Annotated in this window: 46 protein-coding genes (2 of these 46 running past the window's edge); 15 read left to right on the top strand and 31 right to left on the bottom strand. The window is 70.4% G+C overall.

The genetic code is table 11. From position 1 onward, the window contains the following. Both EZ242_RS17705 and EZ242_RS17710 read right to left on the bottom strand, forming a co-directional pair. Positions 1–439 carry the 5' portion of an ABC transporter permease gene (locus EZ242_RS17705; RefSeq protein ID WP_135286529.1) on the bottom strand. Its footprint begins 356 nt before the window's first position, so only the first 439 of its 795 coding nucleotides appear in the window; it begins with the start codon at positions 437–439; its stop codon lies beyond the left edge, outside the window. Between the two features lie 22 nt (positions 440–461). Further along, entirely contained in the window at positions 462–1,385 is a 924-nt protein-coding gene (locus EZ242_RS17710; protein ID WP_135286530.1) for an ATP-binding cassette domain-containing protein, read from the bottom strand. An 84-nt stretch (positions 1,386–1,469) separates the two neighbouring features. On the opposite strand from EZ242_RS17710, the gene asd reads away from it, so the two are divergent. Beyond that, positions 1,470–2,333: an archaetidylserine decarboxylase gene (gene asd, locus EZ242_RS17715; protein ID WP_135286531.1), complete on the top strand. Its 864-nt coding sequence runs from the start codon at positions 1,470–1,472 to the stop codon at positions 2,331–2,333. 70 nt (positions 2,334–2,403) lie between these two features. On the opposite strand, the gene EZ242_RS17720 is transcribed toward asd, so the two are convergent. Further along, positions 2,404–3,903 (bottom strand): AMP nucleosidase, encoded by a 1,500-nt coding sequence (locus EZ242_RS17720; RefSeq protein ID WP_135286532.1) that lies wholly within the window; start codon positions 3,901–3,903, stop codon positions 2,404–2,406. 170 nt (positions 3,904–4,073) lie between these two features. Between EZ242_RS17720 and EZ242_RS17725 the strand changes: the two genes are divergently transcribed. From EZ242_RS17725 to EZ242_RS17740, 4 genes are all read left to right on the top strand, one after another. Further along, on the top strand, positions 4,074–4,331 hold the full coding sequence (locus EZ242_RS17725; protein WP_205960677.1) for a hypothetical protein: 258 nt from the start codon (positions 4,074–4,076) through the stop codon (positions 4,329–4,331). Positions 4,332–4,458: 127 nt separating this feature from the next. Then, positions 4,459–5,262 (top strand): MlaE family ABC transporter permease, encoded by an 804-nt coding sequence (locus EZ242_RS17730; RefSeq protein ID WP_135286533.1) that lies wholly within the window; start codon positions 4,459–4,461, stop codon positions 5,260–5,262. Positions 5,263–5,264: 2 nt separating this feature from the next. Next, positions 5,265–6,251, top strand: coding sequence for an MlaD family protein (locus tag EZ242_RS17735; protein WP_135286534.1), 987 nt, complete (start codon positions 5,265–5,267; stop codon positions 6,249–6,251). Continuing rightward, entirely contained in the window at positions 6,248–6,910 is a 663-nt protein-coding gene (locus EZ242_RS17740; protein ID WP_135286535.1) for a hypothetical protein, read from the top strand. The genes EZ242_RS17735 and EZ242_RS17740 overlap by 4 nt, the downstream gene beginning before the upstream one ends. 189 nt (positions 6,911–7,099) lie before the next feature. Here EZ242_RS17740 and EZ242_RS17745 read toward each other — a convergent pair whose 3' ends face one another. The 8 genes from EZ242_RS17745 to EZ242_RS17780 form a co-directional block, all read right to left on the bottom strand. Then, positions 7,100–7,678, bottom strand: coding sequence for a histone H1-like DNA-binding protein (locus tag EZ242_RS17745; protein ID WP_135286536.1), 579 nt, complete (start codon positions 7,676–7,678; stop codon positions 7,100–7,102). Positions 7,679–7,870: 192 nt separating this feature from the next. Next, entirely contained in the window at positions 7,871–9,118 is a 1,248-nt protein-coding gene (locus tag EZ242_RS17750) for a ribonucleotide-diphosphate reductase subunit beta (RefSeq protein WP_135286537.1), read from the bottom strand. Positions 9,119–9,256: 138 nt separating this feature from the next. Further along, positions 9,257–12,160 carry a ribonucleoside-diphosphate reductase subunit alpha gene (locus EZ242_RS17755; RefSeq protein ID WP_135286538.1) on the bottom strand — a complete coding sequence of 968 codons (2,904 nt, stop codon included), beginning with the start codon at positions 12,158–12,160 and terminating at the stop codon, positions 9,257–9,259. Positions 12,161–12,381: 221 nt separating this feature from the next. Further along, on the bottom strand, positions 12,382–12,969 hold the full coding sequence (ampD, locus tag EZ242_RS17760; RefSeq protein WP_135286539.1) for a 1,6-anhydro-N-acetylmuramyl-L-alanine amidase AmpD: 588 nt from the start codon (positions 12,967–12,969) through the stop codon (positions 12,382–12,384). Continuing rightward, complete coding sequence (locus EZ242_RS17765; protein ID WP_135286540.1) at positions 12,953–14,392, bottom strand: sigma-54-dependent transcriptional regulator; 1,440 nt, start codon at positions 14,390–14,392, stop codon at positions 12,953–12,955. Before EZ242_RS17765 ends, ampD begins: the two co-directional genes overlap by 17 nt. Then, positions 14,392–16,074 (bottom strand): sensor histidine kinase, encoded by a 1,683-nt coding sequence (locus EZ242_RS17770; protein ID WP_240787143.1) that lies wholly within the window; start codon positions 16,072–16,074, stop codon positions 14,392–14,394. Before EZ242_RS17770 ends, EZ242_RS17765 begins: the two co-directional genes overlap by 1 nt. Before the next feature lie 8 nt (positions 16,075–16,082). Beyond that, positions 16,083–16,340, bottom strand: coding sequence for a PP0621 family protein (locus tag EZ242_RS17775; RefSeq protein ID WP_135286542.1), 258 nt, complete (start codon positions 16,338–16,340; stop codon positions 16,083–16,085). Continuing rightward, a complete protein-coding gene (locus tag EZ242_RS17780; protein ID WP_135286543.1) occupies positions 16,337–17,128 on the bottom strand; it encodes a cytochrome C assembly family protein in 792 nt (263 codons plus the stop codon). Before EZ242_RS17780 ends, EZ242_RS17775 begins: the two co-directional genes overlap by 4 nt. 79 nt (positions 17,129–17,207) lie before the next feature. Here EZ242_RS17780 and ffh point away from each other — a divergent pair, with 79 nt between their 5' ends. Further along, positions 17,208–18,572, top strand: a complete 1,365-nt coding sequence (gene ffh / locus EZ242_RS17785) for a signal recognition particle protein (RefSeq protein WP_135286544.1) — start codon at positions 17,208–17,210, stop codon at positions 18,570–18,572. A gap of 67 nt (positions 18,573–18,639) precedes the next feature. Here the strand turns inward: ffh and mdoH are convergent, their stop codons facing one another. The 10 genes from mdoH to EZ242_RS17840 form a co-directional block, all read right to left on the bottom strand. After that, a complete protein-coding gene (gene mdoH / locus EZ242_RS17790) occupies positions 18,640–20,676 on the bottom strand; it encodes a glucans biosynthesis glucosyltransferase MdoH (RefSeq protein ID WP_135286545.1) in 2,037 nt (678 codons plus the stop codon). Further along, entirely contained in the window at positions 20,640–22,181 is a 1,542-nt protein-coding gene (locus tag EZ242_RS17795; RefSeq protein WP_135286546.1) for a glucan biosynthesis protein G, read from the bottom strand. The genes mdoH and EZ242_RS17795 overlap by 37 nt, the downstream gene beginning before the upstream one ends. A gap of 451 nt (positions 22,182–22,632) precedes the next feature. Continuing rightward, entirely contained in the window at positions 22,633–24,045 is a 1,413-nt protein-coding gene (locus EZ242_RS17800; protein ID WP_135286547.1) for a sigma 54-interacting transcriptional regulator, read from the bottom strand. 10 nt (positions 24,046–24,055) lie between these two features. After that, on the bottom strand, positions 24,056–24,727 hold the full coding sequence (locus EZ242_RS22100; protein WP_167784838.1) for a hypothetical protein: 672 nt from the start codon (positions 24,725–24,727) through the stop codon (positions 24,056–24,058). Continuing rightward, positions 24,717–26,180 carry a sensor histidine kinase gene (locus EZ242_RS17815; protein ID WP_240787144.1) on the bottom strand — a complete coding sequence of 488 codons (1,464 nt, stop codon included), beginning with the start codon at positions 26,178–26,180 and terminating at the stop codon, positions 24,717–24,719. The genes EZ242_RS22100 and EZ242_RS17815 overlap by 11 nt, the downstream gene beginning before the upstream one ends. Next, positions 26,181–27,545: a tRNA (N6-isopentenyl adenosine(37)-C2)-methylthiotransferase MiaB gene (gene miaB, locus EZ242_RS17820; RefSeq protein ID WP_135286550.1), complete on the bottom strand. Its 1,365-nt coding sequence runs from the start codon at positions 27,543–27,545 to the stop codon at positions 26,181–26,183. 11 nt (positions 27,546–27,556) lie between these two features. Then, entirely contained in the window at positions 27,557–27,955 is a 399-nt protein-coding gene (locus tag EZ242_RS17825) for a hypothetical protein (protein ID WP_135286551.1), read from the bottom strand. 83 nt (positions 27,956–28,038) lie between these two features. Next, positions 28,039–35,442, bottom strand: coding sequence for a VCBS domain-containing protein (locus tag EZ242_RS17830; RefSeq protein WP_135286552.1), 7,404 nt, complete (start codon positions 35,440–35,442; stop codon positions 28,039–28,041). Between the two features lie 365 nt (positions 35,443–35,807). Then, positions 35,808–37,151 (bottom strand): HlyD family type I secretion periplasmic adaptor subunit, encoded by a 1,344-nt coding sequence (locus EZ242_RS17835; protein WP_240787145.1) that lies wholly within the window; start codon positions 37,149–37,151, stop codon positions 35,808–35,810. Continuing rightward, complete coding sequence (locus tag EZ242_RS17840; protein WP_135286553.1) at positions 37,148–38,863, bottom strand: type I secretion system permease/ATPase; 1,716 nt, start codon at positions 38,861–38,863, stop codon at positions 37,148–37,150. The genes EZ242_RS17835 and EZ242_RS17840 overlap by 4 nt, the downstream gene beginning before the upstream one ends. Before the next feature lie 194 nt (positions 38,864–39,057). On the opposite strand from EZ242_RS17840, the gene EZ242_RS17845 reads away from it, so the two are divergent. Further along, positions 39,058–40,053, top strand: a complete 996-nt coding sequence (locus EZ242_RS17845) for an NADPH:quinone reductase (protein WP_135286554.1) — start codon at positions 39,058–39,060, stop codon at positions 40,051–40,053. Positions 40,054–40,187: 134 nt separating this feature from the next. On the opposite strand, the gene EZ242_RS17850 is transcribed toward EZ242_RS17845, so the two are convergent. Beyond that, positions 40,188–40,886, bottom strand: a complete 699-nt coding sequence (locus EZ242_RS17850; protein ID WP_135286555.1) for a glutathione S-transferase family protein — start codon at positions 40,884–40,886, stop codon at positions 40,188–40,190. 240 nt (positions 40,887–41,126) lie between these two features. On the opposite strand from EZ242_RS17850, the gene EZ242_RS17855 reads away from it, so the two are divergent. Beyond that, entirely contained in the window at positions 41,127–41,501 is a 375-nt protein-coding gene (locus EZ242_RS17855; RefSeq protein WP_135286556.1) for an FmdB family zinc ribbon protein, read from the top strand. Positions 41,502–41,535: 34 nt separating this feature from the next. Here the strand turns inward: EZ242_RS17855 and EZ242_RS17860 are convergent, their stop codons facing one another. The 5 genes from EZ242_RS17860 to EZ242_RS17880 all read right to left on the bottom strand — a co-directional run bounded on the left by EZ242_RS17860 (position 41,536) and on the right by EZ242_RS17880 (position 48,423). Then, the gene (locus tag EZ242_RS17860) at positions 41,536–42,282 is read right to left on the bottom strand and encodes an ABC transporter ATP-binding protein (RefSeq protein ID WP_135286557.1); all 747 of its coding nucleotides are present in this window, start codon (positions 42,280–42,282) and stop codon (positions 41,536–41,538) included. A 5-nt stretch (positions 42,283–42,287) separates the two neighbouring features. Next, positions 42,288–44,057, bottom strand: coding sequence for a branched-chain amino acid ABC transporter ATP-binding protein/permease (locus EZ242_RS17865; RefSeq protein ID WP_135286558.1), 1,770 nt, complete (start codon positions 44,055–44,057; stop codon positions 42,288–42,290). A 2-nt stretch (positions 44,058–44,059) separates the two neighbouring features. Then, complete coding sequence (locus tag EZ242_RS17870) at positions 44,060–45,097, bottom strand: branched-chain amino acid ABC transporter permease (protein WP_135286559.1); 1,038 nt, start codon at positions 45,095–45,097, stop codon at positions 44,060–44,062. 355 nt (positions 45,098–45,452) lie between these two features. Beyond that, entirely contained in the window at positions 45,453–46,592 is a 1,140-nt protein-coding gene (locus EZ242_RS17875; RefSeq protein ID WP_135286560.1) for an ABC transporter substrate-binding protein, read from the bottom strand. Between the two features lie 34 nt (positions 46,593–46,626). After that, complete coding sequence (locus EZ242_RS17880; protein ID WP_135286561.1) at positions 46,627–48,423, bottom strand: feruloyl-CoA synthase; 1,797 nt, start codon at positions 48,421–48,423, stop codon at positions 46,627–46,629. A gap of 132 nt (positions 48,424–48,555) precedes the next feature. Here EZ242_RS17880 and EZ242_RS17885 point away from each other — a divergent pair, with 132 nt between their 5' ends. The 4 genes from EZ242_RS17885 (at position 48,556) to EZ242_RS17900 (ending at position 52,565) form a co-directional block, all read left to right on the top strand. Further along, complete coding sequence (locus EZ242_RS17885; RefSeq protein ID WP_135286562.1) at positions 48,556–49,173, top strand: TetR/AcrR family transcriptional regulator; 618 nt, start codon at positions 48,556–48,558, stop codon at positions 49,171–49,173. 73 nt (positions 49,174–49,246) lie between these two features. Next, positions 49,247–49,639 (top strand): chorismate mutase, encoded by a 393-nt coding sequence (locus tag EZ242_RS17890; protein WP_135286563.1) that lies wholly within the window; start codon positions 49,247–49,249, stop codon positions 49,637–49,639. Continuing rightward, positions 49,636–50,625, top strand: a complete 990-nt coding sequence (locus tag EZ242_RS17895) for a Bug family tripartite tricarboxylate transporter substrate binding protein (RefSeq protein ID WP_135286564.1) — start codon at positions 49,636–49,638, stop codon at positions 50,623–50,625. The genes EZ242_RS17890 and EZ242_RS17895 overlap by 4 nt, the downstream gene beginning before the upstream one ends. A gap of 11 nt (positions 50,626–50,636) precedes the next feature. Beyond that, the gene (locus EZ242_RS17900) at positions 50,637–52,565 is read left to right on the top strand and encodes a chorismate-binding protein (RefSeq protein WP_135286565.1); all 1,929 of its coding nucleotides are present in this window, start codon (positions 50,637–50,639) and stop codon (positions 52,563–52,565) included. A 6-nt stretch (positions 52,566–52,571) separates the two neighbouring features. Here EZ242_RS17900 and EZ242_RS17905 read toward each other — a convergent pair whose 3' ends face one another. From EZ242_RS17905 to EZ242_RS17915, 3 genes are all read right to left on the bottom strand, one after another. Then, positions 52,572–52,850: a GNAT family N-acetyltransferase gene (locus EZ242_RS17905; protein ID WP_135286566.1), complete on the bottom strand. Its 279-nt coding sequence runs from the start codon at positions 52,848–52,850 to the stop codon at positions 52,572–52,574. After that, positions 52,847–53,062, bottom strand: coding sequence for a hypothetical protein (locus EZ242_RS17910; RefSeq protein WP_135286567.1), 216 nt, complete (start codon positions 53,060–53,062; stop codon positions 52,847–52,849). The genes EZ242_RS17905 and EZ242_RS17910 overlap by 4 nt, the downstream gene beginning before the upstream one ends. 151 nt (positions 53,063–53,213) lie before the next feature. Continuing rightward, complete coding sequence (locus EZ242_RS17915) at positions 53,214–53,426, bottom strand: hypothetical protein (RefSeq protein WP_135286568.1); 213 nt, start codon at positions 53,424–53,426, stop codon at positions 53,214–53,216. A gap of 126 nt (positions 53,427–53,552) precedes the next feature. On the opposite strand from EZ242_RS17915, the gene EZ242_RS17920 reads away from it, so the two are divergent. Then, entirely contained in the window at positions 53,553–54,062 is a 510-nt protein-coding gene (locus EZ242_RS17920; protein WP_135286569.1) for a cupin domain-containing protein, read from the top strand. 41 nt (positions 54,063–54,103) lie between these two features. Here the strand turns inward: EZ242_RS17920 and EZ242_RS17925 are convergent, their stop codons facing one another. Then, on the bottom strand, positions 54,104–54,895 hold the full coding sequence (locus EZ242_RS17925) for a helix-turn-helix transcriptional regulator (RefSeq protein ID WP_135286570.1): 792 nt from the start codon (positions 54,893–54,895) through the stop codon (positions 54,104–54,106). Between the two features lie 94 nt (positions 54,896–54,989). Here EZ242_RS17925 and EZ242_RS17930 point away from each other — a divergent pair, with 94 nt between their 5' ends. Together EZ242_RS17930 and EZ242_RS17935 are read left to right on the top strand one after the other, a co-directional pair. Beyond that, positions 54,990–56,846 (top strand): AMP-binding protein, encoded by a 1,857-nt coding sequence (locus tag EZ242_RS17930; protein WP_167784839.1) that lies wholly within the window; start codon positions 54,990–54,992, stop codon positions 56,844–56,846. Positions 56,847–57,020: 174 nt separating this feature from the next. After that, positions 57,021–57,356, top strand: partial view of an enoyl-CoA hydratase/isomerase family protein gene (locus EZ242_RS17935; RefSeq protein ID WP_135286572.1) — the 5' end (the start) only. 474 nt of this gene lie beyond the right edge of the window; the window shows 336 of its 810 coding nt (coding positions 1–336); its start codon is at positions 57,021–57,023; its stop codon lies beyond the right edge, outside the window.

The raw sequence follows: 57,356 nt of genomic DNA on the forward strand, positions 1-57,356 counted from the left end.
GGCTGTGGCTGATGCCCAGGGCCAGCATGACCAGCAGGATGGCCGTGGCGGTGAAGATGGCCTTGTAGGCGGCCCAGAGCATCTCGGCCAGCACCACGCTGTCCAGCGACACGGGCGCGTTCATGATGCCGTCCCAGGTGCGCTGCACGTGCATGCGCGAGAAGGCCGAGTACAGCGCCTCGAAGGAGGCGGCATTCATCGCGCTCATGCAGATCGAGCCGCTGGCCAGGAAGACGATGTAGGGCACCTGCTGGCCCTGCAGGGGAACGCTTCCCACCAGCGCGCCCATGCCGTAGCCGAAGGCCAGCAGCCACATCAGCGGCTCGGCGATGTTGCCCAGCAGGCTGGGCACCGCCAGCTTGCGCCACACCAGCAGGTTGCGCAGGAACACCGGCCACCAGCGCAGCGACAGGTCGGGGGGGTGCCAGAGCGTGTTCATCGCCGGATGCCTTTGCAGGGGGTCACTCCCGGATCTGCCTTCCGGTGAGCTTCAGGAACAGGTCTTCGAGGTTGGCGGGCCGGTGCAGGCTGCGCAGGCCCGCATGGTCGGCCAGGGCCGCGACCAGCGGGTGCGCATCGCGGGTGTAGAAGAACACCGTCTCCCCGCTGACTTCCACCCGCTGGGCGAACCGGCGCAGGGGCGAATCGGCCAGCGGCAGGGCGCCCGTCCCGTAGACCTCCACCACGTCGGGCTCCAGGTGCTCTGCAATGAGGTCGCGCGGGCGGCCTTCGGCGATCTTGCGGCCGTGGTCCAACACCAGCAGGCGCGAGCACAGCCGTTCGGCTTCGTCCATGAAGTGCGTGGTCAGCAGGATGGATTTGCCCTGCTGCAGCAGCAGCTGCAGGCGTTCCCACATCAGGTGCCGCGCCTGCGGATCCAGGCCCGTGGTCGGCTCGTCGAGCAGCAGCAGGCGCGGATCGTTCACCAGCGCGCGCGCCAGGCTCAGGCGCCGGCGCATGCCGCCCGAGAGTTCGCCCGGCCGCGCGGCGGCCTTGTGCGAGAGTGCGGCGAACTCCAGCAGGCGCGGGATGCGCTCGCGCAGGGTGGCGGCGGGCAGGCGGAAGTAGCGTCCGTAGGCGTGGAGGTTTTCCGCGCAGCTGAAGTCCGGGTCCAGCGAATCGAACTGGCTGACCACGCCCAGCTGCGCCTTGATGGCCAGGGCATCGCGCGGCATGGACAGGCCCAGCGCCGTGATCCGTCCCGCATCGGGCATGGTCAGGCCCAGGCACATGCGGATGGTGGTGGTCTTGCCCGCCCCATTGGGGCCGATCACACCCAGGCACTCGCCGGGACGGATGGCGAAGGACAGGCCCCGCACGACGGGCGTGCCGCCATAGGACTTGTCCAGTCCCGAAGCCTCGAAGAGCGGTGCGGGCTCATGCATGTGGGCAGCGATTGTCACTGCTCGCCACCGCGAACGCGGGAGCGCCAACCGTAGAATGCGCTGCGTCCTACAGCCGCCGTCCTCGTGTTTCCTCCCTTGTCCATCCAGCGGCAGTACCTGCTGCCCAAGCTGCTGCTCACCCGATTCGCCGGCCGCGTCGCCGGGCTGCGCGGCGGCGCGCTGACGCAGGCGCTGATCCGGCGCTTCATTGCCGAATACGGCGTGAACATGGACGAAGCCGCCGACCCGCGCGTCGAGAGCTACGCCACCTTCAACGAGTTCTTCACCCGCGCGCTGCGCGTGGGCGCGCGCCCCCTGTCGGACGCCGACTTCGTCTGCCCGGTGGATGCCGCCATCAGCCAGTTCGGCCCCATCGAGCACGACCAGATCTTCCAGGCCAAGGGCCACAGCTACTCCACGACCGCGCTGCTCGCGGGCGACGAGGCGCTCGCACGCCGCTTCGACCATGGGCACTTCGCCACGCTGTACCTCGCGCCCAAGGACTACCACCGCATCCACATGCCCTGCGATGGCCAGCTGGTGAAGATGGCCTACGTGCCGGGCGAGCTGTTCTCGGTCAACCCGCTCACGGCGCGCCACGTCCCGGGCCTGTTCGCCCGCAACGAGCGCGTGGTGTGCGTGTTCGAGACGCCTTTCGGCCCGTTCGTCAACGTGCTGGTGGGCGCGACCATCGTGGGCAGCGTCGCCACCACCTGGCACGGCGTGGTCAACCCGCCGCGCACGCGCGAGGTGCGCGAGTGGCACTACCAGGACCAGAACATCGTGCTGCGCAAGGGCCAGGAGATGGGCCGCTTCCTGCTCGGGTCCACGGTCGTGATGTTGTTCCCCAAGAACGTCATCACCTTCCACGAAGACTGGGAGCCGACGCGCCCTGTGAAGCTGGGTGAAGCCATGGGGGCGGCATCGACGGCGGCAACCCCGAGCTGAAAACAAGCTCCCTCGCAGCGTTCCGTTTCGAAGCACACGCAAAACGCGCCAGCGTCTTGCGCGTGGCGACCTACTGGAACGCCACCTCGTCGAAGGACCGCAGCTTGCGGCTGTGCAGCCGCTGCGTGCCGCCCGCGCGCAGGATCTCGATGGCCCGCATGCCGATGCGTAGGTGCTGGTCCACCCGCTCGCGGTAGAACTGGTTGGCCATGCCGGGGAGCTTGATCTCGCCATGCAGCGGCTTGTCGCTCACGCACAGCAGGGTGCCGTAGGGCACGCGGAAACGGAAGCCGTTGGCCGCGATGGTGGCGCTTTCCATGTCCAGGGCCACGGCGCGGCTCTGGCTGAATCGGCGCTGGGCGCGGTTGCCGGCCAGGAGCTCCCAGTTGCGGTTGTCCGTGCTGGCCACCGTACCGGTGCGCATGATTCGCTTGAGGTCGGCGCCGGCGCACTGCGTCACGTCACCCACGGCCCGCTCCAGCGCCAGCTGGATTTCCGCCAGCGCGGGGATGGGCACCCACAGCGGCAGGTCTTCGTCCAGCACGTGGTCCTCGCGCACGTAGGCATGGGCCAGCACGTAGTCCCCCAGCTGCTGGCTGTTGCGAAGGCCCGCGCAGTGTCCCAGCATCATCCAGGCGTGCGGCCGCAGCACCGCGATGTGGTCGGTGATGGTCTTGGCATTGGCCGGGCCGACGCCGATGTTCACCATGGTGATGCCGCCGCGCCCCGGGCGCAGCAGGTGGTAGGCCGGCATCTGCGGCAGGCGGGCCGGCGCGACGCCCGGCAGCGCCGGGCCGGTCGTGTCGGGCGGCAGGCCCACCCGCGTGGTGAGCACGTTGCCCGGCTCCACGAAGGCGCTGTATTCGCTGTTCGCATCGGTCATGGCCTCGTGCCCCAGGCGCACGAATTCGTCGATGTAGAACTGGTAGTTGGTGAAGAGGACGAAGTTCTGGAACCACTCGGGCGCGGTGCCCGTGTAGTGGCGAAGGCGCTGCAGCGAGTAGTCCACGCGCGCGGCCGGAAAGAGCGACAGGGGCTGTGCCTCGCCGGGGCCGGGCTCCCAGGTGCCGTTGGCGATGCCGTCGTCCATGGCCTCGAGGTCGGGCAGGTCGAACAGCTCGCGCATCAGCACGCGCCGCTCCGGCGGCATGGTGCCCTCGATGTGGTCGTTCTCGGCGAAGGAGAAGTGCACGGGGATCGGCTGCGTGCTGGTGCCCACTTCCAGTTCCACCCCATGGTTCTCCTGCAGCAGGCGGAACTGCTCCCGGTAGTAGCCCGCGTACATGTCGGGGCGCGTCAGCGTGGTTTCGTAGCGACCGGGCTTGGCCACGAAGCCGTAGGACAGGCCCTGGCTTTCCAGTTGCTGCTGCCTCGCGCCGCTTTCGACATGGGCCCGCACATAGGGGTAGCAGCCGCGCACGCGCCCGGGCAGGGTCGCCCCGCTCGTGAACCGCGCCACGGCATCGCGCAGGTGCGAGATCTGCTGGGCGTAGATGTCGCGCACCTTCGCGAGCGCGCTCTCGGGGTCGGCATGACGAGTGGGTGACACGAAGGCGGGCATGTGCGGCATGGGTCCATTTTGCCTCCCCGGCCTTCGTACGCCAGTCGCCCGCGCCCGCGACGCCAGCGTCCTACAGCGCGTTACGAATGATCCTGACGTTACAAAGTCTGTGTCGTCTGCGACATTGACTCCAGCGTTTCGACGCGCACAACGCATAACACTTCAAGGAGTCCAGACGAATGGAAAACGCACTCATGGCCAACCCCTTTGCCCTGATGACCGACCCGGCCAGCGTTCGGCAGATGGTTGAACGATCAGAGCAACTGAGTAAATTGAGCCAACGCCAGTGCCACCCGCTGGACCGCGCCGTGATCCGCAGCGCCAGCGCGGAACTCGCCGCCTACGACTCCAAGATCGACCGCACCACCATCTATCTCCCGCCCGAGGAAGACAAGTCCCAGGCCCTCACGCGGACTTATGGGCGCGCGGTGAACTGAGCCTGCGCCTTTCCCGCCCTTTTTTTTCTGGGCGATCGCCGACGCCGCGACGGGTTCGCGGCGTTTGCACGTCTGGGGGGCGCGGCGCAAGCGTGGAGCCCTGGGGCGCCTCGCTATCATGCGCCGCATGGCGAGTGCGAAGTTGGCAACGGGCGCGGCGCCGCGCTGGGGAAGCGCATTCCTCGCGTGGGTCGTCGCCTGGGTGCGCGTGGTCTGGCTCGGCGCCGTCCTCGGGGTCCTGGCCCTGTCTCCTTCGAGCTGGCGCGCACCCACCCGCAGCGCCCTCGCACGGCATGCCTACACCGACACGGCCCCCATCCTCGCCGGCTTCACGCTGCTGTCGGCGCTCCTGACGCTGGTCATCACGCGCATCGTCGTCGTCACGGCGCAAAGCTACGGACTGTCCCAGTACGCGCTCGAGATGGTGATCCGCGTGCTGGTGCTGGAGCTGATCCCGCTCGGCGCCGCGCTGGTCGTGGCCCTGCGCTGCACCATCCCGAACGGCGCCGCGCTCGCGGGCTTGCGGCGGCGCGGGCGCTTCACGGCGCTGGCCGGCGCGGGCCAGGACCCGCTGGTGGTGGAGGTCCTGCCCCGCATGGTCGCGGGCATCTTCTCCACCGTGACGCTGGCCGCCCTCAGCAGCGTGGTGGGCATGGTGCTGGCGTACCTGGCGGTCTATGGCTTCACCGAGGCGGGCCTGGCCGCCTACAGCCGCATGTTCGGCCGCGTCTTCGATGGCACGGTGTCCCTCATCTTCATCCTCAAGACCTTCTTCTTCAGCCTGGCCGTCTCCATCATCCCGCTGGCGTCCAGCCTGCTGGACCTGCGGCCCGGCACCTCTCGGGAGGCGGCGGCGCTGCAGGGGCTGGTGCGCATGTTCGCCGTGCTGCTGGTGCTGGAAGCCGTCTCGCTGGTGGGCAACTACTACTGACCATGGCTTCGTCCGATCCCGATTCGCCCCTGCTGGCTTCCGAGCCGGCCGCCGAGGGTCCTGTGCCGCACCTCGCCTGGAAGGCGCGGCTGCTGCTGCTCTTCACCGTGCTCCTGATCACGGGGGCGACGCTGTACGTCCTGTACGCGCGCGGCGTCTTCGAGCCCACGCGCACCCTGGTGCTGACCACCGACGACTCCGAGGGCGTGGTGGCGGGCATGGACGTCACCTTCTCGGGCTTTCCGATCGGCCGCGTGCGGCGCGTCGAACTCGGCGCCTCGGGCGAGGTGCGCATCCTGGTGGACGTCGCCGAGAAGGACGCCCACTGGCTTCGCACCAGCAGCGTGTTCACGCTGGTGCGCGGGCTCGTCGGCGGCACGGCCATCAAGGCCTACAGCGGCGTGCTCACCGATCCGCCGCTGCCCGATGGCGCCGAGCGCCAGGTGCTGCGCGGCGACGCCACGGCGGACATCCCGCGCGTGGTCGCGAGCGCGCGCGAGGTGATGGAGAACCTCAGTGCCATGACCCGGCCGGAGGCCGAACTGCGCCGCTCGCTCGCGCAGGTGCAGGCGGCCACCGAACGCCTGAACGGGCCGCGCGGCGCACTGGGCCTGCTGTTCGGAAACGATGCCGACGCGCGCAAGCTGGTGCAGACGCTGGAGCGCACCAACGCACTGCTCGCGCGCACGGAGCAGCTGGCCGGCAAGGCGGACGCGCAGGTCTTCGGCCAGGCCGGACTGCTTGCCGAATTCCGCGGCACGGCGGCGCAGCTGAACGGCCTGCTGGCCGACACGCGCGCCAGCCTGCGCAAGATCGACACCGTGCTGCAGGAAGCGCAGGGCATCGCGACCAATGTGCGCGGCGCCACCGGGGAGCTCGACCAGCTGCGCGGCGAGGTCGAGGGCAACCTGCGCAAGATCGACGCCCTGGTGGACGACCTCAACCGCCGCTGGCCCTTCGCGCGCGAGCGCGAGCTGAAGCTGCCATGACTCGTTCGGCTCGTTTGCTTCCTCTCGTGGCGCTGGCCCTCGCGGCCTGCGGCAGCTCCAAGCCACCGCCGCCCGTCTGGCAGGTCACCGCCGCCAGCGCGCTGGAGCGCCACGCCGACGCCTTCCTGAGCGGCCGCGAACGCATTGCCCGCGCGGAGTTCAACCGCGCGCGCGATGCGCTCGCCGCCACGGGCGATGCCACGCTGGTCGCGCGCGCCGAGCTCACGCGCTGCGCGCTGCAGGTCGCCGTGCTGCAGTTCGATCCGTGCACGGGCTTCGAGGCACTGGGTCCGGAGGTCGCCGCGCCCGAGCGCGCCTATGCCCGCTACCTCACGGGGCAGGTGCTCGCACCGGGTGAGCAGGCCCTGCTGCCGGCGCAGCATCGGGCCGTGGCGGCCGGTGCAGGCCTGTCCGGGCTGCGGGCGATCACCGACCCCACGGCGCGCCTCGTCGCCACCGGCGTGCAACTGCGGGCCGGCCGCGCCGAGCCGGGCACGCTGCAGCTGGCCGTGGACACGGCCTCCGCGCAAGGCTGGCGACGGGCCTTGCTGGGCTGGCTGGGGGCGCAAGTGCGACGGGCCGAGCAGGCGGGCGACGCCGAGGAGGCGGCGCGCCTGCGGCGCCGGATGGCGCTGGTGGGCGGCGAGTCGGCGCGCTGAGGTGGTCGGCTCCTTCCCCCTCTGGGGGAAGGCGGGGATGGGGGCGTCGCGAGAAAGGACGTGGTCGGCGGGCGAGGCCCCAACCCCGACCCTCCCCCAGAGGGGGAGGGAGGCAACGAAAAAGCCGCGGCGAGCGCGGCTTGAAGGGGCTGTGTGCGGCGAGGCCGAGGCCATCGCCGCACAGGTCGCTCAGGGCTTGCTGGCCGTCGGGAAAGGCCAGGCGGCCTGCGGGTTCAGCGTGGTCTGGGCGGCCGGAGCCGGTGCGCTGGCAGGTGCGCTGGACGCAGCAGGCGCAGCGGCAGCAGGCGCTTTCGCAGCTTTCTTGGCGGCAGCCTTCTTGGCAGCGGGGCGCTTGGCCGCCGGCGCCTTCTTGGCGGCGGTGGCCTTCTTGGCCGTCGCCTTCTTGGCGCTCGCCTTCTTCGCGGGGGCTGCGGCCTTCTTCGCCGGTGCCGCCTTCTTCGCGGGCGCGGCCTTCTTCGCCGGCGCCTTCTTGGCGGTCACGCGCTTGGCGGGAGCGGCTTTCTTGGCCGGAGCCGCTTTCTTCGCGGGCGCTGCCTTCTTGGCCGTGGTCTTCTTGGCGGTCGCCTTCTTGGCCGGAGCGGCCTTCTTCGCCGGAGCCGCCTTCTTGGCGGTCACTTTCTTGGCCGGAGCGGCTTTCTTCGCCGGCGCCTTCTTGGCGGCCGTGGCCTTCTTGGCCGGAGCCTTCTTGGCGGCCGGAGCCTTCTTCGCGGGGGCCTTCTTGGCGGCCGGTTTCTTTGCAGTTGCCATCACATTCTCCTGTTCAAGTTGATCAACTCAACGAATGAAGCACCCCGGGCCGCCTTCGGCCTCGGAGCGATCCATGCACCTGGGCCCGGGCCCGGATGCATGAACACCATGGCCCGCGCTGCCAGCCGGCTTCTGGGGCCGGCTTGGCAACGCGGGCGATTCTTTCACCACGCACGCCTGTCGCAGTTGCCTTCAATCCCAAGAAAGCGCGCCACCCGACTGGTACTCGATCACGCGGGTTTCGAAGAAATTGCGCTCTTTCTTCAAGTCGATCATTTCACTCATCCAGGGGAACGGGTTTTCCTCGTTCGGGAAGAGTGCCTCCAGGCCGATCTGCGTGGCGCGCCGGTTGGCGATGTAGCGCAGGTAGCCCTTGAACATGGATGCGTTGAGGCCCAGCACGCCACGCGGCATGGTGTCCTCGGCATAGCGGTATTCGAGTTCGACCGCCTTGAGGAACAGCGCCTTGATCTCGGCTTTGAACTCGGCCGTCCACAGCTGGGGGTTCTCCAGCTTGAGCTGGTTGATCAGGTCGATGCCGAAATTGCAGTGCATCGACTCGTCGCGCAGGATGTACTGGTACTGCTCGGCCGCGCCGGTCATCTTGTTCTGCCGTCCCAGCGCGAGGATCTGCGTGAAGCCCACGTAGAAGAACAGGCCCTCCATCAGGCAGGCGAAGACGATCAGGCTCTTGAGCAGGGTCTGGTCGGCTTCGGGCGTGCCGGTGTGGAAGTTGGGGTCCATGATCGCGTCGATGAACGGGATCAGGAACTGGTCCTTGTCGCGGATGGACGCGACCTCATGGTAGGCGTTGAAGATCTCGCTCTCGTCCAGGCCCAGCGACTCCACGATGTACTGGTAGGCATGCGTGTGGATGGCCTCCTCGAAGGCCTGTCGCAGCAGGAACTGGCGGCACTCCGGCGCCGTGATGTGCCGGTAGGTGCCCAGCACGATGTTGTTGGCGGCCAGCGAGTCGGCGGTGACGAAGAAGCCCAGGTTGCGCTTGATGATGCGGCGCTCGTCTTCCGAAAGCCCGTTGGGGTCCTTCCAGGTGGCGATGTCGCGCGTCATGTTCACTTCCTGCGGCATCCAGTGGTTGGCGCAGGTGGCCAGGTACTTCTCCCAGGCCCACTTGTACTTGAAGGGGACGAGCTGGTTGACGTCGGTCTGGCCGTTGATGATGCGCTTGTCGGCAGCGGCCACGCGGCGGGTGCTCGGGGCTTGCGCGGAGGAGGCGGCGGCGACCGGAATGCCGGCGGGGAAGGTAGGCGTGGGAACGGAAGCAGCAGTGGCCGCAGGCATCGGCAGCGCAGTCGCTTGGGAAAGGGCGGGGGCCAGTGCCACGTCACCGAAGGGAGTCACCGCCGCGTGGCGGCCGTTGAAGCTGCCTTGGCGATTGGCTGGCGAAGCGGGCGTGACGTCGTCGTCCCAGGTCAACATAGTTTTTCCAGTGCTCTCATTATGAGAGCAGCGATGTTGAATGCAAAGTGTCCGTTCACATCGCCGCTCGATTTTGTTGCTCAATTGCGTCGCGCATCTGTCGGAGAACTCCGACAGATCAGCGCGTGGTGCGAAGCCTCACTGGCACGCTTCGCAGCCAGGGTCGTCGATGGCGCAGAACTTGATGTCCGTGGCAGGCGCCGTGTTCATCTGCGACTGCGCGGCGGCGGCCGCGGCCTCGAGCGGGCTCATGGCCAGCGACTGCGGCGCACCCGACGAGACGGCGTTCAGGCGGCCCGAGGTCACGGTGGACTTCTCGGTGTGCGTGGCGCTGATGGTGCGCAGGTAGTAGGTGGTCTTCAGGCCCCGCGTCCAGGCGAGCTTGTAGGTGTCGTCCAGCTTCTTGCCCGAGACGCCGGCCATGTAGATGTTCAGCGACTGGGCCTGGTCGATCCACTTCTGGCGCCGCGCCGCCGCTTCCACCAGCCATTGCGGCTCGACCTCGAAAGCCGTGGCGTAGAGCGCCTTGACGTCCTGCGGCACCCGGTCGATCGGGCGCAGCGACCCGTCGAAGTGCTTCAGGTCCATGACCATCACGTCGTCCCACAGGCCCAGGCGCTTGAGGTCGCGCACCAGGTAATGGTTGATGACGGTGAACTCGCCCGAGAGGTTGGACTTGACCGACAGGTTGCCGAAGCAGGGCTCGATGGACGCGTCCACGCCGATGATGTTGGAGATGGTCGCCGTCGGCGCGATGGCCACGCAATTGGAGTTGCGCATGCCATCGACCGCGATCTTCTTGCGCAGCGCATCCCAGTCCAGCGTGGCGGAGCGGTCGACTTCCACGTAGCCGCCGCGGGCCTGGGCCAGCAGGTCCAGGGTGTCGGACGGAAGGATGCCCTTGTCCCAGAGCGATCCCTTGTAGCTGGAGTAGCGGCCGCGCTCGCGGGCCAGTTCCGTGGACGCCCAGTAGGCGTGGTAGCAGACGGCTTCCATCGAGCGGTCGGCGAACTCCACGGCTTCCTGCGAGGCGTAGGGAATGCGCAATTCGTACAGCGCGTCCTGGAAGGCCATCACGCCCAGGCCGACCGGGCGGTGGCGCAGGTTGGAGTCGCGGGCCTTCTTGACGGCGTAGTAGTTGATGTCGATCACGTTGTCCAGCATGCGCATGGCCGTGCCGATGGTGCGCTTGAGCTTGTCGTGGTCGATGCCGCCGTCCTTCAGGTGCTGGCGCAGGTTGATCGAGCCCAGGTTGCAGACGGCCGTTTCGGTGTCGCTGGTGTTGAGGGTGATCTCGGTGCACAGGTTGGACGAGTGCACCACGCCCGCGTGCTGCTGGGGGGAGCGCAGGTTGCAGGCGTCCTTGAAGGTGATCCAGGGATGGCCCGTCTCGAAGAGCATGGTCAGCATCTTGCGCCACAGGTCCGCGGCCTGGACGGTCTTGCTCGGCTTGATCTCGCCGCGGCGGGCCTTGTCCTCGTAGGCGACGTAGGCGCGCTCGAAGTCGGCGCCGCACAGGTCGTGCAGGTCGGGGCAGGTGGAAGGCGAGAACAGCGTCCACTCGCCCTTTTCCATGACGCGGCGCATGAACAGGTCGGGGATCCAGTTGGCCGTGTTCATGTCATGGGTGCGGCGGCGGTCGTCACCCGTGTTCTTGCGCAGCTCCAGGAATTCCTCGATGTCCAGGTGCCAGGTTTCCAGGTAGGTGCACACGGCGCCCTTGCGCTTGCCGCCCTGGTTCACCGCCACGGCGGTGTCGTTGACCACCTTGAGGAAGGGAACGACCCCCTGCGACTCGCCGTTGGTGCCCTTGATGTGGCTGCCCAGCGCCCGCACGCGGGTCCAGTCGTTGCCCAGGCCGCCGGCGAACTTGGACAGCAGGGCGTTTTCCTTGATGGACTCGTAGATGCCGTCCAGGTCGTCCGGCACCGTGGTGAGGTAGCAGGACGACAGCTGGGAGCGCAGCGTGCCGCTGTTGAACAGCGTGGGCGTGCTGGACATGAAGTCGAAGCTGGACAGCACCTCGTAGAACTCGATCGCGCGCGCTTCGCGGTCGATCTCGTTGAGGGCCAGGCCCATGGACACGCGCATGAAGAAGGCCTGCGGCAGCTCGATGCGGGTCTTGCGCACGTGCAGGAAATAGCGGTCGTACAGGGTCTGCAGGCCCAGGTAGTCGAACTGCAGGTCGCGCTCGGCCTTGAGCGCTGCGCCCAGCTTCTTCAGGTCGTACTGCAGCAGCTCGGGGTTGAGCAGCTCGTTGTCCACGCCCTTCTTGATGAACCCGGGGAAATAGTCGGCGTAGCTGCCGGCCATCTCGGCCGGGGCGATGTCGCGGCCCAGCACCTCCTTGAAGATGGTGTGCAGCAGCAGGCGCGCGGTGGCGTAGGTGTAGTCCGGGTCTTTCTCGATCAGCGTGCGGGCCGCCAGGATGGAGGCCTTGTACACCTCGTCGATCGGCACGCCGTCATACAGGTTGCGCAGGGTCTCGGCCACGATGGGGTCGGGCTTGACGTCGGCGCCGAGGTTGGCGCAGGCGCTGTGGATCAGCCCGGTGAGCTGGCCCACGTCCAGCGGGATGCGCTGGTCGCCGTCGGTCACGTGGAGGCTCGGCGCCACGGGGGCGGTCGCTTCGCCCGAGCGCGCGCGTTCCTGCGAGCGCCGCTCGCGGTACAGCACGTAGGCGCGGGCCACTTCGTGGTGGCCGCCGCGCATCAGGCCGAGTTCGGCCTGGTCCTGCACGTCCTCGATGTGGAAGGTGCCGCCGCCCGGACGCGAGCGCATCAGCGCCCGCACCACCGCCTGGGTCAGTCCGTCCACGGTCTCGCGCACGCTGGCCGAGGCCGCGCCCTGGGTGCCATGCACCGCCAGGAAGGCCTTCATCATCGCGATCGCGATCTTGTTCGGCTCGAACGGCACCACGGCGCCGTTGCGGCGAATGATCTGGTAGTGGGCGAGGGGATGGGTGGAGGCCTGGTCCGGGGCGGCTTGGTGCGAGGCGCCGGTGGGGGCGTAGGCGGCAGGGGAGTTCAGGGCAGTGTGCATGTTTCCTCTTTGATGACTGCTGCGAAATGCGGCTCCGCGGTCGGGAGCCCGAAGCTTGTTTTTCTACGGATGGGCCAGAAACGTCGGGGCACTATATCTAGTGCCCGGTGCTCATGCAAGGCACTAGCAGTGGTGTTTACACGATGTCTTCTTATTTCGGACTTGCAGCCTGCGCGGTGCTGTGCAAGGCGACGAAATGCGCCGCGCCGCAGCGCGCCGGATCAGGCCGGAAGGCAGTCGGGGGGCCAGCCCAGGCCGCGTTCCAGGCGGCGCCAGTCGAAGCCCGCGCCCGGGTCGTGCTTGCGACCGGGCGCGATGTGCTCATGGCCGGCCAGGTGCCGGATCGGGTAGCGCTGCGCGACGGCCGCCAGCAGGGCGTCCAGCGCCTCGTACTGCGCATCCTCGAAGGCGCCGCCTTCGATCCCCTCCAGCTCGATGCCGATGGAGTCGTCGTTGCAGTTGTCGCGGCCGCGCCAGTGCGAGGCGCCGGCATGCCAGGCGCGGTCGTCGCAGTCCACGAACTGCCACAGCTCGCCGCTGCGGCGGACATAGAAATGCGCGGAGACCTGCAGGCCCCGGATGCCTTGGAAGTAGGGGTGCTCGTCCCAGTCCAGCGTGTTGCGGAACAGGCGCTGCACGCCCTCGCCGCCGTACTCGCCCGGCGGCAGGCTGATGGAATGCAGCACGACCAGGTCGATCACGGCGCCCGCTGGACGCGGCCCGAAGTTGGGCGAGTCGAGCCGGCGCGCGAAGCGGTACCAGCCACCCTGCCACAGGGGCGCGGGCCCATCCTCAGGCGCGCTCGTCATTGGGGTCGTCGCCGGGCAGGGAAATCGCCAGCCGGTCGATGCGGTAGCGGATCTGCCGCAGGCTCATGCGCAGGCGTTGCGCCGCGGCCGTGCGGTTGTAGCCGCACTCGCGCAGCGTGCGCACCAGGATCTCGCGCTCGCGCTCGTCCAGCCAGGCCTGCAGATCGTCGGGGATGAAGTCGGGCGCCCGGTCACCCTCGATCGCGGCGAGCGGCGCCGGGTCGGTGGTCGGCGCGAAATCCACCTGCAGCGTGTCGCCCTCGTTCAGGGCGACGGCGCGGTGCAGCAGGTTCTCCAGCTCGCGCACATTGCCCGGCAGCGGGTGCGCCGCGAGCTGGCGGACCACCGATTCCGACAGCCGCGGCACGGCCATGCCGGTCTCCTGCGCGATCCGCGCCAGCAGCGCCTCGCACAGCTCGGGCAGGTCTTCCCGGCGCTCGCGCAGCGGCGGCACCAGGATCTCGATCACGTTCAGGCGGTAGAACAGGTCCTGCCGGAAGCGGTTGGCCTGCACTTCGGCCACCAGGTCCTTGTGCGTGGCGCTGACGATGCGCACATCGACCGTGTCTTCCTGGGTGGAGCCGATGGGACGCACCCGGCGCTCCTGGATGGCGCGCAGCAGCTTGGACTGCATGGCCAGCGGCAGGTCGCCGATCTCGTCGAGGAACAGGGTGCCGCCCCGGGCGGCCTGGAAGTAGCCCTCGCGGTCGTGCGTGGAGCCGGTGTAGGACCCCTTGCGGGCGCCGAAGAACTCGGCCTCCAGCAGCGTCTCCGGGATGGCCCCGCAGTTGACCGCGACGAAGGGCCCCTCGGCACGGTGGCTGCAGTCATGGATGGCGCGGGCGACCAGCTCCTTGCCGGTGCCGGACTCGCCCCGCACCAGCACCGGCGCCATGCCGCGCGCCACCTTGGCGATGCGCTCGCGCACCTGCTGCATGGGCGTCGACTGACCGACCATGCGCTGCAGCGACTGGCCGCCGGACGGCGACGCCGAGGTGGCGGCTTGCGGGCGCAGGGCGGCGGGCGACCGGCTCCGGGCCGCGGGGTCCTGGATGGCCGATGCGACCACGGCCCGGAACTGCTTCAGGTCCACCGGCTTGGTGAGGTAGTCGAAGGCGCCGGCCTTGAGCGCCTCCACCGCGTTCTCGGTGGAGCCGTAGGCGGTCATCACGATGCAGCGCTCGGCGCGCTGCTGCGCGGCCAGGCCGTGCAGCAGCTCCAGTCCCAGCCCGTCGGGCAGCCGCATGTCGGAGATGACGACGTCGAAGCGCCGGGCCTGCAGCAGCTCGCGCGCGCGCGCCAGGTCGGCGGCGGATTCGACGCGGTAGCCCTCGCGCAGCAGCGTCAGCTCGTAGAGCGTGCGCAGGTCGGGCTCGTCGTCCACGACGAGCACCTGGGCCGGGGATGCGGTGGCGGCGGACATCAGGCCTGGATTCTGTCAGCGGCCGAGCCGCGGGCAAGCCGCGCCGGCGTGAAGCGGAACTGCACGAAGAACTCGTTGCCCTCGCGCGCGGGCTGCAGTGGCGCGGGCGCGCGCCGGTAGCCGATCTGCGCGCCGTGGCGCTCGCACAGCTCGCGGCAGATGTACAGGCCCAGGCCGCTGGAGCGGCTCTCGGAAGAAAAGAAGGGCTCGAAGAGGTGGCTGCGCACCGTGGGCTCCAGCGGCGGGCCGTCGCTCCAGACGCGCAGCAGGGCCTCGGCCCCCGGCCCGGCGGCGGCCACCTGGATCGAGTCCGGCCCGGCCGCGGCGTGGCGCGCCGCGTTGTCCAGCAGGTTGACGAGCACCCGGCGCAGGTGCTCGGTGTCGAACAGCACCTGGACCGGCGCGGCGTGCGGGACGGCAATGCGCAGCCGCTGCATGTTGTCGGTCTGGCGCGACCAGTCGCCGCAGGTGTCGGCCACGGCGGATGCGAGCGCCACGGGAAGGGACTGCGGCAGCCCCTGCTGCTGCACGCGCGAGACGTTCAGCACGTCCTCGACGATGCGTGCCAGGCGCTGCGCGTTGTGGCGCACGAGCGCGGTGAGCTGGCGCTGCCCCGCATCGCTCAGCTCCTCGTCCAGCAGCGCATTGGCCTGCGTGATCGCGGCCAGTGGATTGCGGATCTCGTGGGCGACGGCCGCCGACATGCGGCCCATGGCGGCGAGCTTTTCCGTGCGCACGCGCGCTTCCATTTCGCGCAGGTCTTCCAGGAACACCACGCACAGGCCGAGTCCACCGCGGGCGGCGGCGAGGCGCGTGCGCACCAGCACCCGGCGCGGGGCCTCGCCGGCGCCGCCGAGCGGCACCTCGGCGAGCTGGTCGGCGTGCGACTCGAAGCTGCGGCGCGTGAGCTCCAGGAGCGGACGCCAGTTCGGCTCGCCGGCGAGCGAGAAGCCGGGCAGCATGCCGAGGCGGCCAAGCAGGGCACAGGCGGTGGGGTTGGCGGCGCGGACCTGGTCGCCCTGATCCACCACCAGGATGCCGTCGGCTAGGGTGGCGATCACCAGCTCGTTGACCTGCGCCTGCAACCGTGCGGCCTCCTGGCTCGCATGGACGCGCTGCTCCTCGCGCACGAGCCGCACGGCGAGCTGCCGCGCGAGCGCCGCCACCGCGAAGTAGCCCATGCCGGTGAGGCCGGCCTGCAGGAAGCGCTGCGGCAGGTCGTAGGGATAGCTGAGCACGTGCAGCCAGGCGTCCGCCAGCAGCAGCAGGGCGACGGCCGCCGTCGTGCCGAAGGCCAGCGTGGCCGAGCCGAGCACGGACGCCATCAGCACCGGGAGGGCGAACAGGGGCGAGAAGCCGATGCCGACGGGTTGCAGGTAGTGCAGCGCCGAATAGGCGACCAGGTCCATGCCGATGGTGGCCGGCCAGAACACGTCGAAGCGGCGACCGATGGGGCGGGCCATGGCGCGCACCGCGAGCGTCGCCACCAGGTAGGCGGCGCAGCCTCCCAGCAGCCAGCCGGGGCCCGGGACGGCGCTGAGCGTGGAATACAAGCCGCCCAGCACCATCAGCACCAGCGCCGCGACGACCACCCGGGCGTTCGCGAAGCCGCGCCACAGGCGGTCCAGCCCGGACTCGACCGGCGGCAGCGCGGCGGCCTGCTCCCAGGGCGCGACGGACACCGGGCCCGTCATGCGCCGCCCGCGCCCATGCGGCGGTGCTCCGCGCAGCAGTACGGACGGCCGCGGGCATCCACCAGCGCGTCGGCGCGCGGCAGGTGCACGCGGCAGACGGGGCACTCCACCATCTCCTGCGGCAGGGCCGGGCGCGCCGGGCGGGCCGGGCGCTGGGGCGCGTCCGGCTGCCGTGGGGCGTCGCCGGTGCGGCGCTCGTAGCGCCAGAGCAGGTAGATCACGAACAGGATCCCGAACAGCACCAGGTACTTCATGCCGTGCGTCCCAGCATCACTTCCAGCACGAAGCGCGATCCCACGTACGCCAGCAGCAGCAGCAGCGAGCCGCCATAGAGCACGCGCACGGCCTTGCGTCCGCGCCAGCCGAAGCGCATGCGCCCGAGCAGCAGGGTGGCGAAGGCGATCCAGGCCAGCACGGAAAAGACGGTCTTGTGGTCCCAGCGCCAGCCCGCGACGCCGGCGGCTTCGCCGAACACCGCGCCGGCCAGCAGCGTGGCCGACAGCAGCACGAAGCCGCCCGTGGCGAAACGGAAGGTCAGGCGCTCCAGCGTGAGCAGCGGCACGCCCGCCTGCGGCTCGGAGGCGCGGCGCATCTGCCGCTCGGCGCGCATCATCAGCCAGGCGTGGACCACCGCGGCCGCGAACAGGCCGTACGAGGCGATGCCCAGGGCCCAGTGCAGCGGCAGCAGCGGCGAGGCCGACACGTGCAGCGGCGTGCCCGGAAAGAGCCACGCCAGCAGCACCGCCGCCGCGCCCAGGGCGGCGAGCGCCCAACGCGCTTCCAGTTGCGGGAATAGTTGGCGCTCCACCGCGTACACGGTGAGCACCAGCCAGGCGGTCATGGACAGGGCCGGCGCGAAGCCGAAACGCGGCGCGTCGCCGAGCAGCGACCAGGCCAGCACCAGCGCGTGCAGCACCCAGGCCACCAGCAGCGCCACCCGGGCGTGCCGGGCATCGAGGCGCTTGGCCGCCGGCACCGCGTAGGCCAGCGCGGCGGCCAGGGTCAGGATGACGCCCGCGGGAGACGCGCTGGATAGAATCATGGGCCCGCAGTTTAGTCCTTCGTCCCGACGCCAGCCGAGTCACTCGACCAGGCGTTGCGGCGCCTTCCCCACACTCCCCATGGCCTCGGCACTCAGCGACAAACTCTCCCGCCTCGTCAAGGAAATGCGCGGCCAGGCCCGCATCACCGAGGCCAATGTCCAGGACATGCTGCGCGAGGTGCGCATGGCCCTGCTCGAGGCCGACGTGGCGCTGCCGGTCGTGCGCGACTTCGTGGCCCGCGTCAAGGAAAAGGCGCTGGGCCAGGAGGTGGTGGGCTCGCTCAATCCGGGCCAGGCCCTGGTGGGCATCGTCAACCGCGAGCTGGTCGCCACCATGGGCGAGGGCGTGAGCGACCTCAACCTGGCTGCGCAGCCGCCCGTGGTCATCCTCATGGCCGGCCTGCAGGGTTCGGGCAAGACCACCACCACGGCCAAGCTGGCGCGCCACCTGGGCGAAAAGCGCAAGAAGAAGGTACTGACGGTCTCGGGCGACGTCTATCGCCCCGCCGCCATCGAGCAGCTCAAGACCGTCACGGCGCAGGCCGGCGCCGAGTGGTTCCCGAGCACCCCGGACCAGAAGCCGCTGGACATCGCCCGCGCCGCGCTGGACCATGCGCGGCGCCAGTATGTCGACGTGCTGATCGTGGACACCGCCGGCCGGCTGGCGGTGGACGAGGCCATGATGCGCGAGATCCGCGAGCTGCACGCCGCGCTCAAGCCCACCGAGACGCTGTTCGTGGTCGATGCCATGCAGGGCCAGGACGCGGTGAACACGGCCAAGGCCTTCAAGGAGGCGCTGCCGCTCACCGGCATCGTGCTGACCAAGATGGACGGCGACTCGCGCGGCGGCGCGGCGCTGTCGGTGCGGCAGGTCACGGGCGCGCCGATCAAGTTCGCGGGCGTGTCCGAGAAGATCGACGGCCTGGAGGTCTTCGACGCCGAACGCCACGCCGGGCGCATCCTGGGCATGGGCGACATCGTCGCCCTGGTCGAGCAGGTGCAGGCCGGCGTGGACATGCAGGCCGCGCAGAAGCTCGCGGCCAAGGTCAAGAGCGGCGAGGGCTTCGATCTGAACGACTTCCTCATGCAGATCCAGCAGATGAAGAAGATGGGCGGCCTCTCGGAGCTCATGGACAAGCTGCCGGCGCAGATGCAGGCCAAGGCCGGCCAGGTGGACATGGACAAGGCCGAGCGCGACATCCGCCGCAAGGAAGGGATCATCTGCAGCATGACCCCCCTGGAGCGCCGCAAGCCCGACCTGATCAAGGCCACGCGCAAGCGCCGCATCGCCGCCGGCGCGGGGGTCCACGTCCAGGAGGTCAACCGCCTGCTCAACGAGTTCGAGCAGATGCAGGGGATGATGAAGAAGATGAAGGGCGGCGGCCTCATGAAGATGATGAAGCGCATGGGGAGCATGAAGGGCATGCCTAAACCTCCCTTCTGAGTCCCGCGCCAGCGACCACAAGAAAAAGGCCTCCCGCGGGAGGCCTTTTCACAGGGCAGTCGGCCGCTCAGGCGGGCCGCAGCGCCCGCGCCGCGCGCACGGCGTGGTGCCGGGCCCGGCGCAGCACGAAGGGCGAGCGCGATTCCTCCGGGATCAGCAGCCAGCCGGCGCCGCGCATGCGTTCGCCGACCGTGACATGGCTGGTGAGCACGGCCAGCGGCAGCGCCATCAGCAGCGGCAGGCCCACGGGCACCAGGGAGACCAGCGCGGCCGGCTCGATCCAGGCGACCACGGCCGCGAGGGCGAGCACGACGCTGGTGAAGGGCGCCAGGCGCGAGGCGGCATCCTGCCAGCCGAGGCCCGACGCTTCCCGGGGCGGCGACTTCCATTCCAACTTGAGTCCGGTCAGGGCCACGGCCACGAAGAGCGAATGCGCCAGCATGCGGATGGGCGCCTGCAGCAGGGCCATGCCGGTCTCCAGCGCGGCGCTGCGCAGCAGGGCAGCGCCGCCGCCGAAGGCCTGCTGCTCGCGGCGCATGAACACGGCCGCCAGCCCCAGCACGCGCGGCAGCATCAGCATGCACAGCGTCCAGGCCCACAGCACGAGCAGCTCGCGCGGCGCGGCCTCGCCTTCGGGCACGATGCGCGCGCCGGCCAGCCACAGGGCGGTGCCCAGGGTCATGAAGGCCAGCCACAGCGGCGCCGACAGGTAGGACATGGCGCCCACGCCGAACATGGCGCGGTGCACGCGGTCGATGCCGGGCTCGGCGATCAGGCGCGAGTTCTGCAGGTTGCCCTGGCACCAGCGGCGGTCACGCTGCAGCTCGGACAGCAGGTCCGGCGGCTGCTGCTCGTAGCTGCCGGCCAGGTCCGAGACCAGCCACACATGCCAGCCGGCGCGGCGCATCAGCGCGGCCTCGACGAAGTCGTGCGACATGATGGGACCGGCCAGGCCGCCTTCGCCGCGGATCGGTGCCAGGCCGCAGTGGGCCATGAAGGGGGCCACGCGGATGATGGCGTTGTGGCCCCAGTAGTGCGAGGCGCCCAGCTGCCAGAACTGCATGCCCAGGGTGAAGAGGCGGCCGGTCACGCGCGAGGCGAACTGCTGCGCGCGGGCGTGCAGGGTGGCGTGGCCCACGGCCTGGGTGGCGGTCTGGATGATGCCGGCCTGCGGGTGCGCCTCCATGAGCTTGGCCAATGTGACGATGCACTCGCCGCTCATCACGCTGTCCGCGTCCAGCACCACCATGTAGTGGTAGTCCTTGCCCCAGCGGCGGCAGAAGTCCGCCACGTTGCCGGCCTTGCGGTGGGTGCGGCGCTGGCGGCGGCGGTAGTACACCTCCACCTGCGGCTGGTCCGGGTGCTCGGCCAGCCCTTCGCGCAGTTGCGCCCAGGCGGCGCGCTCCTGCGCGGCCAGGCCGGCATCGGCCGTGTCGGAGAGCACGAAGACGTCGAACTGGCGGGCGTGACCGGTCGCGGCCACCGATTCGCAGGTGGCGCGCAGGCCGGCGAAGACCGTGGCCACGTCCTCGTTGCAGATCGGCATGATCACCGCCGTCCGCGCATCGGGCGCGAGCGCGTGGCCCTGCACCGCCTTGGCCGAGATGGAGTGCGCGTCGCCGCGCAGCATCACCCAGAACCCCATGAGGGCGGTGACGAAGCCGGTGACCACCCAGGTCGAGAGCACGGCGAAGAGGGCGATCTGCCCGTAGCGCCACCAGTTGCTCGCGTAGTCGGGCTGGGCATTGGCGAACAGCAGCGTCGCCACCGTGGCGCTGACCACCGTGATGAGCGCGAACACGCTGCGCCGGCGGGAGGCTGCGTCCTCCCAGCTCGCGCGGCGGCGCGAGGGCGCGGGCCGGGCCGGCGAGATCAGCCGGTCGAGCGCTGCCAGGCCCGCCGTGCCCAGGCTGTTCCAGAAGCCGCGCCAGGGCTGCGTGGGCATGGAGCCCCGGTGCACCGGCGGCGCGGTCACGCTGTTGGGGTGGCGATCCTCACGCAGCGCGGGGCGGCGCGAAACCACGGCCGGCGCGCTGCTGCCGCCGGTATCGCCTTCGGACCACTGCTTCAGTGGACGGCGTCGGGAAGGATGATGTTGGTCCATGTTTCGGTCAGGCTGTCGTTGCCGTGTTGAAGAAAGGCGCGCAGCTCCACGGGCTGCGCGGGATCGATGGGGCGCACCCGCAGCTGCATGCGCCAGCTGCGCGTGGCGGGGTTGAAATAGGCGTTCTGTTCCTCGATGCGGCCGTTGGCATCGGCGGTGGCGACGGGCCGCACCGCGGCGTCCGCCGGCAGCGCGGCCAGGGCCGGGCCGGCGAAGTCCACCAGGTACTGCACCTCGCCGGCCACGCTCGTGCCTTCGCGCACATAGCCGAAGCCGCGCCGGCTCTGCACCGCCCAGCCGCCGGGCGGGCGCTGCTGCTCGTCGCCCTGCCAGCTCAGCTCGTAGGCGAACTCCAGCGGATGGCCCGGCGCGGGCAGGCGCTCGGGCACCCAGTAGGCGACCACGTTGTCGTGGGTCTCGTCGGGGATCGGCAGCTGCACCAGCTCGACGCGGCCCGGGCCCCAGTCGCCCAGCGGGCGGACCCAGGCCGAGGGACGGCGCTCGTAGCGGGCCTCGACGTCCTCGTAGTTCACGAAGCTGCGGTCACGCTGCATCAGGCCGAAGCCGGCCAGGCCCGGCACCTGGAAGCCGTTGACCAGCACGCGGCGCGGGTGCACCAGCGGCCGCCACAGCCATTCGCCGCCGGTGGTGGCGACCATGAGGCCGTCGGAGTCGTGCACCTCGGGGCGGAAGTCGCCGGCGCGCGGCTGGTTCTCGCCGAACAGGAACATGCTGGTCAGCGGCGCGATGCCCAGGGTGGCGATCGGCTGGTCGCCCGGGCGCAGGAAGACGCGGGCGCGCACCTCCATCGCGGTGGACGTGCCCGGCCGGACGACGAAGCGGTAGGCGCCGGTGGCGCGCGGCGATTCGAGCAGCGCGTGGATCACCAGCTCGCGCGCACCGGGTGCCGGACGTTCGAGCCAGAACTCCGAAAAGCGCGGGAATTCCTCGCCGCTGCCGCCCACCGTGTCCAGGGCCAGGCCGCGCGCCGACAGGCCGTACTGCGTGCCGGCGCCGAGCGCGCGGAAGTAGCTGGCGCCGAGGAAGACGACGAGCTCGTCCTTGTAGGCCTCGGTGTTGAGGGGGTAGTGGACACGGAAGCCCGCGAAGCCGAGGTCGCCCCAGGCGTCGGGGTTGACGGCGTTGCGGCCGTAGTCGAAGTCGGCGCGCTGGTAGGCGAGCGGACGCACGGAGCCGTCCGGCGCCACCTCATTGACGCGCACCGGCTCGGGCGCGTACTTGCCGCGGTGGAAGAACATGGCCTCGAAGGGCAGGCTGCCGTCGCGCCACAGGGCGCGGTCGGTACGGAACCGGATGTCGCGCAGGCCGTCGTAGTCGAGGGCGGCCAGCTCGGCGGGCAGGCGGCTGGCCGGGGCGGCATGCGGCTTGAGCGACGCGACGCGGGCGCGCTCGGTCAGCGTGTCGAAGTTGAAGGCCTGGGCCAGCACGCCGGGCGCGACGGCGGCCAGGCACAGGAGCAGGAAGGGAACGCGCAGGAATCGCATGCCCTGGCTAGTGCAAACCCTATGCCAGGTATTTTTCCTATTTAAATCAATGGGTTGCGACGGTTTTGAAAGGCCGCGCGGCGATCCGGCGGTCGCGACCGCTGGAAACGGCTTATTCCGTCGCCGACCAGCGACAGTCGAACGCGGCCAAGCTGCTCATCCGCCGCTAAAGCCCGTCGGAGCGTGCCCGCACATCGGACATGGACGCCCTCGGAGGGGTGAATTGGCGCATCGGGCTGTCGGCCGCCTCCGACAGGCGTGTCGGACCGAGGCGCGAGCCGCTGTCGGCGAATCGGTAGCGCGACCGTGCCGTGATGCCCTGTGATGTGCGGTATTCCGCCGTCGACGGGGAAAGGTGCGTACGCATCAGGCGCCGTAGCGCGGCAGGCGCTGCAAAGCCTTGGGAAAGCACGCCCGCGCGCCGTGAATTCGCTCACGGCGCGGGCGTGCCTCAGCCTTCCTCGTCGAGGCTGCGTCGCTGTTCGGCGACAGGCGCCGCAGAAGCAGCGACAGCCTCGTTCTTGAAGAGCCCCGGCGTGAGCTCGCTCTTTTGCAGCAGGCGATAGAACTCGGTGCGGTTCCGGCCGGCCAGGCGGGCGGCGTCGGCCACGTTGCCGTCGGTGAGCTTGAGCAGGCCCACGAGGTATTCACGCTCGAAGCGCTGCTTGGCTTCGGCATAGGTCAGCACTTCGACTCCCGGGGCGCGCAGGGCGCGCTGGACCAGCGCCAGCGGGATGAGCGGCGTGGTGGACAGGGCGCAGACCTGCTCGACCACGTTGTACAGCTGGCGCACGTTGCCCGGCCAGGCCGAGGTGGTCAGCGCCTTCATGGCCTCCGGCGCGAAGCCGGACAGGCGCCGGCCGTACTTGGCCGCGAGCTTGTGCAGGAAGTGGTTGGCCAGCACGGGAATGTCTTCGCGCCGCTGGGCCAGGGTGGGCAGCGACAGCGTGACCACGTTCAGGCGCCAGTACAGGTCTTCGCGGAACTGGCCGGCGGCCATGGCGGCGTCCAGGTCGCGGTGCGTGGCCGAGATGATGCGCACGTCCACGGGGATGGACTGGCTGGAGCCCAGCGGCCGCACGGCCCGCTCCTGCAGCACGCGCAGCAGCTTGACCTGCAGGGCCGGCGGCATGTCGCCGATTTCGTCGAGCAGCAGCGTGCCGCCGTCCGCGGCCTGGAACAAACCCTTGTGGTTGCTCACTGCGTCGGTGAAGGCGCCCTTCATGTGGCCGAAGAGTTCGGACTCCAGCAGCGCCTCCGGAATGGCGCCACAGTTCACGGCCACGAAAGGCTTCTTCGCGCGCGGGCTGGCGCGGTGGATGGCGCGGGCCAGCACCTCCTTGCCGGTGCCGCTGTCGCCCCTGAGCAGCACGGACGCATCCGAGCTGGCGATCAGCCTGGCTTCGGCCAGTACCTCGGCCATGCGGCTGGACCGGCTGATCAGCTCGGCGCGCCAGGCCTCGTCGGCCCGGCCGGCAGCCGGCGCCGGGCTGGTGAGCGCCAGCGCCTGCTCGATCTTGTCCAGCAGTTCGCGCGGCTCGTAGGGCTTGGTGAGGTAGCCGAAGACGCCGCGCGCCGTGGCCTCCACCGCATCGGGGATCGTGCCGTGGGCGGTCAGGAGGATCACCGGCAACGAAGGGTGGCGCGTGCGGATCTCGTCGAAAAGCGCCATGCCGTCGCGGCCCGGCAGCCGCACGTCGCTCAGCACCAGCTGTGGCCGCTCGACCGCGAGGTGGCTGAGCGCAGCCTCGGCCGAGGGCACGGCACTGACCTGGTAGCCCGCCGCCGACAGCCGCATGGACAAGAGGCGAAGCAGGTCCGGGTCGTCGTCCACCAGCAGGATGCGGGCCTTGGGCGAGCTCATGGTCGTTGCCTCACCGGGGCGGCCGGCTGGGCATGCTGCGCTCGATGGCGCGCAGGGCCTCCAGCCGCTCGCTGAGCTGGTCCAGCCGCCGCTGCTGCTCGCGGATCACCTGGCCCTGCTTGTCGAGCTGTTCCTCGTGCCGACGCTGCTGCGCATGGTGGGCGATCAGCAGCCGCGCCAGCGGATGCAGGCTGCGCGCTTCCTCGCTGTCGCTGGACAGCACCGACTGCAGCAGGCCCTGGGCCCGTCCCGCGTCGGCGGGCACCTGGGTCTGCAGCAGGGCGAGCGCCAGCTGCATCTGCCGCAGCGGCGCTGCGCCGGGCGCCGAGAGGCGGCCGATCTCGGCGCCGAGATCGGCGCTCTGCAGACCCCGCAGGCGGTCGGCATGCGCCAGGGCGGCCGCGAGCGGCGAGGCGTTGGTAGGCGCCGGGGGCGGCGTGGGGGCCGGTGCGGGCGCCGGGGGCGGGGGCGCGGGAATGGGGGCAGGCGCCGGCGCCGGCGCTGGTGCGGGCACGGCCACGACGGGCGGCGGCGCGGGCGGCGCGAGCGGCGGCGGCGCGCTGGCACAGCCTGCCACGAGCGCCATCAGAGGCGCGAGCACGCAGGCCACGGCCGTCGCAGGCCGTCGCCGGGGAGCGCAGCGGGTCGGCCGCGCGCGCGGGCCGACGGTCTCAATTCGCATGGGGTAGTTCGATCCGAAAGTGGGCGCCGGGTCCGTCCTCGTCCAGCAGACTGACCTGGCCGCCGTGGGCAGCAATGTACTCCTGCACGATCGACAGGCCGATGCCCGTGCCGCGCACCGCGTCCTGCGGCTGGCGCTCGCCCCGGTAGAAGGGCTCGAAGACACGGTCGCGGTCCTCCGGCGCGATGCCGGGGCCCTGGTCGCGGATGTCGATGCGGGCGCGGCCGTCCTGCGTGGACAGGGCGATCTCGATGCGGCTTCCCGGCGGCGCGAAGCGGATGGCGTTGGACAGCAGGTTGGCCACCGCCGTGCCGAGCTTGTCCGCGTCCACCCGCGCCCAGACCGAGGGACCGGTCACCTGAACCTGCAACTCGCCCGCCTGCCATTGCAGGCGCTGCGCCTCCACCTGCTCGTGCAGCAGGGTGAGCAGGTCCGTGCGCTCCCGCCGCAGCTGGCGCGCCTCGAAGGCCGCGGCGTTGAAATTCAGCAGGGCCTCGATCTGCCGCTGCAGCAAGGCGGTGTTGTGGCGCAGGATGCGCGCGACCTCCTGCTGGTCGGGCGTGAGCTCGCCCGCCACGCCTTCTTCCAGCAGCGACACGCCTTCGCGCAGCGCCGCCAGCGGTGTCTTCAGCTCGTGCGACACGTGCCGCAGGAAGCGGGCCTTGTCCGCGTCCAGCTCCATGAGGCGAAGCCGCAGCCATTCGAGCTGCTGCCCCAGGCGCCGCACGTCGGCCGGGCCGCGGATGTCGATGGGGTCCTCCAGCCGGTTCTCGCCCAGGTTCACCACCGCACGTTCCATGCGCTTGAAGGGCCGGGCCAGCCACAGGCCCAGCGTGATCGCCAGCACCGCGGCCAGGAAGATGGCCAGCGCCACCTGGCGGATCAGGCGGCTGCGGCTGACGGCCAGGCTCTCGCGCAGTGACCGGTCACGCTGCTCGATGTCGTCCTGCACCGCGCGGGCGATGCGGCTGTTGACGAAGTCCAGTTCGCGGAACTCCAGCGCCACCTGCCGCTCGCGGTCCAGCGCCGTTGCCTGGGGGCCGGGCAGCAGTGCGGTCACGCTGTCCAGCTGGGTGAGCCAGCGCAGCGCCAGCGGCTCGGCCAGGCCGTTGCGGCGCATGCGCTGGAGTGAGTTGCGCGCCTGCTGCAGCTCTTCGCGAAAGCGCCCCATGAGAACCGGGTCGTTGAAGACGAGCGCCTGGCGCGCCGCGCGCTCCATGGCCACGGAGCGCGCGGTGAGGGCCTGGGCGCTGGCCGTGAGTTCGAGCGCGCGCGTGGCCTCGGCGCTGCTTTGCGCCATGAGCTGCTCCAGGATCATCAGCGAGCGCACCGCCGCGGCCCCCAGCAGCAGGCCGATGGCGAGAAACGCAACCAGCAGCAGCTGCCGGAACGAGACCAGGCTCACCCAGGGCAGGCGCAGGCGCCGGCGCCAGGTGGGAGAAGCCGGCGCCACTCAGGCGGCCGAGCCGGCGAGCTCCGCCGTCTCGCGCAGCAGCACCTGCCCGCGCAGCGAGTGCGGCAGGGCCTCGGTGATGGTCACCTCCACCATCTGGCCGACCAGCCGGGCGGGCGCCTTGAAGTTCACCACCCGGTTGCACTCGGTGCGGCCGGACAGCTCGGTCGGGTCCTTGCGCGAAGGCCCTTCGACCAGCACGCGCTGCACCGTGCCCACGCGGCTTGCACTGATGCGCTGCACATTGGCTTCGATGGTGGCCTGCAGGTGGTGCAGGCGCGCAAGCTTCACCGCCTGCGGCGTGTCGTCGTGCAGGTTGGCCGCCGGCGTGCCGGGGCGCGGGCTGAACACGAAGCTGAAGCTGGTGTCGTAGCCCAGGTCCTCGATCAGCTTCATGGTCTTGCCGTGGTCCTCCTCGGTCTCGCCCGGGAAGCCCACGATGAAATCGCTGGACAGCGACAGCTGCGGCCGGATGGCGCGCAGCTTGCGCACGGTGCTCTTGTATTCCATGGCGGTGTAGCCGCGCTTCATGGCCATGAGGATGCGGTCGCTGCCATGCTGCACCGGCAGGTGCAGGTGGCTCACGAGTTGCGGCACGCGGGCATAGGCCTCGATCAGGCGCGGCGTGAACTCGTTGGGGTGGCTGGTGGTGAAGCGGATGCGCTCGATCCCGGGGATCTCGGCCACGTACTCGATCAGCAGCGCGAAGTCGGCGATCTCGCCGGTCTCGCCCATGGGGCCGCGGTAGGCATTCACGTTCTGCCCGAGCAGGGTCACTTCCTTCACGCCCTGCTCGGCCAGCCCGGCCACTTCCACCAGCACGTCCTCGAAGGGGCGCGAGACTTCCTCGCCACGCGTGTAGGGCACCACGCAGTAGCTGCAGTACTTGCTGCAGCCTTCCATGATGCTCACGAAGGCGCTGGCGCCATCGACGCGCGCGGGCGGCAGGTGGTCGAACTTCTCGATCTCGGGGAAGCTGATGTCCACCTGCGGCCGCTGCTCGCGGCCGCGGCGTGCCAGCAGCTCGGGCAGGCGGTGCAGGGTCTGCGGGCCGAACACCAGGTCGACATACGGCGCGCGCTCGATGATGGCCGCGCCCTCCTGGCTGGCCACGCAGCCGCCCACGCCGATCATCACGCCCTTGGCCTTCAGGTGCTTCACGCGGCCCAGGTCGGAGAACACCTTCTCCTGCGCCTTCTCGCGCACCGAGCAGGTGTTGAAGAGGATGAGGTCCGCTTCCTCCACGTTCTGCGTGGGCTCGTAGCCTTCCGCGGCCTTCATCACGTCGGCCATCTTGTCCGAGTCGTACTCGTTCATCTGGCAGCCGAAGGTCTTGATGAAGACCTTCTTGGAGGCGGTGGTCATGACGGCCTCCTTCAGCGGCGCGCGCCGAAGATCAGCGCCAGCGCCTGCTGGAACTGCTGCACCGCCTCGGCGTTGCCGGCCGTGGGCGTCTTGCCGCCCAGGCGGGTGTACTCGGCCTCGGTGAGCAGCCACACCTCGTGCACCAGGCCCAGACCGTCGCGCCGGTACACCACCGGCGTTTCCTTGCCGGCGAGCTGGCCGGAGAGCACCAGCATGTTGCGTGTGTCGCGGATGCGCGCGCCCGGCGACAGGCGCGCGGGCTGGCCGTCCAGCGTGCCCTCGGGTGGCTGGGTGATGACGAGGCGCCCGGGCACCACGTCGCGCGGGGCTTCGCGGGTGAGGGTCTGGGCGGAGGCCGCGGCGGCGGCGAGGGCGAGGGTGGCGAGGGCGGTCTTGATCCAGCGGTTCATGGTGTTGATCCAGAGGCTGAAGGGAAACGGAAAAAGGGCCCTGCGGAGGCAGAGCCCTGGGGGGCCTGAGGCGCGGCGGGAGTTTAACCGGCGCCGCCCGACATCACCCGGATGTTGTCGACGCCCAGCTCCCCGTTCAGGGCGCCGAAATCCGCAAGCAGGGTTGAGGTGCTGGTGCCGGCATCGAAGAAGTACAGCTGGGACAGATACGAGCTTCCCTCCTGCACGAACAGGAACTGGTCGCTGGCCGCGCTGAAGGTGGACAAGTCCTCGGCGGTGTCCAGCGATGTCAACAGGTAGTCGAGCGGATCCAGGCCACTGAACAGCGGTGTCTTCGTTTTCACGAAGATCAAGTCCTGTTGCGCATCGAAGTTCAGCAGCAGGCTGCTCGAGGTACCCGGCGCGTCCAGGCCGATCATTTCGGCGGCTGCGCCGAGCGCGAGGGTGTTGCTGCCTCCCTCGATCCGGATACTGACGTCCTCGCCCGCCGGCGCCTGCGAGGTGTCGATCCAGTTGTTGCCGCCCGACTCGCGGATGACGGCGAACGTGCTCGCGATCAGGATGTCGTCGCCCGCGCCGCCGTCCAGGTAGGACGCGATCCGACCGTCGGCGCCCATCGTCTGCACCAGGATGTCGTTGCCGGCCCCGCCCAAAAGCTCGATCGCCGGGGCGGCGAGGTAGTCGTCGCCGTCGCCGCCGTCCTGCGTGCTGGCGGACGGGTCCCCGACCAGCAAGACGTCGTTGCCGTCGGTGCCCAGCACCGTGGAATCGACCGGCTGCGGCACCAGCACGCCGCTGCCGTCGTCATCGATCCTGATGCGGACTTCGTGCGCGTCACCGTTCTGCGTGTGCACGGTGAAGCTGCGCGTCACGTCCGATTCGGACGGCACGGCCCAGGCCTCGAGCGAATAGGTCCACTGTCCCAGCTCGTCGATGCTGAACGACTCGCCCGCCTGCCCGGCGGTCTGCGCCTGGAAGCGCAGCAGTGTGTCCTGCAAGGGCGCGAAGGCAACGAGATGCCCGGACGTCCGCATCACGGGCGCGCTGCCGTCCTCCGGAATGGGCATGTCGGCCCGCGTGAGATAGCGATCGTCCAGGCCGCCGATCAGGGTGGGATCGGCGCTGCCGCCGATCTCCACCACGATCGCCTGCGAGGCGCTGCCGTCCAGCGAGTGCACGACCAGTTGGTCCTGCACGTACTCGCCCTCGGCGAGGGCCTGCACCAGTGCCGAACCATTGGCCAGCTGATACTGCCAGGCACCGGTGGCGCGGTCGAAGCTGAAGCGGCCGTAGGTGCCTTGCAGCTCGCTGCTCGACGGGTCCTGGAAGCTGTCGTCGCCGCCGTCCAGGTCGGCGATGGTCAGGTCGCCCGTGGCGCTCGTCGTGCCGTCTTCCATTACCCAACCGCGGCGATCGCCGCCGATCACCGCGGGCTCGTCCGCGCCGGAGATGGTGACGCGGAGGGTCTGCGCCGTGCCGTCGAGCGCATGCACCACCAGCGTGTCCACGACCTGCTCGCCCGTGCGCAGGGCGTCCGTTGCGCTGGCTGCGTTGTCCAGCGCGTACATCCAGCCGCCGGTCGCCCGGTCGAAAGTGAACGCGCCGTAGGCCGTGACGAGATCTTCTGCCGCGGGCGCGGCGAAGGCTGGCGCGCCGCTGGTCGGCAAGGCGAGTCGGCCGATGGCGAAGGCGTTGCCACCTTCCTCCACGTTGGCGACGGACTCGCGTGTGAGCACGATGTGCCCGGCCGTGGGCGCGTGCTCGACGGCGTCGAAGACCGCCAGTTCAAGGGGCTTCGCCTCGCCGGGCGCCACGTACCCCAGGAGCACGCGGCCGTCGTCCATCGTGGCCAGGACCAGCCTTGCTTCGGTGCTGGGGACCAGCCCACTGAGGACCTCCGCGACCGTGCCGGAGAGCACGCTGTCCGCCGGCAGCCTGCCGTCCGCGGTCGGCGCGGCCAGGCCACGGAAGAGCGTGGTGTCGATCATCACCACGTCCTGGGAGGGATCGAAGCCGGAGACCAGGTTCAGGGCGTCCGCCGAGGCGAACAGCACCGTGTCCGAACCCGTGCCCAGGTTCATGGTGTTCACACCACGGCCGCCATCCAGCAAGGCGTAGCCGGCGACCGGAGCGCCCATCATGCTAGCCAGCTGCGGACGGAAGTGATCGTCGCCGTCGCCGCCGCGCAGCACGTCGGTTCCGCTGCCCTTCTCGAGCGCGTCGTCGCCGTCGCCGCCCTCCAGCCAGTCGTTGCCTTCCTCGCCGCGCAACACGTCGTTGCCGGCGCCCCCGTACAGCCGGTCGTCGCCTTCGCCCCCGAGGAGGCGGTCGTTGCCGTCGCCGCCGGATAGCAGGTCCTTGCCGGCGCCGCCATTCAGCTCGTCGTGCCCGAAGCCGCCGAACAGCGAGTCGTCGCCTTCCTCGCCGAACAGCAGGTCGTTGCCGCCGCCCCCGAACAGCCGGTCGTTGCCGAGGCCGCCGGCGAGGTAGTCGTCACGCCCCGTCCCCGTGTACTCGACGCTGCCGGTGTCGCTGTCATCCGAGTCCAGCGTGCCGCCGTCGCCGAACAGCACGTCGTCGCCTTCCCCGCCGTTGAGCGAGTCGGCACCGTCGCCCCCGATCAACCGGTCGTGGCCCTCGCCACCGAGGACCTGGTCATTGCCGCTGCGGGCGTCCACGTGGTCGTCGCCTGCGAAGGTCTCGATGAAGTCGTCCCCCGCGGTGCCGTACAGGTCCGGCGAAGCGAGCGCCGGGATCGTCACGACCAGCGTGACCGGCTGACCATCCGCGGTGAACACGACCAGGCGATCCTGCAGGGGCGTCGTTCGGTCCAGCGCGTCCAGCGTCGCGGCATCGGCTTCGTAGGTCCAGCTGCCCGTGGAGCTCACCTGGAACCGCCCCCAACCCCGGTCGCCGAACACGCCGGTCTCGCCCGGTGCAGGCTGCGGAACCAGGATGGCGACCGGCCCGCCGTCGAGGTCCAGCAACTCCAGTTGTCCGCCCACGCGCAGCAGCCCGGGCACGCCGTCCACCGCGTCCAGCAGCGTGAGCCGGGTTTCGAGCTGCCCGTCGATCACCGCGTTGGCGTCGCGCCCGTGGATCATCACGGTGATGTCCGTGAAGGTGACGCCGTCGTAGGCGTAAACGCGCAGCGTTTCCTGGTGGATATCGCCGGTGTTCAGCGACTGCACCAGCGCCTTCAGCTCGGGGGCGTCGTTGAGGTCGAACCGCCAGCTGCCGTCTCCGAAGAAGCGCCAGCCGGGTGGAAGACCGAATCCTTCGACGTAGAACGCGTCTACGCCATCCGGCGGCACAAGGCCGGTGAGCCCCAGCTGCCCGGCGGCAGCGCTCTCGCGGCCGTCCTCGAACAGGATCGCGCCCGTGGTGCCGGTGATGCGGGGAGCGGGGCTTTCGATGGTGACGGTGAGGGTCGCGCTCGCCGTGCCATCGAGCGACACCACCTCCAGCGTATCGACCAGCGGTGCGCCGGGCGGGGGCGCGACGCCGCCCATCCAGTCGGGGCGCAGGGTGTAGGTCCAGTCGTTCCCGTCGAGCGTGAACTCGCCATAGGCGCCGATGAGGGAGGCACCGTCGGCGAGGCGCACGAAGGCCTCGCCGGTGTCCACGTCGGTGACAAGGAGGTGTCCGCCGGTGGCGAGGATGTCGTCGCCGTCGATCAATCTGCCGGTGCGCCCCTCGGAGTCGATGCTGGCTGCGTCATTCTGGCCGTGGATGATGGCGGTGAGCACCTGGCTGGTCTGCCCATCGCGGGAGGTGATGGCGCCCGTGTCCTCCAGAGTCTTTCCGGCGCCGAGTGCCTGGACCGCCGCCTGGGCGGCAGGATCCGCAGACGGCACGTAGGTCCAGGAGAAGTATCCGTCCTCGAGCGGAGCCAGTTCGAAGGAGCCGTACGCCGCGTTGATGAACAGGGCGGCGGAGATGCCGCTTTCTTCCGCGTCGGGGTCGTCGAACGAGGAAACCCCGGCGGGCAAGTCGCTGTCGTCCTCCCAGAGATCCACGATCGACGGTCCGCTGAACACCGCCAGGTCGTTCCCGCCCTCGATATCCACGGCGAGCGCGACCGTTCGCGATCCATCGAAGGACGTCACGTCCAGCGAGTCGCGCACCTGATCCCCGCCGCGCAGGGCCTGGGCCCGCTCGTCCAGCACGTAGGTCCAGTTGCCATCGGCGTCGAAGGTGAAGCTGCCCCAGTCACCCTGGAGTCCCAACGGGACCTGGAAGCTCGATTCGCCCACGTCCAGGTCGATGATCGACAGCTGGCCGCTCAAGGCCTGTGGGTCGTCTTCGGCGAGGACCAGCCCCGTCGGCACCACGATGACCGGAACGTCGTTCTCGCCGTGAATCGTGATCTCCACGATGGCGGAGACGCCGCGTGTGTCGGACTCCACCTCGAAGGAGTCGGACCGCGTCTCGCCCGCACCCAGCGCGTCCAGGGTCTCGCCCGGCGTGAGGGTGTAGGTCCAGGCGCCCGAGTCGGCGTCGAAGGTGAACGTGCCCCAGGTACCCGGCAGTGTGCCGTCCGTGACGAAGCGCGCGGTCCCTCCGGCATCGGGGTCGGTGATCGTCAGCTGGCCGGAAGCGGAGGGCGAGGTGTCCTCGTACACCTCGGCGCCGGGCCGGCTCGGCGTGATGACCGGCCGGCTGTCGGCGCCATCGATGGTGATCACGATGTCCTGGGCGCTGCCGTCCATGGACAGGAGCGTGAACGTGTCGGTGGCCACGGCGCCCGCGGGCAGGCTGCGCACGAGGTCGGGATCCATGAAGTAGGTCCAGCCGCCCTTGATGTTCAGGTGCAGGCTGCCGTAGGTGCCCTGCAGGTCCGTTTCGAGCGTGGCACCGTCCGAGAAGAGCAGCAATCGGGCCTGCCCCGAGTCCGGATCGATCACCTTGATGTTCCCCGAGGCGCGGGACTCCTCGCCCCCTTCGGCGAGGCGCGCCTCGAACACGCCGCTGAAGCTGGCCGGATCGTCGCTGCCGCGGATGGTGATCGTGACCGCGCGGCCGCCCACCTCGAAGACGTCGCTCAATGCCGCGGCGGCCGCGGTCAAGCCGTCCACGTCGGGATGCGTGTTGTTCAGCGTGTAGGTCCATTGCAGCGCCGAGGTGCCCGTCGCGCTCGCCCACGCGAAGCTCACGCTGCCGTAGGCCGTGGCGATCGGGTCGGGCGGGCTGGCCAGCCCGGCCACGAGCACCACGCCGGTGGCGACCTGGCTGGTGCCGTCCTCCTCCCGGCCGTCCTCGGTCACCACGCCCGCGGTGATTTCCGTGACCGGGCTGCCGGCGCCGTGGACCATGACGGAGAGCACCTGTGTCGCGCTGCCGTCGTAGGAGGTGATGGCGAGGGTGTCGACATCCGCGTCGCCGTCGAACAGCGCCAGCAGGTCGGCGGCGCCCGGGTCGAGGGTGTAGGTCCAGGTGCCCGCTTCGCGATTCAGGTCGAAGGTGCCGTAGCGGCCTGGAATGCTTCCGGTTTGCGCAATGATGCTGTGGCCGAAGTCCGGGTCAGCGACGAGCAGGGTGCCGCCGGTCGTGTGCCGCGCGGGGTCGCCCTCGTGGACCTCGCCCGCGTAGATCCCGGCCGGGTCGAAGTGCGCGGCGTCGTCGGCGCCGGTGATGTTGACGGTGAAGTCCTCGAACGCGGTGCCGTCCAGGGATTGCATGCGCGCGATGTCGGTGACCCTGTCCGTGGATGTCAAGCCGAGCCAGTTGTCGCTGAGTGTGTATGACCAGCTGCCGCCAGGGTTCTTGCCGTCACCGTTGTTGAAGGTGAAGCTGCCCCAGCGCCCGAGGACGGTGATGGGCTGCGTGGGATCGACTGCCGGCGGCGGCGGGGGGTCGCGGGGCGGTGGAAGGCTGCCGTCGTCGTCGGCGAGGGGCTCGACGGCGGATTCGAACGTTGTTCCACCGCCCGGATCCCTTCCGCCGCCTCCGTCGGGCGGCAAGGCGTGTACCAGGTAGCTCTCGCCCTTGTCCACGTCGTGGACGGTAAAGCCGCCTGACACCGTGAGCGCATCGGGGCCGGCCTGTCTCGAGGTGTCGGCGTCGATCGTGGCGATGTCGTTCACGCCGGTGACGGTCACCGACACGAGCGCTGACGCCGTGCCGTCGTGCGAGCTCAGCTCGAGCCTCTCCACCACCGTGGCGCCCCGGCCCAGAACCTGGGCACGGGCGTTGTCCAGCTCGTACCGCCAGCTCCCCGAGCCGGCATCGAAGGAGAAGCTGCCGAACTGCGTGGCGGCCGTCCACGATGCGATGCGGTTCTCACCCTCGTCCGGGTCTGTGACCGTGAGCACGCCCTCGGCTGCCTGCATGCCGTCCTCCGCCACGCTGCCTTCGGAAAGGCCCTCGATGGTCGCATCGTCATTGGCGCCGGTGACCGTCACCACGACCTGGGCCTCACCGCCACCGAGATCGGTGCGCACGGTCATCGTGTCCGAGACCGTCTGGTCCGCGCGCAAGCTGTCCGCGCGCGTGTTGTCCACCTGGTAGGTCCAGGTGCCGGTGAGGACATCGAAGGTGAACGAGCCCCAGTCCTGGGTCATCTCGGTCGGCTGGATGAACTGCACCGCACCGTCCGCCCAGGAGGCGGCCACGTTGCCCGAGGCCATGCTGGCGGCCGCATCGTCTTCCCTCACCTTCCCGAGCAGCGTGCCGCTGATCACCACCGGTTCGTCCTGGCCCTGGATCTCGATGCGCAGCGTGAACGACGTGCCATCGACGGAAAGCACCGTGATGTCGTCATGCACCGTCTGCCCGGTGCGCAGCGCCTGCACGTAGGGGTTGCCCTCGCTGCGCAGCACGTAAGTCCAGGCGCCTCCCGGGCTCAAGCTGAAAGTGCCGTAGTCGGTCTTGAACTCGGAGACGGGAACGAAGTTCTCCTCGTGGGGGCCGTCTTCGTCGTGGATCGTGAGCTGGCCTTCGAGGATGGATGTCTCGCCGTCTTCGGTCAGCGGCGCGGGAAGCGCTTCCTGCCCGATGATGGCCGAGCGGTTGATCCTGAGGGTCTCGCCGGTCAGCGTGAAGGTGACGGTGGTCCAGGCGAGGGGCTTGTCGGATGTGTTCAGCGAGACCGCGTACGCGAACGAGACGGAGATCTCCTCGCCGTCCTCGAGTTCGCTGATGTTGCTGGCCCCGAGGCGTGCCAGGGAGTACGAGATGTCCAGTTCGATGCGGGCAACGCCATCCGCGCCGGTGACGATCCGCATGCGGTCGCCGGAGGTGAGCGTTTCCCAGTTGCTGGTGATCGCCGTGCCCTTCAGGTCATCGGTGCGCAACTGCCCGGCCGTGCTGGGGTCGTCGCCGCTGGCGTCGTCGATGGAGTAGAGGGTTACCAGTTCGCCGTCGTTCGCCAGGACGTCCAGCGTGATGATGTTGGTGCTGGTGAGTTCGAGCAGCTCCGATTCGGTGAACTCGAACACGTCGGCCGAGGTGTAGGTGTCGAGACCGGACTTGGGTTTGAAAAGCATGGCGTCCTCCAGGGCACGGCCCCGTTGCGTGAGGTACTGCGTGTTGTGCTTTCACTCCCCTGCGCTTTCGGCGCCGGACCGGGCTGATCCGCCGCCATCCGCCGGACCCGGGCTCACTGGCACGAAATCGGCCGGAAAGCTGTTGATGAGCTGACGAAGTAACGCTGTTGTAGAGCAAAAAATGCTCATCCGCAACATTTTGTTTTCATCGCAGGGCCGGCCTTCGATTGCTGGCGACGATGCTGTGCGTGGCGGCTGGCGAAGAGGCGGTGACGGCTCAGGCGCTCGGCACGGCCGACCCCGGGCGAGCGTTCAGGCGAGCAGCATTCCCCTCGCGGATCGCGCGGGCGAGCTGGGTGATGAGCTCAGCGCTCCCGCCCCGCCCGGTTCAACAACAGCGTGACCGGCTCCACCAGGTACTGCAGCGGCGTGCGCTCCTCACCCTGGATGAAGACCTCCGCCGGCATGCCCGCCTGCAGCGTGAGTTGCCCCGCCTGACGCAGCGATGCCGCATCGGCCTCGACCAGCACCACGTAATAGGGCTGCTGCGTCTCCCGCTGCACCAGCCGGTCGGCCGAGACGTAGAACACCTGACCTTCCACCATGGGCGTGGTGAGGCTGTTGAAGGCGCTGAAGCGGATGTGCGCGCCCTGGCCCTGGCGCACGCGGCTGATGTCCTCGGGCCGGATCTGCGCCTCCACCACCAGGCGCGGGTCGGCCGGCACGATGTCGGCCACCGGCTCGCGCGGCGACACCACGGTACCCGGGCTGGTGAACCGCAGGTTCATGACCTCGCCGGCCGCGGGCGCGACGATCACCTGGCGGCGCGAGGCGTCGGCCGATTTGCGTAGCTCCTGCTGGATCTCCTGCAGGCGCACCAGGGCCACCTTGAGCTGGTCGCTGGACTGCTGGCGGTATTCGCTCTCCAGGCTTTTGATGCGCAGTTCGGTGTCCACCACCCGCTGCTCGGCGCGGGCCAGCTCGGAGCGGCGTTCTTCCAGCTTGACGCCGTAGTCGGCGACGCCGGATTCGAGCTGCGCGATGCGGGTGTCGGCGATGAAGCCTTCCTTGAGCAGCTGGCGGTTGCGATCGAGCTCGAAGGCCTGGTGCCCGAGCGCCTTGCCGGCTTGCGCGATCTGCGCCTTGAGGGACACGATCTCCTGCGTGATCTTCTCGCGCTGCGCCCGCAACAGCGTGATCTGCCCTTGCACGCTGTCGCGCCGGGCCACGAAGAGGCCGCGCTCCTTGGCCAGCTGCTCGGCCAGCCGCGCGTCCGCCTGCGCCGCCTGCAGGAGCCCGGCGGGGAACACCAGCGTGGGTGCGAAGGCCTGCTCGGCCTCGAAGCGCACGATGCCCGCCTGTTCGGCGAGCAGGCGGTAGGACAGGCGCGTGGCGTCGGCATCCACGGCCACGTCGCCCAGCACGATCAGCGGCTCACCCTGCGCCACGCGCTGGCCGTCACGCACCTTCACCTCGCGCACGATGCCGCCTTCGGCGTGCTGCACGGGGCGCCGGTCCAGGTCCACCTTCACGTGCGCCTGGGCCACGACCGCCGAAGCCAGTGGCGCCAGCGCCAGCCACGCGGCCACGGGCAGGAGTCCCAGCGCCAGCACCAGGAGGCCCGCCCGGGCGAGGCGGCGCGCATCGTCCAGATGTGCCTGGGCGTCGGGGGCCGGAGCCAACGCGGCGGAGAGCGGCATGCTGCTCATGATGCTTTCTCCATCACCGCCACGGGCATGGCCACCACATTCGCACCGGGCGCCGCGCCGGCCGCCTTGGCCTGCATGGCCTTCATCACCTCGGCCACGCTGCCGTACTGCACCGGCTTGCCGGCCTCGATCACCAGCATCTTGTCCACGTGCTGCACGAGCGTCGTCCGGTGCGTGACCACCACCACCGTGACCTCACCGCGCAGCGCCTTCAGGGCCTCGGCCAGGGCGGCTTCGCCCCCGCCGTCGAGGTTGGAATTGGGCTCGTCCAATATCAGCAGGCGCGGATCGCCGTACAGCGCCCGGGCCAGCGCGATGCGTTGCCGCTGCCCCGGCGAGAGCAGGGCGCTCTGCGGGTCTACCGGCGTGTCGTAGCCCTGGGGCAGGGACTGGATCATCTCGTGCACGCGCGCGCGCTGCGCCGCCTGCACCACCCGCGCCGGGTCGGCCGCGCCCAGCCGGGCGATGTTCTCGGCCACGGTGCCGGCGAAGAGCTCCACATCCTGCGGCACGTAGCCGATCCACGGTCCCAATTGCTCGCGCGGCCACTCGGCAACGTCGAAGCCATCGAGCCGCACCACGCCGGCCGTGGGGGGCCAGATGCCGGTGAGCAGGCGCAGCAGCGTGGACTTGCCGGCACCGCTCGGCCCGACGACGGCCAGCGACTCGCCCTTGGCAAGCTGCAGCGACACACCCGCCAGCAGCAGCCGCTCGCCCCCCGGTGCGCGGTACACCAGTTGATGCGCCAGCAGCTCGCCCGTGGGCGCCGGCAGCTCCATGCGCGGCGCCTGCGCGGAGGCCGTCCCCAGCAGATCGGCCAGGCGCCGGAACGCGGCGCGCGCCTCGGCCAGGATCTTCCAGCTGCCCACCACCTGTTCCACCGGGGCCAGCGCGCGTCCAAGCAGGATGGTGCAGGCCACCGTGATGCCGGGCGAGGCCCGGTTCGTCACGACCAGCCAGGCGCCCACCGACAGCATCACGATCTGCACCGCCTGCCGCACGGTGCGCGTGATGGCGGCCATGCCCACGGTCTTGCGCGCGGTGGGGCCCTGCAACGCGGTGACTTCGGCGCTCTTCTGGCGCCAGCGCTCGATGAGGGCGTCGGTCATGCCCAGGGTCTGCGCGATCTCGGCGTTGGCCAGCGAGCTCTCCAGGTAGCGCGTGGCGCCCGCGGCGGTCTTCTGCAGCGCCTCGATGTCGCGGCGAGTCAGCAGGTCGTTCACCAGCGCCAGCACCAGCATCAGCACCGCGGCGGCCAGGGCCGTCATGCCCAGGTAGGGATGCGCGAGCCAGATGATCGCCACGTAGATCAGCAGCCACGGCGCATCGAACACCGCCAGCAGGCCCTGCGCCGAGAACGCCGAGCGCAGGGCACCGATGTCGCGCAGCGCCTCGGGCGAAGCCCGCCCGTTGCGCCGCGCCGCCTGCGCCACGGTCAGCTTGGTGACCACAGGCGAGAGGCTGTCGGCCACGATGTTGCCGGCGACGCCCTGCAGGCGTGCGCGCACATAGTCCAGGGCCAGTAGCAGAACGAGGCCGATGACCGCACCCACGGCCAGCACCACCAGGGTGTCGAGGCTGCGGCTCACCAGCACCCGGTCGAACACCTGCAGCATGAAGATCGCGGGGACCAGCATCAGCAGGTTGATGAACAGGGAGAAGCCCGCCACGTGGCGCAGGGCCGGTGCCAGCAACTGGATGAGGGAACGCATCGGCAACTTCTCCGTCAGGGGACCGCGGGGCCACCAAACCTTCGGCCTCGACATGGATGAGTAGTGCGTCCTTTTAGGCGACATTGCCGCCGTCCGCAATCCAAAGTTGTCCTGAATGGCTGCGGCGTAGCCCAAGTGCTACAGGCCGGCGGCCTGCGCTACGCTGGCGTTCCCTGACCTACCCTTGCTCGCCCATGCACGCCGCCTTCTACGAACGCACCGGCCCCGCGGCCGAGGTCCTGCAGCTCGCCGAGGTCCCCACGCCCACGCCCGGTGCCGGACAGGTCCGCGTCCACCTGCGCTGGTCCGGTGTGAACCCCTCCGACGTGAAGTCCCGCGCCGGCCTGCGCAGCCAGGCCATGCCCTTCCCGCAGGTGATCCCCCACAGCGACGGCATGGGCGTGATCGACGCCGTCGGCCCGGGCGTGACCGAAGCGCGCATCGGCGAGCGGGTGTGGGTGTGGAACGCGGCCTGGGGCCGGCCCTTCGGCACCGCGGCCGACTATGTGGTGCTGCCGCAGCGGCAGGCGGTGGCGCTGCCCGAGGCGACGCCCGACGAGGCCGGCGCCTGCCTGGGCATCCCCGCGCTCACCGCGCTGCATACCATGCGCATGGCTGGCGGCGTGGAGGGCAAGCGCGTGCTGGTGGCCGGCGGTGCCGGGGCCGTGGGCCACTATGCGATCCAGTTCGCGCGCCTGTTGGGGGCGCGGCAGGTGATCGCCACGGTGAGCAGCGCGCAGAAGGCGCAGATCGCGCGTGAGGCGGGGGCCGGCGTCGTCATCGACTACCGCCACGAGGACGTGGCCGCCCGGGTGCGCGAGGCGACCGAAGGGCGCGGCGTGGACCGCATCGTCGAAGTGGACATCGCCGCCAATGCGCGGCTGGACCTGTCCGTGCTGCGCCCGGGCGGCGAGTGCGTGGTCTATGGCAGCGGGCAGGGCGAATTCACGCTGCCCTTCTTCCCGCTGATCGCGAACAACGTGTCCCTGCACTTCTTCATCGTCTACCACCTGGCCGACGAGGACCGGCGTGCCGCCGAGGCCATCCTGCACGAGGCGCTGGCCGCCGGCCGCCTGGTGCACCGCATCGACGAGCGCCTGCCGCTCGCGCAGATCGCCCAGGCGCACGAGAAGGTCGAGCGCGGCGAGGCGGTGGGCAATGTGGTGCTGCGGGTGGGGAACGAGCACTGACGAAGGTGTGAATGAATCTACTGCGCAGCCCGATCTGACGCCTGCGCTTCTCGCCGTACCCATGTACGGCTGCGATGCTCGGCGCCACCTCGGGCCGCCCGCTACGATTCCTTCACACCTTCTTTCGCCCGGTTTCACCCCTTCTTCAGCCGCTCGTTCTGCGGGAACATGAAGCGCTTGGCGTCTTCGTCCATCTCGGCCTTGAACGCATGCCGCGTGCGCAGGGCCTCGGCGCGCTGGGCGGCGGGGCGGGCGCTCACGGTGTCCAGCAGGCGCTTGACGTTCGGGTAGCGCTCCCAGGTGGCGTCGCCCGTGCCCAGCACGTAAGGCAGCAGCCGCGCCCAGCCCCAGAAGGCCATGTCCACGATGCCGTAGTCGGCGCCCAGCATGAAGTCACGGCCGGCCAGGTGCTTCTCGATCACCGTCCAGTGGCGATGCGCCTCGTAGTCGTAGCGATTGAGGGCGTACTCCTGCGGCTGCGGCGCCGCATGGCGGAAATGCACCGATTGGCCCGAGAACGGCCCGATGCCGCTGGCGATGAACATCAGCCAGGCGAGCGCCTGCGCCCGCTCGGCGCTGCCCGCCTCCAGGGGCACGAAGCGGCGCTCGCGCTCGGCCAGCCAGAGCAGGATGGCGTTGCTGTCGAACAAGGTGGTCTCGCCGTCCTGCAGCGCGGGCACCTTGGCATTGGGGTTGACGGCCAGGAAGCGCTCGGCGAACTGCTCGCCGCGCCGGGTGTCCACCGGGACGGCCTCGTAGGGCAGGCCCAGTTCCTCCAGCAGCAGGGCGACCTTCATGGGATTGGGCGCGGCGTTGTAGAAAAACTTCATCATGTGAGGGGGCTCCGTGGAAAAGCTGCCGATTCTGGTGCACCCCGGTGACGTCGCCCCGCGGCAGGGGCATTCGGCGGCGAGCCGTGCCACAATCGCGCGGGCCGTTTCCAGCCCCCTCCGTCCCGCGACGCACGAGAGCCGCCAATGTCTTGCCCTAACTGCCATTGCCCGGACTGGACGCCCGTCCCGTCCGCCCAGCCCGCCCCTTCCGCGGGTTTCGCTGCCCGCCTTGCGAACACCGTGCGCGCCCTGTTCGGGCGCGGCGCATCGGGGGATGAGCGCCAGTGCCTGCGCTGCGGCCTGGTGTACAGCGCCCGGGCTGGCCGCAGTGAAGACGAGGAAGAGGACCTGATCGCCGAGCGCATGTCGCGCATCGAGTCGCAGATGTCCGGCTTCAACAGCAGCCTGGCGCCGCTCGATCCTCTGCCTGAGGCGGACGGCCTGCACCTGCGTCCCAAGTACGAGATGAAGTGTGCCCGCTGCGGCCACTTCGACTTCATCGAGCCCACGCCCGACGCCGCCTGCCCGAAGTGTGGCCGCGTCTACGACAAGGTGGCTGACGCCGTGCGGCAGGAAGAGGCCAACACGCCCAAGCCCAGGAGCGTGAGCCTCTGACCGGCGGGCGCAGCGCCCCGCGGTCCGGCGCGGCTTACTTCTGCTGCGCCCCCAGGTAGGTGTCGATCACCCGCGAGTCCCCCGCCAGCTGCGCGGCGGGTCCCTCCAGCACCAGTTCCCCCGTCTCCAGCACGTAGCCGTGGTCGGCCACCTGCAGGGCCGCGCGCGCGTTCTGCTCGACCAGCAGGATGGTCACGCCGCTCGCACGCAGCCGCTCGATGGTGTTGAAGATGTCCCGCACGATGAGGGGCGCCAGGCCCAGGCTCGGCTCGTCCAGCATCAGCAGGGTGGGGCGGGACATGAGCGCGCGGCCCACGGCCAGCATCTGCCGTTCGCCGCCCGAGAGCGTGCCGGCGGCCTGCGTGCGGCGCTCGCGCAGGCGCGGAAAGAGCTCGAACACCGACTCCAGCTGGCCGCGCCAGTCGCGATTGCGCAGGCGCAGCTGCCGGTAGGCCCCGAGCAGCAGGTTGTCCTCCACGCTCATGGAGCCGAAGAGTTCGCGCCGCTCCGGCACCAGGGCGATGCCCAGCATCACCCGCTCCTCCAGCGTCAGCGGGCCGATGTCCTGTCCCTGGTACTCGATGCGCCCGCGCGCAGGCAGCACGCCCATGAGGGCATTCAGCAGCGTGGACTTGCCGGCGCCGTTGGGCCCGATGACGGTGATGACCTGCCCCGGCGCGGCGGCCAGGCCGATGCCGTGCAGCACCTCGGCGCGGCCATAGCCCGCGTGCAGGTCCTGCACGCGCAGCAGGGGCGCGGCGGAAGAAGAAGGCGTGTCCATGGCGTTCAATGCTCCGTCCCGAGGTAGGCCGCGCGCACGGCGGGACTCGCCTGCACCTCGGCCGGCGTGCCTTCCATGAGGCGGGTGCCGAACTCCATCACCACCATGCGGTCGCACACCTGCATGACCAGGTCCATGTCGTGTTCGACCAGCAGGATGCTCATGCCTTCGCCGCGCAGCTGGCGCAGCACCGCCGCGAGCGCCTGCTTTTCCTTGTAGCGAAGGCCCGCCGCGGGTTCGTCCAGCAGCAGCAGGGTGGGGTCGGCGCACAGGGCGCGGGCGATCTCCAGCAGGCGCTGCGGACCCATGGCCAGGTTGCCGGCCAGCTCGTGCATCTGGTCGGCCATGCCCACGCGGCGCAGCTGCTGCGCGGCCAGGGCGAGCAGGCGCTGCTCCTCGCGCCGGTCCAGCCGCAGCATGGCCCGCAGCGCGCCGGCCTGGCCGCGCAGGTGCGCGCCCAGGGCCACGTTCTCCAGCACGGTCATGTCCGGGATCATCTTCACGTGCTGGAAGGAGCGGGCGATGCCGCGCCGCGCGATCTGCCGCGAGCGCAGCCCGCTGATGGTCTCGCCCTGCAGACGAACGGTGCCGCCGCTGGCCGCGAGCACGCCGGTGATCAGGTTGAAGGTGGTGGACTTGCCGGCGCCGTTGGGGCCGATCAGGCCCATGATCTCGCCGGCGCGGATCTCGAAGCTCACGTCGTTCACGGCCACCAGGCCGCCGAAGGTCTTGCGCACGTCCTGGACCTGCAGCACCACCTCGCCGTGCCCGGGGCGCGCCCGCGTGGGCAGATCGATCGGGCCGTCCACCGGCACGCCGGTGCGCCTGGCGGGCGGACGCAGCCGCGCCACCAGTGACCACAGGCCGTCCGGCAGGTACTTCAGCACCAGCACCAGCAGGATGCCGAAGACGATGATCTCGAAGCTGCCGCTGGTGCCGATCAGCCGGGGCAGCAGCACCTGCAGCTGGTCTTCCATCAGCTTGGTGAGCGCCGCGCCGGTGATGGCGCCCCAGATGTAGCCGGCGCCGCCGAGCACCGCCATGAACAGGTACTCGATGCCCATCTTCAGGCCGAAGGGTGAGGGGTTCACCGTGCGCTGGAAGTGCGCGAACAGCCAGCCCGAGACGCAGGCGAAGAGCGCCGCGATCAGGAAGATGCCGATCTTGTGGCGCAGCGTGTCCACGCCCATGGACTCGGCCATCTGCGAGCCCGTGCGCAGCGCGCGGATGGCGCGGCCCGTGCGCGAGTCCAGCAGGTTCAGCAGGGCGAAGGCACCCAGGAACACCAGCAGCCACAGGAAGATGAAGAAGGGCTTGCCACGGCTGATGTCGATGCCGCCCAGCGTGAGCGCGGGCACGCCCAGCAGGCCGTCGTACTTGCCCAGGGCGTCCATGTTGCCCATGAGGTAGTACAGCGCCAGCCCCCAGGCGATGGTGGCCAGAGGCAGGTAGTGCCCCGACATGCGCAGCGTCACCCAGCCGAGCACCAGCGCACTGGCCGCCGTGATGGCCAGGCCTACCCAGATCGTGAGCCAGGGCGACAGCTCGGTGTTGAGCGTGAGCCAGGCCGTGGTGTAGGCGCCGATGCCCACGAAAGCCGCCTGGCCGAAGGAGGTCAGCCCGCCGATGCCGGTGAGCAGCACCAGCCCCAGCGTGACCAGGCTGTACAGGCCGATGTAATTGAGCTGCGTGAACCAGAACTCCGGCAGCGGCAGCAGGGCGACCAGCGGAACGATCGCGAGCAGGGCGAGGCGCCCGAGCAGGGTGGCCTTCATGCTCAATGCTCCTCGTCGGAGTGGCCACCGGCGATGGAGCGCCACAAGAGAATCGGGATGATCAGCGTGAAGACGATCACCTCCTTGAAGGCGCTGGCCCAGAAGGAGGCGAAGGCCTCGACGATGCCCACGAAGAGCGCCCCCACGGCGGCGGCGGGGTAGCTGGCCAGCCCGCCGATCACGGCGGCGACGAAGCCCTTCAAGCCGATCAGGAAGCCCGAGTCGTAGAAGACCGTGGTGGTCGGGCCGATCAGCAGGCCCGAGAGCGCCCCGATCAGGGCCGCCATGGCCAGCGTGAGGCGGCCGGCCGAATGCGAGGAAATGCCCATGAGGCGCGCCCCCAGCCGGTTGATGGCCGTGGCCCGCAGGGCCTTGCCATAGACGCTTCGCTCGAAGAACAGCCACAGCAGCACCATCAGCGCGATGGTGCTGCCGGCGATGATGATGGCCTGTCCGCTCACGGTCAGCGTGCCGGCCGACAGGCGCTCGTCCCAGAACGGCGGGTTGCGGAAACCTTCGGCGCCGAAGAAGAGCAGGGCCAGACCCATCATCGCGAAGTGCACGCCCACCGAGACGATCAGCAGCACCAGCGTGCTCGCGTCCTCCAGCGACTGGTAGGCCACGCGATAGACCAGCGGCCCGAAGGAGGCCACGAGGCCCAGGGTCAGGAGGGCCTGCACGATCATCGGAAAGCGCTGCGGCGCAGCCCAGGCGGTGAGCAGCGCCAGGGCCACGGGCAGGGCCACCAGGCGCAGCGTGGCCTTGACCGCCGCGCCAGCGCCGCGCTGCCGCCCGACGCTGAAGGCCTCCATGGCGGCGGCCAGCGCCGCCAGGCACAGCAGCAGCCATACGGTGCCGGGCACCCGGCCGGTCTGCAGCAGCGCGAGGGTCAGGGCGCCGTAGGCGACGAACTCGCCCTGCGGCACGAAGATGATGCGGGTGACCGCGAAGACCAGCACCGTGGCCAGTCCGAGCAGGGCATAGATGGCGCCATTGGTGATGCCGTCGATGACGAGGATGCCCGCGATGGTGAGGTCCATGTTGTTCTTGGGGCCGAGGGCCCGTGGGTCGAGGGCTGGAGCTTAGTCGGTGCGCAGGGCTGGCGCTGCACGGGCTCCCGCGACGGCAGCGCTTCTTGTTGGGAGAGAGGGCTTCGAGAGGCTCAGAAGGTGTGAATGAATCTACTGCGCGTCCCGATCTGGCGCCTGCGCTTCTCGCCGTACGCTTGTACGGCTGCGACGCTCCGCACCACCTCGGGCCGCTCGCTACGATTCCTTCACACCTTCTCCGCCCGAACGGCGGGATATGCCGTTCGCCCAAAGCGCGAACGGCGAGCACAAACACCCGTTCGCCCTGAGCCTGTCGAAGGGCGGTCGCACAGGTGCCGCTCTCTCCTTACTTCTCCACCTTCCAGTCCCCATTGACCACCTTCACCACCACGGCGCTGTTGTCGCCATAGCCCCAGTGGTCGTCTTTGGTCCAGTTCATCACGCCGTGCGAGAAGGTGGTCTTGCCCATGCCTTCGATGGCATCGCGCAGGGCGGTGCGGAACTCGGGCGTTCCGGGCTTGCCCTTCTTCATGGCGATGGGAACCGCCTTTTCCAGCACGATCAGCGCGTCGTAGCCGTGGCCGGCGAACTGGTTGCGGCTGCCGGCGCCGTAGGCCTGCTCGTACTTCTGCACGAAGTCGGTCGCGAGCTTCTTCGACGGATGGTCGTCCGGGAGCTGCTCGGGTGCGATCACGGGGCCGGAGACGACGAAGGCGCCCTCGACGTCCTTGCCGCCCACGCGCATCAGGTCACGGGTGGCGGCGGCGTGCGTCTGGTAGATCTTGCCCTTGAAGCCGCGCTCGACGACGGCCTTGTGCGGCATGGCCGCGCCGCTGCCCGAAGCGACGATGAGCATCGCGTCGGGGTTGGCGGAGACCAGCTTCAGGGCCTGGCCGGTGACGCTGGTGTCGGTGCGGGCGAAGCGCTCGGCGGCCACCACCTTGATGCCGGCGGGCTCGGCGAGCTTCTTGAAGTCGTTGAGCCAGCCTTCGCCGTAGGCGTCGGTGTAGCCCAGGAAGCCCACGGTCTTGACGCCCTGCTTCTTCATGTGGTCCACCATGGCCTTGGCCATGACGGCGTTGGACTGCGGCAGGCGGAAGCTCCAGGTGTCCTTGCCGGGCGGCAGCTGCGCGGGCGAGGCCATGAGCTGCGTGGTCTTGTTCTCGGCCGCGACGTCGGCCATGGCGATGGCCACGGGCGTGGCGGCCGAGCCGATGATGAGATCCACCTTCTCGTCGGTCGCGAAGCGGCGCGCATTGCGCACGCCGGCCGTCGGGTCGGTGGCGTCGTCCAGCACGATCAGGCGCACCGGCTCGCCGGCGATGGTCTTTGGCCACAGCTTGAACTGGTTGGCCATGGGGATGCCCAGGCCCGAGGCCGGCCCGGTCAGGGGCAGGCTCACGCCCACGGTGATCTCGGCCAGCGCGGCGGCCGACATCGACAAGGCCGCCGCGGCGACCAGGACTTTCTTCAGGAACGGCTTCATGCGTGTCTCCTTGGGGTTGGCATGCGAAACTGGTTCAGGCGGGAACGATGACACCGTCGCCGCCGGCGTACAAGGCCTCGACGGCGTCGGCGCGGCGGGCGAGCACGGCGCGCTGGTTGATGTAGCCCTTGTCGGTGATCTCGCCCGCGTCGGCGCTGGGTGGCTCGGACAGGATCAGGGCCCGGGCCGGGCATTGGGAGGAGCCGCCGCCTTCGGCGCGCAATCGCCCGAGGCCCTCGGCCACGCGCCGAGCGAGTTCGCTGCGGTCCAGGTTCGCGGCGGCGGCGCTGGGGAAGACCAGCACGCCGACCTCGCTGCGGTCGTGCCCGGTGACCACCACGTCCTGCGCGAGCGGCGCCAGGGCCGACACCACCTTGATGCGCAGCGTGCCGGCCGACACCCAGGTGCCGGTGCCCAGCTTGAAGTCCTCGGCCACGCGGCCGTCGAACACCACGCCGCGCTCCGGATGCGCAGGATCGGCCAGGTAGCCGGCGTCGCCGATGCGGTAGAAGCCTTCCTCGTCGAAGGCCTGGGCGTTCAGCTCGGGCGCATTGCGGTAGCCGGGGAACACGCTCACGCCGCGCACCCGCATCTCCAGCTTCTCGCCGTTGGGCACCAGCTTCAGCTCCATGCCGGGCAGCACGTTGCCGATCACGCCGGGGCCGTCCAGGGCCCAGTGGGCGCTGGTCACGGCCGGCGCGGTCTCCGTCGCGCCCCAGGACGTGGTGAGCCAGACCTCCTCGCCGCGCACGCGGCGCGCCACCGCCGACAGCCGCGCCCAGGTGGAGGGGGCGAGCGCCGCACCGGCATAGAAGATCACGCGCAGCCGCGCGAACACCGCGCGCGCGAGTTCCTCGTCGGACTCCAGCAGCGGCAGCGCGAGCTCGAAGCCGCGCGGCACGTTGAACCACAGCGTGGGCTGCTTCTCGGCCAGGTTGCGCAGGGTCTTCTCCACCAGTCCCGGCGCCGGCCGGCCTTCATCGATCACCAGCGTGCCGCCGCCCCGCAACACCATGTTCAGGTTGTGGTTGGTGCCGAAGGTATGGCTCCAGGGCAACCAGTCCACCAGCACGGGCTTCTCGTGCTCCAGGAATCGCCAGACCTGCGCCATCATCTGCTGGTTTGCGCACAGCATGCGGTGCGTGTTCACCACCACCTTGGGGTGGCCGGTGGAGCCCGAGGTGAGCAGGTACTTGGCGTGGCTGTCCGGGGTGATGGCCTCGTAGGCGGCGCGCACCGCGGGACCTTCCCGCGCGTCCAGCAGGCGGGCGAAGGGGATGGCGCCTTCGACCTCCTGCGCGCCTTCGCTGAACACCGTGGGCACGCGCAGGCCGCTGGCCGCGATGGCCGGGCCATAGGTCGCCGCATCGGCCGCGTAGATGAGTCCGGGCTGCAGTGCCTGCAGGATCGCGCGGATCTTGGCGTAGTCGCGCGTCAGGCGGCAGTAGGCACTGGAGACGGTGCAGTGGGGAATGCCCACGTGCATCGCGGCCAGCATGAGCAGCAGGTGGTCCAGCGAGTTGTCCGAGAGCACCACCAGCGGCGCACCGGGCGCGAGGCGCCGGTCCAGCAGCCACTGCCCGATCCGGCCGATGCGCTCGCGCGTCTCCTTCCAGGACAGGCTTTGCCACTGCCCCGCCGCATCGCGCTGCGAAAAGGCTTCGGACCCGGGCGTCGCGGCCGCCCAGTGTTCGATCCATTCGCCGACGCAGCGCGCGTAGGGCTGCAGGGGCTCGGGCGAGCGCAGCACCTGCGAGCCGTCCGCGCGCGCCTCGATCAGCGTGCGCGGCGGCGCCAGCTGCTGCGCATCCGCCATCCATTGCAGTGCCATGTCGTCTCCATACATGGGTGTATGTTTCGAGCGAACGACTGTAGAACCATCCCGCAAGCTCCGGGTTCAGGGTAAACGCTGAGTCCGTACACCGGTGCATGGAGCGCGGTCCGTCCCTAGAATCCGCCCGTCATGCCCGCCGTGCGTCCGCTGCCCCCGTCCAAGCCCAAGCCACGGGCCGAGGTGGCGCGTCCGCAGCTCACGCCCGACCGCTGGGTTGATGCCGCCACCGAGGTGCTGGTGGACCAGGGCATCGACCATGTGCGCGTGGACACGCTTGCGGCCGAGCTGGGGGTCACGCGCGGCAGCTTCTACTGGCACTTCCGCGACCGCGAGGAGCTGCTGCGCCGCGTGCTGGACGCCTGGCGCACCACGGCCACCGAGCACCTCACCGCCCGGCTGGAAGGCGCGCACCGCGACCCGCGCGAGCAGATCCGCGACGTGCTGAGCCTGCCCTTCCGCGGCCGGGCCGCGAGCCGGGCGGCCCGCATCGAGCTGGCGATCCGCGCCTGGGCGCGGCGCGACGACATGGCCCGCTTCGCGGTGGACGAGGCCGACGCCGCGCGGCTGGCCTACATCGGACAGCTGTTCTCCTCGCTCGGCTTCGGACTGGCCGAAGCGCGCTCGCGCGCGGCGCTGCTGTACGGCTTCGTCGTGGCGGAGTCGCTGTCGGCCTCGCTGCGGCCCACGCCGAGCCAGCGCGAGGCGCGCAACGAACTGGTGGCGCAGCTGCTCACGCGGGCGAGCTGAACCTCCGGGTTTGCCGGGTGGTTATGTCATTCCATGAGGGGTTATGCTGGCGGGCTTCCCTCCTGCGTGCCCCATGACTTCATTGCAGAACCCCGCCGGTGCCGAGCCGGGCGTGACGAATCCGCCCGTGCGGCGCTTCAAGGACCCGGCCGTGCAGCCGGTCGCCGCCACGCTGGGCGAACTGCGCGAGCGCATCGATACGCTGGACGCGCAGATCGTGCAGCTGCTCGCGCAGCGCGCCCTGTGTGTGCGTGACGCCACGCGCTTCAAGCGCGACGCCTTCCAGGTGCGCGCCCCCGAGCGCCAGGCCGAGGTCTTCCGGCGCGTGCGGCAACTGGCCGAGCAGCACGCCGACGCCTTCCCCGGGCTGCCCGACATCGTCGAGGCCAGCTACCGCACCCTGGTGGCCGGCTTCGTCGCCGCCGAGGGGCAACTCTTCGAACAGACAGAAAGCATAGAGACATGACTCTCCGCACTAGCCGCCGCCTCTTCGCGGCCCTGGCCGCCTGCGGCATCGCCGCCGCCGTCCTGCCCGTCGCCGCGCAAACCGGCGACTGGCCCAGCAAGCCGATCCGCCTGGTCGTGCCCTACGGCGCGGGTTCCTCGCCCGATGTCATCGCCCGGATCATTGCCGAGCGGCTGTCGCCGCGCCTCGGGCAGCCCGTCATCGTGGAGAACCGCGCCGGCGCTGGCGGCAACAACGGCACCGCCGCCGTGGCCAAGGCCGAAGGCGACGGCTACCAGTACGTCATCAGCACCAACGGCCCGCTGGTCTACAACACGGTGCTCTACAGCAAGCTGCCCTACGACCCCTTCAAGGAGCTGCGTCCCGTGGTGCTGGCGGGCGGCCAGGCCAATGTCTGCGTCGTGCCCAGCGACTCGGGCATCGAGAACCTGCGCGGGCTGGTGACGGCCATGAAGCGCAACCCCGGCAAGTTCAACTTCTCCTCCACCGGCGTCGGCAGCCTGTCGCAGCTCGGGGTGGAGCTGCTCAAGGTCAAGACCGACACCTACGCCGTCCACATCCCCTATGCGTCCTCGCCACTGGCGGTCATGGCGCTGCTGCAGGGCGACGTGCAGTTCGCCTGCGTGCCCGCGGTGGCGGTGATGCCGCACGTCAAGTCGGGCAAGCTGCGTCCGCTGGCGGTGTCCACGGCCAAGCGCAGCGAGCTCACGCCCGACATCCCCACCATGAAGGAAGCCGGCCTGCCCGAGATCGAGAACCTGGCCTGGATGGCGATCATGGCGCCGGCCTCCACGCCGGACGCGATTGTCGAGCGCATGAACCGCGAGATCAACGCGGTGCTGGACATGCCGGAGGTGCGCTCGCGGCTGCATGCGCAGTACATGGAGCCGATCGGCGGCACCCCGCAGGCGCTGCAGCGCTTCATGCAGCAGGAACTGCGCGTCATGACGCCCATCATCAAGCGCACCGGCGTGACGATCGATTAGGGTCCCCGGGCATGCTGCGCCTGCAGATCGAGCGCCACGCGGCCACGCCCGAGCAGGCGCAGGCGGCGCTCGCCTCGCTGGACGAGGGCGAGGGCGCCTACTTCGGCGTTGAGGCCGGCATCGCGGGCCTGCATCCGCTGCAGGCGACCCTGCTCACCGCGCCGGCCCTGCGGCTTCGGCTCTGGGGCGATGGCGTCGAGGCCGAGGCGCTCAGTAATTTCGGCCGTGCGCTGCTCGCGCACGAGGCGCTGGCCTCCTGGCGGCGCGAGGCGGGTCGCCGGCCGGGCGGCAATCCGCTGGACCAGGCGCGACGTCTGCTCGCGTGCTTCGCGCCGTCGCCCGACGTGCTCCTGCTGGGCGCCTTGCCCTTCGAGGCGCATCGGCTGCAGTCGGCGCGCGCGTCGGTGTGCGATCCGCAGCGGCCCCTGGGCGTCCTCTACTTCCCCGGGCGCTTGCTGCGCCGTGATGCCGAGGGCACGTGGACCGGCGTGGACCTGCGCCTGCCCCAGGCGGACCTCCCAGACCTGCCGCACACCGCGACCGGTCATCCGCCCGAGCCGCGGGGGCGTGACACCGTGGTGCCGCACGACGACCTGCCGCCGGGCGACTATGCCCGCATGGTCGAGCGCGCCCTCGCGACCTTGCGCACGCGCCCGCTGGTCTCGCTCACCCTGAGCCAGAGCTACCGCCGCCGCGTCGAGGGCTCGTGCGTGGGTGCCTTCGCCCGCCTGCGCGCGGCCAATCCGGCGCCGGCCAGTTTTTTCCTCAACGACGGCAGCGGCATGCGCCTGTTCGGCGCCTCGCCCGACCTGCAGCTCGTGGTGCGCGACGGCGCGGTGCAGGCCCTGCCCGTGTGCGGCACCGTGGCCCGGCGCCCCGGCGCGCAGGGCGAGGCCGAGTCGCTGCGCGAGCTGTTCAACGAGGAGGTCGATGCCGCCGCGCTGGCCGTGTGCAGCGACGCCCTGCGCAACGACCTCGCGCCCTGGTGCCTGCCCGGCAGCCTGCGACTGCTGGACCGGCGCCGCCCGCTGTCGCTGGCCACGGTGGTCCATGCGGTGGACCGGCTCGGTGGCACCCTGCGGCCGGGGGCAGACGCCTGGGACCTGATCGCCGCCACGGCCGCGCCCGTGATGCTCACCGGCACGCCCCGCCAGGAGGCACTGCGGGCCATCGGCGAACTCGAGCCGAGCCCGCGCGGCTGGTACGGCGGCATGGTGGTCCAGGTGGCGAGCGACGGCGATGCGCTGGTGGGCACGATCCTGCGCGCGGCCTGCGTCCGCCAGGGCGTCGCCGAAGTCCGCGCGGGCGGCGACCTGCTGGCCGATTCCTCGCCCGCACGCGAGGAGGCCGAATCGCGCCTGAAGACCCGGTCCCTGTGGCGGGCCTTCGGCCTGGAGGCAGGCGCGTCCACGGCGGCCGCGCCGTGGCGGCCCTATTCGCCGCTGCCCGCCTACGTCCAGCTCGTCGCGCCCCAGGACCCGTTCCAGGCCGCGCTATGCGACTGCCTGGCCGGCCTGGGCGTGACCGTGTCGGACCAGGCGCAGGACGTGGCGGTGCTGGCCGGCGAGGCCGCGCAGGCACCCGCGGCGGGCGGCTGGGTGGCGATCGGCGATGCGGCCTGCCGGCGGCTCGCGGCCGAGGGCCAGGCGGTGCAGGCCGTCGAGGCCGAGTACGGTCGCGCCCTGCGCTGCGAGACCACGTCGCAGGCCCCGCTGGGCGCGGGCCTGGGCTTCAGTGCCGGCCGCTATGCGCGCCTGGCGCTGCAGGAGCCGTCCTTGGTGGAGGGGTGGCAGGTCTGGGCGACGGATTCGCGCGGGCACCCGGTCGCGCTGGTGCGCGGGCGCGAGGCCTGCCTTCTTTTCCGTCCGGACTCCCTGCTGGGCGACGACGTGGCGCTCGCCGTGTTCGCCGCCGCGCTCGCGCAGGTGGCGCGGCCCTGAGCTCCTTCAGGCGGCCTGCCCGTCCTGCGGGTTGCGCTGCATGTACTCGGCGATGAAGGGGCAGGCGGGCACCACCTGCAGGCCGCGCCGACGGGCATCGCCCAGCGCATGGCGGGCGAGCTCGGAGCCCAGCCCCCGGCCTTCATGGGCCGCATCGACCTGCGTGTGCGTGAACTGCATGCGTTGGCCGTCGAGCGCGTACTGCGCGAAGGCCAGCACCTGCGGGCCTTCGCGCAGCTCATAGCGGCTGGCCTGGGCGTTGTCCGCGAACTCGTGGCTGCTCATGGCGTGTCCGGCGGTAATTCTTCCGGCTTGGCGTCGGCCACGCGGCCGGCGCGGCCGGCTTGTTCGTCCCATTCGCGCAGCAGTTGCAGGCGCTGCATGGCCGAATGCGAGCCCTCGCCCGAACCCGCGGGCAATTCGGGCCGTGGGCCGGGACCGTGCGCGGGCGCAGCGGCGAATTCACCGGCCGGTTCCGGCGGTGTTTCGGATGTCATGTGTGGATTCCCTCCAAGGCCGCCGCATTCTGCGCAAATTCACCCGCGCAGGCGAGGCCGTGTAGCAACTGCTTGCGACGTGATGGCCGGTGGTTACGCGGGGCCGGCCCTCGGGCCGCCCACGCGTGATGAAAGACAGGGGGAACCGCTGCTACTTCTTGGGTGTGAGGACGCCCATCATCAGGTCCGTGTTGAGCTTGGCCAGGCGCTGCATCAAGGCCCATTGCTTGCCCATCAGCTCGGTGAACTGCTGACTTCCGGGCATGGCCCCGCCGGACATGGCCAGCTGGGTGGTGGCTTGGGCGATCGCCTGCTGGTCGGCCATGATCTGCTTCACGGCGTCGTTGTACTCGTCCAGGGTCATGGGTTGCTCCTTGCTTCGGCTCGGGCTTGGGCCTCGCGCATGGTAGCCCCCAGCCCGCCCGCGCAGTCCGGATGAGCAATGAAAAAGTGTGGGCACCTTCGCGGCCACGCGCTAGGCTTGGCGGTCATGAGCCCGCACGAGCCCCACGAACCCCACGAGCCGCAGGCCGCGGACGCACCCCGGTGGAAGCACGAGGGTGTGCGCGTCATCCCCGGCAAGCAGCTGGACCCCAACACCGCGCAGACGCCGGGCATGGATCGGCGCGCCGCCATCAACTTCGCGCGCGTCGGCGCGCAGAAGCTCTGGGCCGGCACCGTCACCATCCACCCCGATGCCAAGACCGGCGCGCACCACCACGGCCACCTTGAAAGCGTGATCTACGTGGTGCGCGGCCGTGCGCGCATGCGCTGGGGCGAGCAGCTGGAGTTCACCGCCGAGGCCGGCCCGGGCGACTTCATCTACGTGCCGCCCTACGTGCCGCACCAGGAGATCAATGCCAGCGCCACCGAGACGCTGGAGTGCGTGCTGTGCCGCAGCGACGGCGAGGCGGTCGCGATCAACCTGGACATCGAACCCGTGGAGAAACCCCAGGAGGTGCTGTGGGTGGATCCCACGCATCCGCACGGGGGCGTGTAGGCATCCTGCACCCGCCCGGCGGCGGGTAGGTGCCTCGCCCTTCAGTGCGCGGCGACCCGGGGTGCCACGGCGGCGGGCAGCTGGTGGCGCGAGCGGATGCCCAGCTTGCGGAAGGCGCGGTCGCGGTAGGTCTTGACCGTGGCGGGCGTGAGCCCGAGATCGACCGCCACACCCTCCTGCGTCCAGCCCTTGAGCAGGCGCTCGCAGACCTGCCGCTCGCGCGTGGTCAGCGTGTCCAACGCACTGCCCGCGGCGGCCGTCTCGCGCGCGCGCAGCGCGATGTGCTTGCGCACGCAGGCCAGGAGCGGCTGGGCCATGCGGCCGACGGCCTCGATGGCGTCGGCTTCCAGGGCGGCCTGCCGCTGGTGCCGATACAGGTTGATGGCGAGCAGGCCCTGGCCGGGCATGGCCGCGGCGATGGACAGGCGCTCGCGCAGGCCGTGCGCGCTGTAGATGGCGGCGCGGTGGTCCGATGGAATTTCGCTCGCGCGCCAGTGCAGCATTGCGGTCGAGCCTTCGGCGGCGAGGGGGCGCGCGGCCGCGAAGGTCGCGTCGCGCCGGTACAGCGAGCCGCGGTAGGCCCGCCACGCGGCGCCGGTGCCGTCGGGTGCGTCGCCCACCCGCGCATGCGCGTGCAGGTCGGGCGGCGCGCCGTCATGGAGCGTGTAGATGGACCACCAGCACAGGGGAAGCCACCGGTTCAGTTCGGCCAGGCCCGCCTCGGCGAATCCGGGGTCGCCGATCGCGCCGATGACGCCGCTCAGCGCCGATTGCGCGCAGCGGTCGCCGGGCCCGGAAGGGCGCGGGTCTCGGGCAAGGTGGATGAGTTGCATGGACGGCGGGCTCGGTGATTACCCTGTCCCCATCGCGGCGGACAGACAGGGCGGGCAGGAAATTCTAGTCTCGGGGTCCCGAAGAGGACCGACCATGACGCTGCGCCCCGAAGCCATCCGCCATCCCGCCGACATCGCCCGCCTGGAGTCGCAACCCTACGAGCAGTACCTGCCGCCGGCCACCGTGTGGCAGGCGCTGGATCAGGCTGCCCGCGACCATGCCGAGCGGCCCGCCATCACCTACATCGAGAGCCCCGACCCCGCGCAGCCGGCCACCACCTGGACCTACGTGCAGCTGGTGCAGCGCGTGCGCCAGGCCGCCAACCTGTTCCGGCAACTGGCCGGCGACCAGCCCCCCCGCGTGGCCATGCTGCTGCCCAACATCCCGCAGGCCTGGCTCACGCTGCTGGGGGCCGAGACCGCGGGCGTGCTGTGCCCCATCAATTACCTGCTCGGGCCCGAGCACGTGGCCGAGCTCGTCGCGGCCACCGAGGCCAACATCCTGGTGGCGCTGGGGCCGAACGCGGAGCTGGACATCTGGTCGCGCGTGCAGGCGGTGCGCCGCCATTGCCCGGCAGTGCGGCACCTGCTGGTGGTGCGGGCCGGCGCCGCGGCGGACGACGGCGTGGACTTCGACGAAGCGCTCGCGGCCCAGCCCGGTGAGCGCCTCCTGTTCGACGGTCCCGCCGGGCGCGACACCCTCGCGGCCCTGTTCCACACCGGCGGCACCACCGGCCGGCCCAAGCTCGCGCAGCATGCCCACGGCAACCAGCTGCATGCGGCCTGGGGCGCGGCGCAGATGTTCGGCATCCGTCCCGAGGACGTGATGGTCAACGGCTTTCCGCTCTTCCACGTGGCGGGTTCCTTCGTCTATGGGCTTTCGACGCTGATGTCGGGCGCCGAGCTGGTGCTGCCCACCCTGGTGGGCATGCGCAACAAGGCGTTCGTGGACCGCTACTGGACCTTCGTGGCCAAGCACCGCATCTCGCTGCTGGCGGGCGTGCCCACCATCATGCAGACGCTCATGACCAGCACGCCCGCGCCCGAGCAGACCCGCGTCGCGCGCGCCATGCTCACCGGCGGCTCGCCGCTGCCCGACGAGCTGGCGGTGGATTTCGAGCGCCAGTTCGGCATTCCCGTGCGCAACATCCTGGGCATGACCGAGTGCGCGGGCGTCATCTCCATCGAGCCGCTGGAAGGCGAGCGCGTGCGCGGCTCCTGCGGCCTGCCGCTGCCCTACACGCGCGTGACCACCATCGATGCCGAAGGCCGCGAGCTGGCCCCCGGGCAGACCGGCGTGCTGCGCGTGCGCGGCCCCAATGTCGGCCCCGGCTACACCGAGGCCGCGCGCAACGCCGGCACCTTCGAGGACGGCTGGCTGGTCACCGGCGACCTCGGCCACGTGGACGAGACCGGCCGCGTCTTCATCACCGGCCGGGCCAAGGACGTGATCGTGCGCAGCGGCCACAACATCGACCCGCGCCTGATCGAGGACGCGCTCATGCGCCATCCCGCCGTGCTCATGGCCGCCGCGGTGGGCGAGCCGGACGAGTACGCGGGCGAGCTGCCGGTGGCCTACGCCGTGCTCAAGCCGGGCGAGCGCGCGGACGCCGCCGAACTCGCGGCCTGGGCGCAGCCCTACATCCCCGAACGGCCGGCGTTTCCCAAGCGCGTCGAGTTCATCGATTCGCTGCCGCTCACCGCCGTGGGCAAGGTCTTCAAGCCGGCGCTGCGCATGCGGGCCATCCAGCGGGCGCTGGACGAGCGACTCGAACGCGCGGGCCTGGCCGGCCAGGCCTCGGTGGATGTGCGCGAGGAGGGCGCGGTGACCACCGTGGTCTTCGGCGCCGCCCCGGGCGTGGCGCCGGCGCAGCTGGAGGCGCCGCTGCGCAAGCTCATGACCCCCTTCGCCCTGCGCTGGCGCGTCGAGCCCGGCGCGGGCGACCTCTGACGGGCTGAGAAGCTGTGAACGAATCCGCCACGCCCGCCTCGGCCGCCAGCACGCGGCCCCTCCGCGTTGCAAATGCTCGCCATAGCCCGAGCTATGGCTGCGCTTTGCGCCTTGATGGACCACCTTCTGGCGACCGCTTCGGACGCGCCGGATTCATTCACAGCTTCTGACGCCATGAGCCTGCCACTGCACTATTCCAAGGACGGCGCCATCGCCCAGGTGGTGCTCGATCGTCCGGCGGCGCGCAACGCGCTGTCGCCCGAAATGCTGTGCCGCCTGGCCGATGCCGTGGTGGACTTCGCCGCTGACGAGTCGCTGCGCGTCATGGTGCTCACCGCCGCCGGCGAGCAGGCCTTCTGCGCCGGCGGCGACCTGGCGCGCACCATCCCGCTGCTGTCCGGCGAGCGTGCCCCCGAGGACGCCTGGGACGAGCGCGTGCTGAACGACCCCGTGGTCATGCCGGCATCGTCCCTGCGCGACTACCCGCTGCACAAGCCGGTGATCGCCGCC

The organism is Ramlibacter rhizophilus, assembly GCF_004681965.1.
Taxonomy (GTDB): domain Bacteria; phylum Pseudomonadota; class Gammaproteobacteria; order Burkholderiales; family Burkholderiaceae_C; genus Ramlibacter; species Ramlibacter rhizophilus.

Coding starts and splice junctions, on each gene's coding strand:
- EZ242_RS17710 (WP_135286530.1), bottom strand. CDS start 1,385: ATGCATGAGCCCGCACCGCTCTTCGAGGCTTCGGGACTGGACAAGTCC.
- EZ242_RS17720 (WP_135286532.1), bottom strand. CDS start 3,903: ATGCCGCACATGCCCGCCTTCGTGTCACCCACTCGTCATGCCGACCCC.
- EZ242_RS17725 (WP_205960677.1), top strand. CDS start 4,074: ATGGAAAACGCACTCATGGCCAACCCCTTTGCCCTGATGACCGACCCG.
- EZ242_RS17730 (WP_135286533.1), top strand. CDS start 4,459: ATGGCGAGTGCGAAGTTGGCAACGGGCGCGGCGCCGCGCTGGGGAAGC.
- EZ242_RS17735 (WP_135286534.1), top strand. CDS start 5,265: ATGGCTTCGTCCGATCCCGATTCGCCCCTGCTGGCTTCCGAGCCGGCC.
- EZ242_RS17740 (WP_135286535.1), top strand. CDS start 6,248: ATGACTCGTTCGGCTCGTTTGCTTCCTCTCGTGGCGCTGGCCCTCGCG.
- EZ242_RS17745 (WP_135286536.1), bottom strand. CDS start 7,678: ATGGCAACTGCAAAGAAACCGGCCGCCAAGAAGGCCCCCGCGAAGAAG.
- EZ242_RS17750 (WP_135286537.1), bottom strand. CDS start 9,118: ATGTTGACCTGGGACGACGACGTCACGCCCGCTTCGCCAGCCAATCGC.
- EZ242_RS17755 (WP_135286538.1), bottom strand. CDS start 12,160: ATGCACACTGCCCTGAACTCCCCTGCCGCCTACGCCCCCACCGGCGCC.
- ampD (WP_135286539.1), bottom strand. CDS start 12,969: ATGACGAGCGCGCCTGAGGATGGGCCCGCGCCCCTGTGGCAGGGTGGC.
- EZ242_RS17765 (WP_135286540.1), bottom strand. CDS start 14,392: ATGTCCGCCGCCACCGCATCCCCGGCCCAGGTGCTCGTCGTGGACGAC.
- EZ242_RS17775 (WP_135286542.1), bottom strand. CDS start 16,340: ATGAAGTACCTGGTGCTGTTCGGGATCCTGTTCGTGATCTACCTGCTC.
- EZ242_RS17780 (WP_135286543.1), bottom strand. CDS start 17,128: ATGATTCTATCCAGCGCGTCTCCCGCGGGCGTCATCCTGACCCTGGCC.
- ffh (WP_135286544.1), top strand. CDS start 17,208: ATGGCCTCGGCACTCAGCGACAAACTCTCCCGCCTCGTCAAGGAAATG.
- mdoH (WP_135286545.1), bottom strand. CDS start 20,676: ATGGACCAACATCATCCTTCCCGACGCCGTCCACTGAAGCAGTGGTCC.
- EZ242_RS17795 (WP_135286546.1), bottom strand. CDS start 22,181: ATGCGATTCCTGCGCGTTCCCTTCCTGCTCCTGTGCCTGGCCGCCGTC.
- EZ242_RS17800 (WP_135286547.1), bottom strand. CDS start 24,045: ATGAGCTCGCCCAAGGCCCGCATCCTGCTGGTGGACGACGACCCGGAC.
- EZ242_RS22100 (WP_167784838.1), bottom strand. CDS start 24,727: ATGCGAATTGAGACCGTCGGCCCGCGCGCGCGGCCGACCCGCTGCGCT.
- miaB (WP_135286550.1), bottom strand. CDS start 27,545: ATGACCACCGCCTCCAAGAAGGTCTTCATCAAGACCTTCGGCTGCCAG.
- EZ242_RS17825 (WP_135286551.1), bottom strand. CDS start 27,955: ATGAACCGCTGGATCAAGACCGCCCTCGCCACCCTCGCCCTCGCCGCC.
- EZ242_RS17830 (WP_135286552.1), bottom strand. CDS start 35,442: ATGCTTTTCAAACCCAAGTCCGGTCTCGACACCTACACCTCGGCCGAC.
- EZ242_RS17835 (WP_240787145.1), bottom strand. CDS start 37,151: ATGAGCAGCATGCCGCTCTCCGCCGCGTTGGCTCCGGCCCCCGACGCC.
- EZ242_RS17840 (WP_135286553.1), bottom strand. CDS start 38,863: ATGCGTTCCCTCATCCAGTTGCTGGCACCGGCCCTGCGCCACGTGGCG.
- EZ242_RS17845 (WP_135286554.1), top strand. CDS start 39,058: ATGCACGCCGCCTTCTACGAACGCACCGGCCCCGCGGCCGAGGTCCTG.
- EZ242_RS17850 (WP_135286555.1), bottom strand. CDS start 40,886: ATGATGAAGTTTTTCTACAACGCCGCGCCCAATCCCATGAAGGTCGCC.
- EZ242_RS17860 (WP_135286557.1), bottom strand. CDS start 42,282: ATGGACACGCCTTCTTCTTCCGCCGCGCCCCTGCTGCGCGTGCAGGAC.
- EZ242_RS17865 (WP_135286558.1), bottom strand. CDS start 44,057: ATGAAGGCCACCCTGCTCGGGCGCCTCGCCCTGCTCGCGATCGTTCCG.
- EZ242_RS17870 (WP_135286559.1), bottom strand. CDS start 45,097: ATGGACCTCACCATCGCGGGCATCCTCGTCATCGACGGCATCACCAAT.
- EZ242_RS17875 (WP_135286560.1), bottom strand. CDS start 46,592: ATGAAGCCGTTCCTGAAGAAAGTCCTGGTCGCCGCGGCGGCCTTGTCG.
- EZ242_RS17880 (WP_135286561.1), bottom strand. CDS start 48,423: ATGGCACTGCAATGGATGGCGGATGCGCAGCAGCTGGCGCCGCCGCGC.
- EZ242_RS17885 (WP_135286562.1), top strand. CDS start 48,556: ATGCCCGCCGTGCGTCCGCTGCCCCCGTCCAAGCCCAAGCCACGGGCC.
- EZ242_RS17890 (WP_135286563.1), top strand. CDS start 49,247: ATGACTTCATTGCAGAACCCCGCCGGTGCCGAGCCGGGCGTGACGAAT.
- EZ242_RS17895 (WP_135286564.1), top strand. CDS start 49,636: ATGACTCTCCGCACTAGCCGCCGCCTCTTCGCGGCCCTGGCCGCCTGC.
- EZ242_RS17900 (WP_135286565.1), top strand. CDS start 50,637: ATGCTGCGCCTGCAGATCGAGCGCCACGCGGCCACGCCCGAGCAGGCG.
- EZ242_RS17905 (WP_135286566.1), bottom strand. CDS start 52,850: ATGAGCAGCCACGAGTTCGCGGACAACGCCCAGGCCAGCCGCTATGAG.
- EZ242_RS17910 (WP_135286567.1), bottom strand. CDS start 53,062: ATGACATCCGAAACACCGCCGGAACCGGCCGGTGAATTCGCCGCTGCG.
- EZ242_RS17915 (WP_135286568.1), bottom strand. CDS start 53,426: ATGACCCTGGACGAGTACAACGACGCCGTGAAGCAGATCATGGCCGAC.
- EZ242_RS17920 (WP_135286569.1), top strand. CDS start 53,553: ATGAGCCCGCACGAGCCCCACGAACCCCACGAGCCGCAGGCCGCGGAC.
- EZ242_RS17925 (WP_135286570.1), bottom strand. CDS start 54,895: ATGCAACTCATCCACCTTGCCCGAGACCCGCGCCCTTCCGGGCCCGGC.
- EZ242_RS17930 (WP_167784839.1), top strand. CDS start 54,990: ATGACGCTGCGCCCCGAAGCCATCCGCCATCCCGCCGACATCGCCCGC.